The 57,671-nt window shown below is 49.5% G+C and carries 44 protein-coding genes, 1 tRNA gene and 1 other RNA gene (1 of these 46 running past the window's edge); 20 read left to right on the forward strand and 26 right to left on the reverse strand.

Going from position 1 to position 57,671, the window contains the following annotated elements; translation table 11 throughout:
- Positions 1-350 precede the first annotated feature (350 nt).
- Positions 351-2,231, reverse strand: coding sequence for an ATP-binding cassette domain-containing protein (locus tag QEH59_RS04105; RefSeq protein ID WP_308984087.1), 1,881 nt, complete (start codon positions 2,229-2,231; stop codon positions 351-353).
- Between the two features lie 502 nt (positions 2,232-2,733).
- Here QEH59_RS04105 and QEH59_RS04110 point away from each other — a divergent pair.
- The 4 genes from QEH59_RS04110 (at position 2,734) to QEH59_RS04125 (ending at position 6,647) form a co-directional block, all read left to right on the forward strand.
- The gene (locus QEH59_RS04110) at positions 2,734-4,221 is read left to right on the forward strand and encodes a SulP family inorganic anion transporter (RefSeq protein WP_308984088.1); all 1,488 of its coding nucleotides are present in this window, start codon (positions 2,734-2,736) and stop codon (positions 4,219-4,221) included.
- A 50-nt stretch (positions 4,222-4,271) separates the two neighbouring features.
- Entirely contained in the window at positions 4,272-5,129 is an 858-nt protein-coding gene (locus QEH59_RS04115) for a universal stress protein (protein WP_308984089.1), read from the forward strand.
- A 200-nt stretch (positions 5,130-5,329) separates the two neighbouring features.
- Positions 5,330-6,376, forward strand: a complete 1,047-nt coding sequence (locus QEH59_RS04120) for an aldose epimerase family protein (RefSeq protein WP_308951789.1) — start codon at positions 5,330-5,332, stop codon at positions 6,374-6,376.
- Positions 6,377-6,562: 186 nt separating this feature from the next.
- Positions 6,563-6,647: transfer RNA gene (locus QEH59_RS04125), tRNA-Leu, on the forward strand.
- Positions 6,648-6,803: 156 nt separating this feature from the next.
- Here the strand turns inward: QEH59_RS04125 and QEH59_RS04130 are convergent.
- From QEH59_RS04130 to QEH59_RS04160, 7 genes are all read right to left on the reverse strand, one after another.
- A complete protein-coding gene (locus QEH59_RS04130; RefSeq protein ID WP_308951787.1) occupies positions 6,804-8,087 on the reverse strand; it encodes a sulfate adenylyltransferase subunit 1 in 1,284 nt (427 codons plus the stop codon).
- A gap of 90 nt (positions 8,088-8,177) precedes the next feature.
- Positions 8,178-9,092 (reverse strand): sulfate adenylyltransferase subunit CysD, encoded by a 915-nt coding sequence (cysD, locus tag QEH59_RS04135; protein ID WP_308984090.1) that lies wholly within the window; start codon positions 9,090-9,092, stop codon positions 8,178-8,180.
- Between the two features lie 67 nt (positions 9,093-9,159).
- On the reverse strand, positions 9,160-9,771 hold the full coding sequence (cysC, locus tag QEH59_RS04140) for an adenylyl-sulfate kinase (RefSeq protein WP_308984091.1): 612 nt from the start codon (positions 9,769-9,771) through the stop codon (positions 9,160-9,162).
- Between the two features lie 133 nt (positions 9,772-9,904).
- Complete coding sequence (locus QEH59_RS04145; RefSeq protein ID WP_308984092.1) at positions 9,905-13,258, reverse strand: hypothetical protein; 3,354 nt, start codon at positions 13,256-13,258, stop codon at positions 9,905-9,907.
- Positions 13,259-13,529: 271 nt separating this feature from the next.
- Positions 13,530-14,339, reverse strand: coding sequence for an enoyl-ACP reductase FabI (locus tag QEH59_RS04150; protein ID WP_308984093.1), 810 nt, complete (start codon positions 14,337-14,339; stop codon positions 13,530-13,532).
- Position 14,340: 1 nt separating this feature from the next.
- Positions 14,341-14,781, reverse strand: a complete 441-nt coding sequence (locus QEH59_RS04155) for a 3-hydroxyacyl-ACP dehydratase FabZ family protein (RefSeq protein WP_308951781.1) — start codon at positions 14,779-14,781, stop codon at positions 14,341-14,343.
- Between the two features lie 103 nt (positions 14,782-14,884).
- Positions 14,885-16,042: a XylR family transcriptional regulator gene (locus QEH59_RS04160; protein WP_308984094.1), complete on the reverse strand. Its 1,158-nt coding sequence runs from the start codon at positions 16,040-16,042 to the stop codon at positions 14,885-14,887.
- 194 nt (positions 16,043-16,236) lie between these two features.
- Between QEH59_RS04160 and QEH59_RS04165 the strand changes: the two genes are divergently transcribed.
- From QEH59_RS04165 to QEH59_RS04185, 5 genes are all read left to right on the forward strand, one after another.
- Complete coding sequence (locus tag QEH59_RS04165) at positions 16,237-17,448, forward strand: glycoside hydrolase family 130 protein (protein ID WP_308984095.1); 1,212 nt, start codon at positions 16,237-16,239, stop codon at positions 17,446-17,448.
- 152 nt (positions 17,449-17,600) lie between these two features.
- Positions 17,601-18,365, forward strand: a complete 765-nt coding sequence (locus tag QEH59_RS04170) for a hypothetical protein (RefSeq protein WP_308984096.1) — start codon at positions 17,601-17,603, stop codon at positions 18,363-18,365.
- A gap of 74 nt (positions 18,366-18,439) precedes the next feature.
- On the forward strand, positions 18,440-19,642 hold the full coding sequence (locus tag QEH59_RS04175) for a TolB-like translocation protein (protein WP_308984097.1): 1,203 nt from the start codon (positions 18,440-18,442) through the stop codon (positions 19,640-19,642).
- Positions 19,643-19,648: 6 nt separating this feature from the next.
- On the forward strand, positions 19,649-20,479 hold the full coding sequence (locus tag QEH59_RS04180; RefSeq protein ID WP_308984098.1) for a DUF1961 family protein: 831 nt from the start codon (positions 19,649-19,651) through the stop codon (positions 20,477-20,479).
- Positions 20,476-21,927 (forward strand): sulfatase family protein, encoded by a 1,452-nt coding sequence (locus tag QEH59_RS04185; RefSeq protein ID WP_308984099.1) that lies wholly within the window; start codon positions 20,476-20,478, stop codon positions 21,925-21,927. The genes QEH59_RS04180 and QEH59_RS04185 overlap by 4 nt, the downstream gene beginning before the upstream one ends.
- A gap of 60 nt (positions 21,928-21,987) precedes the next feature.
- Here QEH59_RS04185 and QEH59_RS04190 read toward each other — a convergent pair whose 3' ends face one another.
- The 4 genes from QEH59_RS04190 to QEH59_RS04205 form a co-directional block, all read right to left on the reverse strand.
- The gene (locus tag QEH59_RS04190) at positions 21,988-24,336 is read right to left on the reverse strand and encodes a right-handed parallel beta-helix repeat-containing protein (protein ID WP_308984100.1); all 2,349 of its coding nucleotides are present in this window, start codon (positions 24,334-24,336) and stop codon (positions 21,988-21,990) included.
- Positions 24,337-24,563: 227 nt separating this feature from the next.
- On the reverse strand, positions 24,564-25,358 hold the full coding sequence (locus QEH59_RS04195) for a prepilin-type N-terminal cleavage/methylation domain-containing protein (RefSeq protein WP_308984101.1): 795 nt from the start codon (positions 25,356-25,358) through the stop codon (positions 24,564-24,566).
- Between the two features lie 63 nt (positions 25,359-25,421).
- Entirely contained in the window at positions 25,422-27,071 is a 1,650-nt protein-coding gene (locus QEH59_RS04200; RefSeq protein WP_308984102.1) for a right-handed parallel beta-helix repeat-containing protein, read from the reverse strand.
- 339 nt (positions 27,072-27,410) lie between these two features.
- Entirely contained in the window at positions 27,411-28,205 is a 795-nt protein-coding gene (locus QEH59_RS04205; RefSeq protein ID WP_308984103.1) for a hypothetical protein, read from the reverse strand.
- A gap of 209 nt (positions 28,206-28,414) precedes the next feature.
- Between QEH59_RS04205 and QEH59_RS04210 the strand changes: the two genes are divergently transcribed.
- Positions 28,415-30,115, forward strand: coding sequence for a helix-turn-helix transcriptional regulator (locus QEH59_RS04210; protein WP_308984104.1), 1,701 nt, complete (start codon positions 28,415-28,417; stop codon positions 30,113-30,115).
- On the opposite strand, the gene QEH59_RS04215 is transcribed toward QEH59_RS04210, so the two are convergent.
- Positions 30,110-30,850, reverse strand: coding sequence for a helix-turn-helix domain-containing protein (locus tag QEH59_RS04215; RefSeq protein WP_308984105.1), 741 nt, complete (start codon positions 30,848-30,850; stop codon positions 30,110-30,112). The genes QEH59_RS04210 and QEH59_RS04215 overlap by 6 nt on opposite strands.
- A 76-nt stretch (positions 30,851-30,926) precedes the next feature.
- On the opposite strand from QEH59_RS04215, the gene QEH59_RS04220 reads away from it, so the two are divergent.
- The 3 genes from QEH59_RS04220 to QEH59_RS04230 all read left to right on the forward strand — a co-directional run bounded on the left by QEH59_RS04220 (position 30,927) and on the right by QEH59_RS04230 (position 33,682).
- The gene (locus QEH59_RS04220) at positions 30,927-31,961 is read left to right on the forward strand and encodes a sugar phosphate isomerase/epimerase family protein (RefSeq protein ID WP_308984106.1); all 1,035 of its coding nucleotides are present in this window, start codon (positions 30,927-30,929) and stop codon (positions 31,959-31,961) included.
- A gap of 2 nt (positions 31,962-31,963) precedes the next feature.
- Complete coding sequence (locus QEH59_RS04225) at positions 31,964-33,127, forward strand: Gfo/Idh/MocA family protein (protein WP_308984107.1); 1,164 nt, start codon at positions 31,964-31,966, stop codon at positions 33,125-33,127.
- 72 nt (positions 33,128-33,199) lie between these two features.
- Positions 33,200-33,682 carry a YegP family protein gene (locus tag QEH59_RS04230; protein ID WP_308984108.1) on the forward strand — a complete coding sequence of 161 codons (483 nt, stop codon included), beginning with the start codon at positions 33,200-33,202 and terminating at the stop codon, positions 33,680-33,682.
- 7 nt (positions 33,683-33,689) lie between these two features.
- On the opposite strand, the gene QEH59_RS04235 is transcribed toward QEH59_RS04230, so the two are convergent.
- Positions 33,690-34,640, reverse strand: a complete 951-nt coding sequence (locus QEH59_RS04235; protein ID WP_308984109.1) for a phosphatidylserine decarboxylase — start codon at positions 34,638-34,640, stop codon at positions 33,690-33,692.
- 3 nt (positions 34,641-34,643) lie between these two features.
- On the reverse strand, positions 34,644-35,996 hold the full coding sequence (locus QEH59_RS04240) for a voltage-gated chloride channel family protein (RefSeq protein ID WP_308984110.1): 1,353 nt from the start codon (positions 35,994-35,996) through the stop codon (positions 34,644-34,646).
- 114 nt (positions 35,997-36,110) lie between these two features.
- Here QEH59_RS04240 and mgtE point away from each other — a divergent pair, with 114 nt between their 5' ends.
- The 6 genes from mgtE (at position 36,111) to QEH59_RS04270 (ending at position 41,412) form a co-directional block, all read left to right on the forward strand.
- Positions 36,111-37,487, forward strand: coding sequence for a magnesium transporter (gene mgtE / locus QEH59_RS04245; protein WP_308984111.1), 1,377 nt, complete (start codon positions 36,111-36,113; stop codon positions 37,485-37,487).
- Between the two features lie 128 nt (positions 37,488-37,615).
- A complete protein-coding gene (locus tag QEH59_RS04250) occupies positions 37,616-37,774 on the forward strand; it encodes a small basic protein (protein WP_308949285.1) in 159 nt (52 codons plus the stop codon).
- A 194-nt stretch (positions 37,775-37,968) separates the two neighbouring features.
- Positions 37,969-38,928: a hypothetical protein gene (locus QEH59_RS04255; protein WP_308984112.1), complete on the forward strand. Its 960-nt coding sequence runs from the start codon at positions 37,969-37,971 to the stop codon at positions 38,926-38,928.
- Positions 38,929-39,069: 141 nt separating this feature from the next.
- Complete coding sequence (locus QEH59_RS04260; protein ID WP_308984113.1) at positions 39,070-39,558, forward strand: type II secretion system protein; 489 nt, start codon at positions 39,070-39,072, stop codon at positions 39,556-39,558.
- Between the two features lie 192 nt (positions 39,559-39,750).
- Positions 39,751-40,095, forward strand: a transfer-messenger RNA (tmRNA) gene (gene ssrA / locus QEH59_RS04265).
- Between the two features lie 48 nt (positions 40,096-40,143).
- The gene (locus QEH59_RS04270) at positions 40,144-41,412 is read left to right on the forward strand and encodes a tyrosine-type recombinase/integrase (RefSeq protein WP_308984114.1); all 1,269 of its coding nucleotides are present in this window, start codon (positions 40,144-40,146) and stop codon (positions 41,410-41,412) included.
- Between the two features lie 86 nt (positions 41,413-41,498).
- Here QEH59_RS04270 and QEH59_RS04275 read toward each other — a convergent pair whose 3' ends face one another.
- The 8 genes from QEH59_RS04275 to QEH59_RS04310 form a co-directional block, all read right to left on the reverse strand.
- Positions 41,499-42,005 (reverse strand): hypothetical protein, encoded by a 507-nt coding sequence (locus QEH59_RS04275; RefSeq protein ID WP_308984233.1) that lies wholly within the window; start codon positions 42,003-42,005, stop codon positions 41,499-41,501.
- A 213-nt stretch (positions 42,006-42,218) separates the two neighbouring features.
- Positions 42,219-42,971: a Qat anti-phage system TatD family nuclease QatD gene (gene qatD / locus QEH59_RS04280; protein WP_308984115.1), complete on the reverse strand. Its 753-nt coding sequence runs from the start codon at positions 42,969-42,971 to the stop codon at positions 42,219-42,221.
- Complete coding sequence (qatC, locus tag QEH59_RS04285; protein ID WP_308984116.1) at positions 42,968-44,332, reverse strand: Qat anti-phage system QueC-like protein QatC; 1,365 nt, start codon at positions 44,330-44,332, stop codon at positions 42,968-42,970. The genes qatD and qatC overlap by 4 nt, the downstream gene beginning before the upstream one ends.
- Before the next feature lie 4 nt (positions 44,333-44,336).
- Positions 44,337-45,188, reverse strand: a complete 852-nt coding sequence (qatB, locus tag QEH59_RS04290) for a Qat anti-phage system associated protein QatB (RefSeq protein WP_308984117.1) — start codon at positions 45,186-45,188, stop codon at positions 44,337-44,339.
- A 2-nt stretch (positions 45,189-45,190) separates the two neighbouring features.
- On the reverse strand, positions 45,191-47,098 hold the full coding sequence (gene qatA, locus QEH59_RS04295) for a Qat anti-phage system ATPase QatA (protein ID WP_308984118.1): 1,908 nt from the start codon (positions 47,096-47,098) through the stop codon (positions 45,191-45,193).
- Between the two features lie 459 nt (positions 47,099-47,557).
- Positions 47,558-48,214, reverse strand: a complete 657-nt coding sequence (locus QEH59_RS04300; protein WP_308984119.1) for a GDSL-type esterase/lipase family protein — start codon at positions 48,212-48,214, stop codon at positions 47,558-47,560.
- An 8-nt stretch (positions 48,215-48,222) separates the two neighbouring features.
- Positions 48,223-50,508, reverse strand: coding sequence for an FAD-dependent oxidoreductase (locus tag QEH59_RS04305; RefSeq protein WP_308984120.1), 2,286 nt, complete (start codon positions 50,506-50,508; stop codon positions 48,223-48,225).
- On the reverse strand, positions 50,505-52,211 hold the full coding sequence (locus QEH59_RS04310) for a sodium:solute symporter family protein (protein ID WP_308984121.1): 1,707 nt from the start codon (positions 52,209-52,211) through the stop codon (positions 50,505-50,507). The genes QEH59_RS04305 and QEH59_RS04310 overlap by 4 nt, the downstream gene beginning before the upstream one ends.
- Positions 52,212-52,563: 352 nt before the next feature.
- Between QEH59_RS04310 and QEH59_RS04315 the strand changes: the two genes are divergently transcribed.
- Entirely contained in the window at positions 52,564-54,768 is a 2,205-nt protein-coding gene (locus QEH59_RS04315; protein WP_308984122.1) for an alpha-galactosidase, read from the forward strand.
- Between the two features lie 30 nt (positions 54,769-54,798).
- On the opposite strand, the gene QEH59_RS04320 is transcribed toward QEH59_RS04315, so the two are convergent.
- The 3 genes in view from QEH59_RS04320 to QEH59_RS04330 are tightly spaced (at most 31 nt apart) and all read right to left on the reverse strand, a layout consistent with a single transcriptional unit that may run on beyond the window.
- A complete protein-coding gene (locus QEH59_RS04320) occupies positions 54,799-55,641 on the reverse strand; it encodes an alpha/beta hydrolase (RefSeq protein WP_308984123.1) in 843 nt (280 codons plus the stop codon).
- Between the two features lie 31 nt (positions 55,642-55,672).
- Positions 55,673-56,383, reverse strand: a complete 711-nt coding sequence (locus tag QEH59_RS04325; RefSeq protein ID WP_308984124.1) for a GDSL-type esterase/lipase family protein — start codon at positions 56,381-56,383, stop codon at positions 55,673-55,675.
- Positions 56,380-57,671, reverse strand: the 3' portion of a protein-coding gene (locus tag QEH59_RS04330; protein ID WP_308984125.1) for an MFS transporter. It continues 109 nt past the right edge of the window; only the last 1,292 of its 1,401 coding nucleotides appear in the window; its start codon lies beyond the right edge, outside the window; it ends in the stop codon at positions 56,380-56,382. The genes QEH59_RS04325 and QEH59_RS04330 overlap by 4 nt, the downstream gene beginning before the upstream one ends.

A 57,671-nucleotide genomic window follows, 5' to 3' on the forward strand; every position in this document is an offset into this window, starting at 1 on the left:
GCTCATTGCGTCGTTCATCTAACGACAACAAACAATCGACGAATCAGAGTGAGCCAAATCTTTTGACTAGTCTATTCAGACTAGTCACCTGTCATTCTAACCAATCACAACCAAATTAATTTACGTTATCGAGCAACTCCCCCACCAGCAATCGTTTATCTAGATCAGCGACTTATGAGGGTGTGATAAAAACTGCGGGGTGTTTTTATTGTAGCATGATGGCGACAGCCATTGTGGGCATCTAAACGAGCGACCGACACTGACTATCGCCAGCATCCTACGAAGTCAGAGATGTGCGATCTTCCCCGTAGTTTTAATCACACCCGACTTATCATAAACAAACACGCGGATCAAGAAGCGGAATCCCAACGCGTCTTTCCACATCCGTAAAATACAAGTGCAGCGCCTGCGGCTATATGCAGAAATAAAACAGTGGCCGCCCCCCATTCCGAGGGGAGCCAAGAGACGTTCCCCATGCGGTAGGCATCGTAAAGTTGAAAGTCCTTCATTGATGCGAAATAACCGGCCCATGACCAGTAGGCGTTAATAAAGGGACGGAGCAGCCAGACCACCGCATCGGGCAAAGCCAGAACAACGCCCGAAAGTGGCAGTTGGAAGCCGACCAAATAAATCGAAAGCAACGATGCCCGCTCTGCACTTGATAGAACGGCGGACATGCCCAAGCAAACGAATGTCATGGCCACACAGCAAAGCGCCATCATCCCGAGCTGCGGAAGAAAGGCTCCGGGGAACTGACAGATCACTTTAACAAAGAGTGCCATCCAGAGGCCTTGTAGTGCGGCGATGCTGCCAGTGAAGAGGAGTTTCGACAATGTATACATACCAGAGCGCAGCCCTTTGAGGCGTTCTTTCTCGAAGATTTGCCGCTCACCGGCAATCTCGCGCGCCCCATTGTTGGCACCCATCAGGGTGAGCAGGACCACTTGAAACATAACCAGACCGGTGACCAGCGTAGCGGTCTCGGCGGCCTCCATGCGATAGCGCAAATCGCCCTGCAATTGCTGAATAAAGCTCCCGCTCCGCTCTAGGGCCAAGCCTTCGATCTGAGGGAGTCCTTTAATGGCAAAGATGACTACGATACAGGGGAAACCAAAAGTCAGCGCCAACAGTAGCCAGAGGTAGCCAGTATCCCGCATCAGCAGCTTGTAACGACGGCGTAGAAGGGTGAAGAGTTGGGACAAGGCAGAGGGAAGCCCGGGATTGCAGCTCTCCGCCCCTATCTGAGCTCGCCGAACGGTAGCTGTGCTGCCTACAGTCGTGCCAGACGGGAGTCTGGCGTTCCCGGGGTCTAACTTTTCGTCGCGCGTCGCTTCGGCGACCTCGACCTGCTGAGCTTCCTGCGATCCGACTGGAATAGAGTCGCCTCGGTCTGACCGTTCCTCGGTTGGGCGTCCGCAAGCGGACACGCCACGGTTTTCCCATTTCTCCAGCCAGTGGGACAATTCATGTCCAGATAGTGCATGATAGAGCCGGAGGGGATCTTCGATTCCAAACCACGACTGCAGGCCATTGAAATCTCCCTGAAAGACTAGACGGCCTTGATAGAGAACAGTGATGTGGTCGAAGTCCGGTAGTTTTCCTAAATTATGAATCGTGCAAATAAAAGTCTTCTCATGTTCGAGCACCAAAGACCGGAGCAGGGCAATAATTTGATCTTCCGATAGCGGGTCGAGTCCAGAAGTGACTTCGTCGCAGATCAAACACTCCGGACTGCTGACTAATTCCAGCCCCAGCCCGAGTCGCCTCATTTGCCCGCCCGACAGACTCGAGACACGCTTCTCACCATGCTCGTCGAGCCCAATGAGCTTGAGCACACTGGCCAGCGTATCCGCTTTCGCAGATAGATCAGAAACGGTGAGATCAAATGCATAAGCCAGCGACTCTTCGACCGTCAAACTTGCGTGCGCAACACTGAACTGCGGGACAAATCCCAGCCGTTGGTTCGACGAAGATTCAGAGGAGCTCTGCTCACGATGCGCAATCTCCCCCTCGGAATTGACTAGCCCAAGGAAGGCTTTGATCAAGGTTGTTTTACCGCAACCAGAAGGACCGACCAATGCATTTAAACTGCGATTCGGGAAATGCGCATTGATATGATCCAGAATGACAAAATCGCTTCCATCGGCGCGAACGGACAACTCACTACAACTTAACATACCGAAGACTCGATACAAATGATCGGCACATTGACCAGCGAAATCGCCGGTCAAGTAACATTATTTAAAGTAGACAAAAATAGGGTCATCTAGCCCCAATAGTCCAAGCAGACTAGCAGCGATAAATACCACTAATAGTAATAGCCAACTAAACAACCAACCACCAACAAAAATAGTCAAATACCACAACAGGATCAAGGAGCGAGGGCTCTTCAATGCATCCCACAAAACGGACAAGCACCCAACAAGTGGCGAGTCCACTCGAGGACGCCGGTCTTCAAAGACTAGCACGCGTGTTAGCATGAGTCGTTCATCTGGTAGTCAAACCGAGCCGTCCCTCTAGGGCTAGGCTGGCAGATCTGGCCCAGCGCCTAAAGCCGCCGCGAGCGGCGACGCCACAAAAGAGCTCCCCACTCTCCACTCCCCACTGCGCGCATAGCGCGCCGGCGCCCGCGCAAGAAAGACTTGCCCTTTCGTAGATCTATAGCCTTAACAGGCAAAACTTTCGCTTTCCCCAGCCAACAGCCCTCTGTTGGCTTTTCTATTTTTACGACCAATGACACAGAACAAATATTTCCAAGAGTGGTTCTCGAATCCGCGCCGCGACATCATCGCAGGCACGGTGGTGGCGCTTGCGCTGATCCCGGAGTCCCTAGCATTTGCCATCATCGCGGGTGTGGACCCGAAAGTCACACTCTACGCGTCATTCTGCATCGCGATCACCATTGCATTTGTCGGTGGTCGTCCGGGAATGATTTCCGCGGCAACCGGCGCGATTGCGTTGTTAATTGGTTCACTGGTCGCCAACCATGGTGTGCAATATCTACTGGCCGCGACATTGTTGACGGGGGTGCTACAGATATTATGCGGCGTCTTTAAATTGGCGGATCTGATGCGCTTCGTCTCAAAATCGGTGGTCACCGGCTTTGTCAATGCACTCGCGATTCTCTATTTCATCACCCAAGTCAATGAGATGATGGGGCAAACTTGGATCATGTATGCGATGGTCGCGGGGGGCTTAGTCATCATTTACGGCTTTCCGCGCTTAACCACCGCAGTGCCGTCTCCACTGATCTGCATCATCGTGCTCACCACGGTTTCGATTACAATGGGCCTGGATACGAGCCTGAAGACCGTCGGCGATATGGGCGACTTGCCGAGTTCCCTGCCGTCTTTCCTCTTCCCGGATGTGCCTTGGAACTGGGAAACCTTCATGATTGTTCTGCCCTACGCAATTCCGATGACAGTGGTCGGCCTACTGGAGTCTCTGATGACTGCGGGCATTTTGGATGACTTTACCGACACAGAAAGTGACAAGAATCGCGAATGTAAGGGGCAAGGCATTTCCAATCTCGTGGCTGGCTTCTTCGGTGGCATGGGTGGTTGCGCTATGATCGGGCAGTCCGTGATCAACGTAAAATCAGGCGGTCGTGGTCGTCTATCGACGGCAGCCTCTGGGATCGTCTTACTGATTCTCATCTTTGTGCTGGGCGATTTGGTGAATCAAATTCCGATCGCGGCGTTGGTCGCGGTCATGCTGATGGTCTCGTTCGGCACCTTTAACTGGTCCTCCATCAAAGGGCTGCGTAAGAATCACCTCACCTCCAGCATCGTGATGGTTTCGACAGTCGTGGCCGTGGTGGTGACCCACAATTTGGCGATCGGCGTCGGTATCGGTGTCGTTCTCAGCGCGCTGTTCTTTGCTTACAAGGTATCGCGACTCCTCGAGATCTCCTCCGAACTGGAAGTTTCTAAGAAAAAGCGCACCTACTCCGTCGTCGGACAACTCTTTTTCGTTTCAGCGGATACCTTCGCCGATGCCTTCGACTTCCATGAAGTGCTGGAGCATGTCACAATCGACGTCACGCATGCGCACTTCTGGGATTTATCCGCCGTCGGCGCCTTGGACCGAGTTGTCTTGAAATTCCGCCGCGAAGGCACTGAAGTAGAGATCGTCGGATTGAACGAAGCCAGCAAAACACTCGTTCTAAAAATAGCCACACACGACAAGCCCGGCGCAGAAGATGCGGCAGGCGGCCACTAGGATGTCTAATTTCCTAATTCATAATTCCCAACTCCTAATTTCTGATCCCTATGCCTAACATACTAGCTTGCACCGACGGTTCCCAGTATTCACACAGCGTTTATGATCACGCGGCATGGGCTTCACGCCAAATGAACAGCGCATCGATCCACGTGATCCACATGCTGAACCCGCACCACGAGAAACCAGCCACCGCGAACTACAGTGGCTGCATCGGCTTGGGCGCACGCAGCGCACTGCTCAATGAACTAGTCGAACTCGAAGCCGCCAAAGCCAAAATCGCGAAAAAGCGCGGACAAGCGATCTTGGAAGATGCCACCACTCACCTCAAACAAGCCGGCGTCGCCCAAGTTCAAGCCGATCAATGGCACGGCAAACTGAGCGACGAGATCTCGAAGTATGAGCGCGACGCCGACCTCGTCGTGATCGGCAAACGCGGCAACAATGCCGACTTTGAAAAAGGCCACCTCGGCAGTAACCTGGAGCGCGTGGTGCGCAGCTGCCAACACCCGGTTTTAGTGGCCTCGCGAGCGTTTGATAAGATGAACACCTTCGTGCTCGCCTACGACGGCGGCAGTAGTGCACAAAAAGCGGTGGATTATGTCGCCAACGAGCCCCTGCTGAAAGGCATGCACGCCTATCTACTCTATGTCGGCTCTGGCAATGCCAAGATTGAGGCCTCCTTGGCAGCCTCCGAGGCCAAGCTCAAAGCTGCCGGCTATGAGGTGACCATCGAACAACGCGATGGCGAGCCCGAATCCATCATCAGCGATGTGGTGGCCCAAGACCACATCGACCTTTTAGTAATGGGCGCCTACGGACACTCCAGCATTCGCCAGTTCATCGTCGGCAGCACCACCACCTCCATGATCCGCACGGTCAAGATTCCTGTGCTCCTGTTCCGCTAGGCTCAGAGCACTCCTCTGTAGCGATGCCACGCCAGTGGCGTCTCCTGGCGGCCCCGAAGACCTCGCTCCACCTTCGCTCTTCGAGCTTCGGCGGACAAGTGGCGCGAGTTCGCTACAACTGTTGACCTCGCGTTGAAAAGCAGCCGCTCGCTCCACATATTTCATTGCACAATCTAGGCATCGGAATTTGCTACTTGCCTATGAGTATTACCTCCACTCCCTACGGCACACTCCCCTCGGGTGAAGCGGTCGACCTCTTCACCCTCACGAACGCGAACGGCCTGAGCGCGGAAGTCACAAACTACGGAGCGATCCTCGTATCGCTCAATGTGCCCGACCGCGAAGGAGCACTCACCGACGTGGTGCTGGGCAAGGACTCGCTCGAGGACTATCTTGCGGGGCATCCCTGCTTCGGCTCCATCTGTGGTCGTGTGGCCGGCCGCATTGGTGGTGCGAGTTTTGAATTGGACGGTAAGACCTACCCGCTGGAAGCCAATTATGAGGGCATCAGCAATCTGCATAGCGGCCCCGAAGGCTTCCACACCATGTTGTGGAAGGCAGAAATCATCGAAGACTTTGGCGTTCAAAAACTACAGCTGCAACTCACCGATCCGGACGGCCACAACGGCTTTCCAGGCGAGGTGCACTGCACAGTCACTTACGCCCTGCTGGATAATGACGCGCTGGAGATTCACTACGAAGCCAGCAGCGACCACACCACCCCATTCAACCCGACCAACCACAGTTACTTCAATCTGCGTGGCGAAGGCGACATTCTCGGTCACAAGCTGCAAATTTTGGCTGATAGCGTGGCTACAGTCGACGAGAACTGCAGCCTGATCGGCCGCCGCGATCCTGTGGTGGCAGGCTACAACGACTATCGCGAGCCCGTGCAACTCGGCTCACTGAAGACCTTGGAAGTAGGCAATGCGGATATACACTTCTTCCTCAATGAAGGTCGCACCGCTCAGGCAAAACTGGCTGCGCGAGTCATCGAGCCCGATTCTGGCCGCATAATGGAAGTGCTCACCACCGCGCCCGGCGTGCAATTCTACGCAGGCCTATCCCTCTCCGAGGAAGGCCCTGAAATTGGCAAGGGCGGCGCACACCACAAACCCATGCACGCACTGTGCTTAGAAACACAAGATTACGCGGATTCGATCCACTTCCCTGAAATGGGCAACGCGATCTTAAAGCCAGGAGAAACTTTCAAGAGCACCACGCTTTTTCGTTTTAGCGCACAGTAAAAACCGCCCCCCGGTTCAGAGAACCGAGGATACGAGCTTTGACTCCGCCCCCGGTTCAGAGAACTGAGCTTGCTGGAAGGCTTCGCAGGACGGATCTCGGTATGATTTGAAATAAATCGTCATAAATCTGAAAAGGAGTACTTGCATTCAGCGAACAAGCTGTTTTCTTCACAACCTTTCAAATGTGCCCAGATGGCGGAATTGGCAGACGCGCTAGACTCAAAATCTGGTTCCTTCGGGAGTGTGGGTTCGACCCCCACTCTGGGTACCATTTAAACCTCACCTCTGTGAGGTTTTTTTTTTATCGTAGTGACAAGCTTCCAGCTTGTCTTGGCTGCAAAACGACAAGATGGAAGCTTGTCACTACGAAAAAAAAGCGAACCTACCACAGTAGATTCGCTCTTTTTCAAATTGGAAATAGCTCTGCCTAGATAATCATACCAGCCGCAACGGTCTCGTTGGTCTGCTCGTCGATGAGAATGAAACTACCGCTAATGCGATTGGTCTTATAGCTATCAGCGATCAATGGCGCGGAAGTGCGCAGCGAGATACGACCGATGTCGTTGTGGTTAAAGATGAGATCGTCTTCGACCTTGTGCAAGGTGTTGATGTTCACCTTATACTTCACCTCAGTCACGATTGCTTTCACTTCTTTAGTGGTGTGACGCAAGATATACTTACCGCGTCCCGCGAGCTTCTTAGTCGAAGAGAACCAGCAAATCATCGCGTCCACATCCTGACGTGGCTCGGGTGCATTGTTAGGCTTCACTAGCATGTCACCACGCGAGATATCGATCTCGTCGTTGAGCGTAATGGCTACAGACATCGGCGCATAGGCTTCTTCCAATTCGCCATCCATAGTGTGGATCGCTTTAATGGTCGACTCGAAACCGGATGGCATGACTTTGACAGCATCGCCTGGCTTAAAGACACCGCCCGCGATACGCCCCGCGAAACCGCGGAAATCGTGCCACTTGTCAGAGTGCGGGCGAATCACCCACTGCACGGGCATACGCGCTTCGACGTGATTCTCGTCAGCACCGATGTAAACTGTCTCCAAGTGGTAGAGCATCGACGGGCCTTGATACCAAGGCATGTTCTCGGACTTATCGACGACGTTATCTCCTAGCAATGCGCTGACAGGAATGAAAGTGATCTCCACGATGTTATCGAGGCGGGAAGCAAACTTCTTAAAGTCCTCAACGATGCCGTTGTAAGTGTCCTCGCTCCAGTCGACCAAGTCCATCTTGTTGACGCAGACCACGATGTGTTGGATGCGTAGCAAATTAGCGATAAAGGCGTGACGGCAAGTTTGCTCGATGACCCCCTTACGCGCATCCACCAAAAGAATCGCAAGATTCGCAGTGGAGGCACCCGTCACCATATTACGGGTGTATTGGATGTGGCCCGGCGTGTCGGCGATGATGAACTTGCGCTTGGGTGTCGCGAAGTAGCGGTAAGCCACGTCGATGGTGATACCCTGCTCGCGCTCGGAACGGAGACCGTCGGTGAGCAGTGCGAGATTGACGTTTTCGTCGCCGCGCGACTTGGAGCTCTTTTCCATGGCTTCGAGTTGATCCTCGAAGATCGCCTTGGAGTCGTAAAGGAGGCGTCCGATAAGTGTGCTTTTGCCGTCGTCGACGGAACCCGCGGTGGTGAACCGCAAGAGATCCATGTCAAGATAGCCGGCTGATGATTCTGATTCGCTCATGATAGAAATTGGTAATGAATGATAAATGATGACTGATTCTGAATGGGGCGCTAAAGCAACCCCACTACGCTTTGTATTTTTAAGCGTCGCTTAAAAATACCCTTCTTTTTTGCGATCTTCCATCGCGGTCTCAGAGCGTTTGTCATCGGCACGTGTGCCACGCTCAGTTTGGCGAGCGGCAGCGACTTCGTCGATGATATCGTCGAGTGTCGCCGCGGTAGAAAGCGCCGCGCCGGTGCAGGTTGCATCCCCGATAGTGCGGAAGCGCACGGTCATCTTTTTAACATTGGCCTTCTCTTCAGGGAGCAGCTCCATGAAGTCAGTCACTCCCATCACCACACCGTTGCGCACGAAGCACTCGCGCTCGTGTGAGAAGTAGAGATTAGGCAGTTCGATGTTTTCCAGCTTGATGTATTGCCAGATGTCCATCTCCGTCCAGTTCGAGAGCGGGAAGACACGGAAGTGTTCGCCGTGTTGCTTGCGACCGTTGAAAATATTCCAGAGCTCAGGGCGCTGATTCTTAGGGTCCCACTGACCGAAAGCATCGCGGTGCGAGAAGAAGCGCTCCTTGGCACGTGCTTTTTCCTCGTCGCGACGGCCACCACCAAGTGCGGCATCGTATTGACCTTCTTCCAGGCCTTCGAGCAAGGCGACAGTTTGTAGACCGTTGCGGCTGGCGTAAGGACCCGTTTCTTCGACGACTTTGCCCTCGTCGATTGCTTTTTGCACCGACGCGACATGTAGTTCAGCGCCGATTTCTTCGACGAACTTATCACGGAAGTCCATCGTTTCAGGAAAGTTATGCCCCGTGTCCACGTGCAAGAGTGGAAACGGAAGTTTCGCTGGCCAAAAGGCCTTCTTTGCCAAGTAGGCCATCACGATGGAATCTTTACCACCCGAGAAAAGGAGAACAGGTTTCTCAAACTGAGCAGCAGTCTCACGAAGGATGTAGATCGCTTCGGATTCCAGCTGTTTGAGGTGAGTGATTGTGTAGTCTTTAGCCATACTTAAAAGAATTAAAAATTAGGAATTAGGATGTAGCCCGAAAATGGTGCCTCGATCGAGAGAGGAATTAAGAGTTTTTGATGAGAGGAAGGACTTTTTCCAGCAGCTGGTTCAGCGACTCCTCTTCGGTTTGCTTATCGGTGGTAATCGTCCAATCAGGATCACCCGCTACAGGCGCTTCAAAAGAGGAATCCTTACCGGTGAAATTTTTAACGCCGCCCGCGGCAGCTTTGGCATAGAGCCCTTTCACGTCGCGCTCTGCGCAAGTCTCGAAGGAGGCTTCAACATACACGGGGGTGATATCGTCCACGCCCACGATCTCACGGGCAGCAGCGCGCAGTTCCCGCTTAGGCGTGATAAAAGAGGTAAAGACGACGATGCCCGCATCCAGGAAAAGACGTGTCACTTCAGCGATGCGTCGGATGTTTTCCTGACGATCCGCATCGGAAAAGCCGAGGTCACTGTTGAGGCCACTACGAATATTATCGCCATCCAAAATTTTGGTGATGAAGCCCTGCTCTGCCAGTTTGCGCTCCAGTGCGTTGGCCAAAGTGCTCTTGCCCGAGCCAGACAGCCCGTAAAACCAAAATACATGCCCGCGCTGCTTCAGCTGCGCCTCCTTGGCGTCGCGCCCTAGCATGCGGTGGAATTCAGTATGGATGTTTTCAGGTGTGGACATAAATGAAGCCGCCATGTAAGCGGGTGTGATTAAAATGTAAATGCGTTTTCCTTAACTTAGGTTGTTGAGTCAAGAACCTAATATAAGAAAATTTATTTTGAAGTCATGTGAAGATTTACAATCGCGGTCCCCGTCACGCCCCAGCCTCGGTGGTAAACGTTCGACGAACCCACTCAAAATACTGCCGATTCGAATAGCCCAAAGTGTCTGGCGAGATCGCAGTTTCACACCATTCAACAAAAGCAAGGAAAGCCTGACGCTCGCGGACGGAAAGTTGCTGCACCTGCGCCAGAAGGCGCTCCTGAACACGTTGAGTAGGGTGATAGAGCGAGTCTGGCCCATACCTATAGCTGAAGTTAAAACCAAGTAGTAACTCACATTTCGCCCGCGTCAGTGGGTCTGATTCGCTCCAAACGGCTATAATCCGTCGGGCCATATGGTAACGCTCGCCATGCATCAATTCGGGTTTGCGCCCTTTCCCGAGCGCGCTCCCACCCTCCTGCGCCTGCGCATCCATGGTCGCCAAGCGCTGTAGAAACGGCCCCAATGAATGTAGCTCTGCAGCATAAATGCATTCTGCAAATCGCCCCCAAGCACCGGCATCCAGCTCAATATACTGCTGCCCCCAATCAAGTAGCCACCTGCGTGCTGCGGACGACTCATTCACGACCGCGATATGAAGCATCAGAGCCAAGTAGCTACCAAAAGAGAACTCATTCCAACGTGCATTGGCAGCTTCGATATAACGCTCCACGGGCACCGGCAGCTGGTTGCGCAGTAACAGAAACAACGCAGCATCATGGACAAGGTAGCGCTCTGGCCATGGATCGTGCGACGGATTCATTTCCGTTTGCAACAATTCCAATAGCACCTGATCGATCTCGACGCGCTCAATACTAAGCGGCTCATTTTTTGGAATCAATTTGCGCAAAGCCCCCAACCTCGCCTGAGCGTTGAGTGATTGCGCACGAATCGTGTCCAGCAGCGATTGGATCGTAAGCTCATCCATATTAGCTGCCGATTGATTCCCAACAAGTGAGGGCATTAACTTCAACTGCTGCAGCCGCGGTAGACCTTCGAGCAAAGCATTCGCTAGCTCGCGATCCTGATAGGCCAAGTATCGAATGATATTCTCTCGCCAGCTTATTTGCTCACGAAAAACCTGACTCAATGCCTGCCGCCATGCGAGGTCATTGACATGGCGTAAACGCGCCAAGGCCCACAAGGCGCCGGGCTCTCCTGCCTGCTGCGCCCACTCGGACAATGCTGCAACATCATCCGCGACTTCTAATTGCTGCATTGCAAAACTCAAAGGCTCACGCAACCAGCCCCACAAGTGATCGCGCATCGACTGCTCGACTGTAGCCATTTGCGCTTCCAGCTCACTTTTCCTTCTGAAACTGGCTAGATCGGACGCATCAGACAGCACTTCCAGCGCCGCGTTCAAGCGATGCCATTCCAACTCAAAAGTGGCTGGATCAGGCAGTAAAGCGTCCATTGCCTGCAGCAGGGGTAAGAAACCAACGTCCCCCGAATCGCCCGCGGAGCGTACAATCGCTTGCGCTAACTGTGGAGACATACGCCCCGCCTGCAGATGCGAAATCAAATCCGGCAGGCTCGCGAGGACCTGCGACAAAGACACATCGCTCACACGCTCACTCAATAATACGCCTTCATTCGCTTGGTAGAGTTGATGCGCAAATCCTAGGTATTGCTCGGGGCCAAACTCATCCCGCCAAGAACCAGAATAACTGCTCGCCCGCTCTGCCTTGATATCAATAAGAGTCGCGCCTGACGCTGTCAGCAAACGAAGCGATGGCGGAGCCGTCTCCAGATAGGTGGGAAAACAATTGGTCGTAAAACCAGAACCACCGGAATACCTCCCAGATTCACGAACCTTTAAGTCTGAGCGAATCTGCGCCAGCCACCAGAGCCCCTGCTGCAACCACTCCAGCCCTGCGGCATCCACCCGAGCGAGCCCCCACTTCCATTTAAATTCACCTGCGGGATACTTTTCTGGCAAAGGACGTGAATACTTAGCCGAAAAATATCGTCCATCGCCCTCCGCACCCAAGCTCAAAGCCTCCACACCTGGTCCCTGACGTGAACCGAAAACCACCCAATCGGCAGACTCCGCCTGCTTCAAATGGGTCGGATAGTAGAGCGTATATTGATCTTGATGCACAGAGCTCTGATTGTTCTCTACAAAAGTAAACATAGCAGCCCGCGGGTCTAATTCGCCCCATTCCTGCTTAAACTCAAAGCGGTGACTCGAGTCACTAGCGACTGCGATGGAACTCTGCGAAGCGGTCACGCCAAGATCGACCTCGCCTGTCGGTGGTGGCTTCACAACTGACCAGCCACACATAAACTGAAGCAAGTCTGCATCGCTCGCCCCCGCCAGTGAACGATGCCGATAAGGCTCACGCTCACGCCAATCATAAGGCACCGCTAACACATCTGCCTCTGGTATCTTTGGCGCATTGACCGCAGCAAGCGCTTCATATCGCAGACCACCCTCGGCTTTCACCCGGTGCAGCTCATCCCAAAGCTTCACCTTTGGATCTAACAATAAATAGTGATCGTCATAACTCCCCTGCGGGCCGACATACTGCCCCTGCTCAGAGTTCCAGCGGTAAACCACTTTCACCTCCGGCTCTGCATCTTCATCTGCGATGGGTCCCAACACAATTTCGTCCAGCCCGTCATGATCCAGATCACGCACTGCCCAGCCCCAAGTTGGAACGAGTTCCGACTTAGAACTGTGCCAGTTAAACAATACATATAATAACCGCTCGGACTCTACATCCACCGCCTCCACGCGTAAAGCCTGGACCCGAATATCTGGTTCCCCCGCGCGCTTATCATACAGTCCGAAATTTGAACTATACACCCGTTCGTAGCGACCATCTTGATTCAAGTCCTTAAAAACATCGCCCTCCGTCATATTATCTCCATCAAAGGGTCGAATAAGTTCGCCCTGATCCGTTAAGAAAACAATGACACGCTCCTGCATTTTCCCCTCTGGCGGCAATGACAAATCAGGATTCTGCACCGCAGGCAGCCAATTTGAAAAACGCCCTTCAGACTTCACAAGAGCTTGCGGCTTATGCGCATTTTCCACAGGTGCAAAGCCGCTGCTGCGAATGGAACGATGCTTCGAAAAATAGCGACTATAGCTCGCATGGTCCCATCGGTAAGAAACCATATAAAGCGGCTCCCCCGCACGCTGGGGACATTCTGTGACGAGTATATTTTGATGATATAGCTCAAACGCCGCCATCGGCAAAGCCCGCCAATCATGGCGGGCGGGCTCTCTCTCCCGAGCAATTTGCACCTCACGAAAAGCCTGAGAACGCGTCTCTGGCGCAATCAGCCGTTCTATGATATCCGCCCCGAAAGCAGGCACCTCGCGCGCAGCAGACAAAGTTCCCAACGATAACAACAGAGCAATAACCAGGGCGAACAAACAAGAGGGTAGAAACATGCCAGTAACTTATTAAGATAACGCAACTACTCGAGGCATTTCTACAACAGAGTATCCATTTTCAGTTCACATCACGATCAGACAATGTAGCGACGTGACGCCAGTCACGTCCAAGCGAACGCACCCGACCGCCCCTAGACGCCGCGCGCGCGGCATCGCTACGCGGGAAAGCCTGACTCTCTGCGCATTGAGTATCTAGACGCCGCGCGCGCGGCGTCGCTACACCAACTTTCCGTCACCACGATTTCGTAGCGATGTGACGCCAGTCACGTCATTTCTTTTCCGGACGCATCGCTAGACTGACCACTTCTTTATCGAAGTAATTACGGTCCATGCCTGCATTCACCACTAGGCCTTGCCCATTAATGCCACTGGAAGCGGGGCTCAGCAAAAAGACAGCGGTGTTCGCGACTTCTTGCGTGGTCAGGTTCTGCTTGCGAAAGGTCAATTTCTCAGCGTAGAGGTAGCTCTCCAAATAGCCCGGAATCCCAGCCGAAGCGCTGGTCTTGAGCGGGCCCGCGTTGACGGTGTTGAAGCGCACCCGCGTGTCAGCACCAAAGGACTTGGCCAAGTTATACGAAGAGGTTTCCAAGGCCGCTTTAATGGGAGCCATATAACCATAATTCTCAGCGGTCACATCGGTGGACGAAATGCCGATCGACACCACAGAAGCATCGTTGTCGAGGTGCGGCTTAAAGGCGCTAGCGACTTCCACCAAAGAGAACGCGGAGATCGCAGTGGCTTGCAGGAAATCCTTACGCACGGTATCGTGAAAGGGCTTAAAGCCCTCGGAGTAATTGGCAAATGCGATCGAGTGCACGATACCGTCAAGCGTGCCGTAGTCGGCCGCGACTTGTTCGGCTAACGCGGTGATCTGCTCGGGAAATTCCACATCGCAGATGTAGGCCTGCCGATCGCCGAGCAGCTTTTGCAAGCTCTCCAAGCGCGCTTCGGAACGCACACTGTGGATGACCTCAGCGCCCGCCTCTTCCAGCGATTTAGTGATCGCCCACGCGACGCTCTTACGATTGGCCACCCCCATCACGAGGAAGCGTTTATTTTCTAGATTTAAGAAACTCATACTATTTCCCCTCCCCCTCGACCATCGCCAATGCGAACTTAATGGTCATGGCTGGCTTGCCGCCCTTGAGCACTTTGGCCTTCATGAAAAAGAAGCGGCTGACAGTCTCGTCCATCGTCACTTCAATGGTGATTTCGTCACCGGGCTTCACCATTTGCTTGAACCGCGCATCGCTAATGCGCGAGAGCACAGGTGTGACATCATTGAGTGAGCGGCCCTCTTTTTCGATCTGCTTAGCAAGATAAATTGCGCCGGTCTGGAAGCAGGCCTCGCAGAGCAAGACACCGGGCATGATGGGATTGCCGGGATAATGCCCCTCAAACTGCGGCTCCTCCATGCGGATGGTGCGCTTACAGGTCGCGCCGTCTTCGCGAACTTCGACGATCTCGTCGATAAAGAGAAACGGTGGGCGGTGTGGAATTGTGCGTAAAATTTCGTCCATGACTTGCCAGTGAACGTTGAAATCCGCGAAATGCACGCCTTAAAGACTTCAAAAAAACGACCGCCAAGCAGCATCGCCCGAATCAGCTAATATTCCCCTCAAGTCAACGAACGATGCAATTACGTTTCCGATAGTCCCGCGGTGTTTGATTTAAAATACGTCTGAAGACGCGCCCCATGCGATCTTCACTAGGAAACCCGCATTCAAGTGCGATCTCATGCGCTCGTAAATCGGTTTTAACGAGAAGCGTTTGTGCCTTCTCCAGGCGCTTCAAAGTGATCTCTTCTGCAATGCTGCGCCCCAGCTCCTCTTGGAAGGCATCATGTAGCCGACGGTAAGACAAAGGCACTGTCGCCGCGACAGTTTTCGCATTAATTGGGCCTGTATAATTTTGCCAAATGTAATGCAAGACGGAGGCAACATGCACATGCTTCACTGCCAAAATGTCGGTGCTCAAGCGCGGCGTCACACGGACTGGTGCAATCACAATTTCCCGTTCTGTTACCGAATCGCCACGCAGCATACGATCCAGCAAAGCTGCAGCCTGATAGCCCTCTGCCTCTTGATTATTATCAACACTCGAAAGCGGCACAGGTGCAAAATCACAGCGAAGCGGATCGTCATCCACCCCAAGTACCGCGACTTGCTCTGGCACCGGAATATTCAAATTGCGGCATACATGTAAAATCTGAATCGAAATTTCATCATGCTCAGAAAATATAGCTAACGGACGTGGCAAGGTACTTACCTCTTGCCCTAACCAATCAAACAAATTCGAGACTTCAGGCTCCTGTGCCCCCCGCTCATCACCTGGCCATATGATTAGATCACATTCAATGCCTGCCTCTGCTAAAGCCTGGGTAAAAGCTTGTTGGCGTGCATGGGCTGATGCAGCTGTTGAATATCGATAATATGCCGCATGCCGAAAGCCACGACTAATAAAATGCTCCGCAGCCAACCGTCCAATCGCAGCATCATCACACCTCACAGTGGGCACTCCTGCGAGTTGAATATCACCAATATTAACAACTGGCAGACCACAGCTAGCGACAAAATCATGCAGCTCCATATTATGATGCAGCAGAGATATTATACCATCAACCTCAACTGAGCGAGGAATGCTCCCATCACGCGCCATACTGGTATCTAAAATCCAATTCGCACGTCGGGCATAATGCGCAATCCCGCGATGAATCGCGGGGGAATACCATCCTAAAGCCAGGAGGATACAAGGTCGGGGATCTCTCTGAGTACGTATCATAGTCGAGCATCGCTACTTAAATTGATGCTGAATCAGAAATTCGATACAAAATGTCAAAAACTGCAACTTTCGACGAATTTAATTCATATTTTTCGACTTCAAAGGAAGTCGAGTCCACTCTAAATATCAATCTTTCGGAGTAATTCTGTCTGAAATACTCCGCTTTACAATCCCCCTCCTGCAATCGCCGTGCTATGAAATTTAACGATCAACTAACCCAGCTGGTAAAACAGTATGAAGAACTCGTCACCCGCCCCAACACAATCGATACCGATTTCCACAACGGCATCTACACACGCTATAAAAATTGCGTCCTGACCCGCGAGCACGCTCCGATATTCTGGCGTTACGACATCAACCCAGAAACCAACCCACACTTGATTGAACGCCTCGGAGTCAATGCGGCCATGAACGCCGGCGCCATCTACCTAAATGGCAAATTCCATCTAATCGCTCGCATGGAAGGCAATGATCGCAAAAGCTTTTTCGCGATCGCAGAGAGTGAGAACGGCCTCGATAATTTCCGGTTCAGAGAGCAACCACTGCTCATCCCCGAATTACCCAACGATGGCACGAACCTCTACGATATGCGCCTCGTACAACACCAAGACGGTTGGATCTACGGCATATTCTGTGTCGAACGCCGACCGGACGGAGCTCCCGCCAACGATCTATCAATCGCAGAAGCACAATGCGGACTCATCCGCAGTAAGGATCTGGAAAGTTGGGAACGCTTGCCCGACTTCCAAAGCCCCTCACCACAACAACGCAATGTAGTCCTCCATCCCGAGTTTGTTGGCGGCAAATATGCATGGTATACCCGCCCGCAAGATGGTTTCATCGACGCTGGCTCCGGAGGAGGCATTGGTTTTGCACTCTCAGACTCAAGCAATCCCGCAATTTGCGGCGAAGAAAAGATCATCAACCGACGCGTCTATCATACGATCAAAGAAGTTAAAAATGGCGCTGGAGCCGCTCCGATAAAAACTCCCAAAGGTTGGCTACACATCGCCCATGGCGTGCGCAACTGCGCCTCGGGTCTTCGTTATGTACTCTATGCCTTTGTCACTGACCTAAACGATCCGACTAAGGTTATCGCTGAACCCGGAGGTTACTTGATCGCTCCCCTTGGCAAAGAACGCGTCGGGGATGTCTCCAATGTGATTTTCAGCAATGGCCTCGCAGTTCGTGACCAAGAGGTATTCATCTACTACGCATCCTGCGACACTCGTATGCATGTCGCCACCAGCACGATCGACACGCTGCTCGACTATGCATTCAACAATCCTACGGATGCATTGACCACAGGTGCCTGCACCCGTCAGCGAATCGATTTGATACAAAAAAATCTGGAATTTGCACACGCGCACAATCTGGATGTCGGACAAGAAAAGGTCACAAATTAAATATTTATTCTAAAATTATATATTTATACAGCCATCTTAGGCATATACTATATTTGAAAATCCTCTCAAAATACTCCCGAGACTCCACACTGAATGGTGATCTCATATAATAAACCCTAACAAAGAATAAACAACATATGATACATCCCCCTATGCATCTCCCCTTATGCCTATTCACTTTACTGGGAGCCACAAGCCTCAGTGCTCAAGTGAATTTTAACAGTAGTTACTCGCAGGACTTCAATACATTGGCTGTCAATACTAGCTCAACAACCTCTGCAACATTCACCAATAACGAAACTTTAATCGGTTGGTATTCAAATAAAGCTGGCTCCGCACGTGCCAGCAGCGGCAGCTCATCGGAATGGGGAAATGGCATCTATTCCTGGGGCCTAGAAAACACTACAGAGCGAGCACTCGGTACCTACATCAACGAAGGCTTCGCCGCATCCCCAGCTTATCTAGGCGTGCAATTGCTCAACACCAGCGGCGAAACAATCAATTCAATTAGTCTGAGCTATACTATCGAGCAATGGAGGCGCAATACCAATGCCACGACATGGACGGCCGACTATTTAATTGCCTCGAATAGCAATGACATGATCAGTGCTAGCAGTGGCTACACAAATATACCCGCTGCCACTGTCACCGCAGAGTATACAGGAACTCCCGGCGGCGCGTCCTATTTAGGCACAGATGCCAATCAAGCCTTCACAATTACCTTGTCAGACCTAAACTGGGAAAACGGTGAATATCTATGGATTCGCTGGACAAATGCACAAAGTGTAGATTCCTCCGGCCTGGCCATCGATGACCTTACGATCACGGCGATTCCGGAAGTCAATAGCACCAGTTTGCTCATAGGCTGCTTAGCCCTAACGAGCGCCACCCTGTTACATCGTCGCAATCAGGAATAATTGAACCTCTAATACTAAACGATTTGCACGCACGTATCCGCCCCCCAATGCAAATATTTACAAAGCAATTAAACATGGATCCTTTCCGACCTTGGTTAATACAACTTGGATTCGTCAACTTATTGACATGTTTGCTATTGAGTGGCTGTCAGAAACAAAAGACTACGACGGAGGAGTTGAGCACAGGGCAAATATACAAAGTTGGTCAAGGCAACTACTCGACCACCTTTGGCATTTACGATACCAGTCCGGAAAGTCCGGACGGGTCTCGTATTGCCTATATTCGCTTCCTCCAAGAGCCCAAGCATGAGAGAGACGGGCACCCTGGCGAGTTATGGCTGTGCGATTCGGATCTCACCAATCACCGTAAGGTGTGCGACGTGCCTATCGTTAGACCTCACAATGGAGCTCAGGTATTTTGGGTCGACGATCAAACACTAGGCTTCCACACCGCGTGGAGCGACAATCCACGTGAACTGTTTGTAGTCGATGCTAGTTCTGGAGAAAATCGATTCGCCCCGATACCAGGCGTCACTGACGTAGGTCACGATGCTCATGCGGGTAAAATACTCTTTGCCACGGATGTTCGAACCAAGGGCACTCCAATTGGAGTACCAGGAATGTATGAATTGGATGCAGCGACGGGAGAGTACACACTGCTCATTTCTGTATCTGAGCTAAATAAGCTTAAACACGTACTCCCCGCAAGTGCTCTCAATGCAGAAGGGGCTTATCCAGAAAGCGAATGGAAATTCCTGCACTTGATGTATTCACCGAATGCAGAACGCATCGCATTTCGCTTGGATGTGGGCACGGAGCCTAGCCAAAGACTGCGACTGAGTATGAAACCTGATGGCAGCGATGTGATCAATCTAGACCCCCTGCTACTGCATTTTCGCTGGTATGACGATCAGACATTTGCAGGACATGACCGCGACAAATCACGTTGGCTCTTGCCTGTCCGTTATAGCTATCAAAGCGAATTCTTAGGAACCATCGCCAATGTTCCGGGCAACCACTATGCAATGTCCCCCGACCGGAAAGGATTTCTATCAGAAAGTAACTATAACTCAGATCCAGTTATTTTACGCTATTATCACGCTGATGATAATCTGCAAACCAGCCAAATCATTGCTGAATTTTCACCTTTGGATGTAATTTGGAAAAAGCGTTACCATGTGAATCCGGCCTTTTCACAAGATGGCAAACGTGCTTATTTCCACATGCCTACTGAAGACGGCTATAACGGCACCTACGTCGTCCAAATTAAACCATAATACATCATGCGTTTCTCAAAGACGGTTTACATCCTATTCACTTACGCTTTCCTCGCGTACCAACAACCCATGCAAGCCCAAGAAAAATATCGATCCGCTTATACTGAAATCGAAAATGCAAACTGGCATGAGATCATGTCTGACTCCGGTCAAGATGACTGGACAGAGCACTGGTTTGTTGACGGACACAAGGCGACCCTCAAAAACACCCCCGATGGCATGTTCTACGCGGCAGGCCCGATCGAGGGCGACCACGCGTCTCATTCCGTATTATGGAGCCGAGAGAGCTTTCAAGGGGACTTAAAGCTAGAATTTGAGTTCACTCGTCTGGACACTGTTAGCCGTTTTGTATGTATCGTCTACCTCTATGCAACGGGGTTTGGTCCGGAACCTTACGTTGAAGACATCTCCGAGTGGAATGAACACAGGCAAATCCCCTACATGTCCACCTACTTCGATCACATGAACTTATTGCACATCAGCTATGCTGCATTTGACAATAAAATCGAAACGGGGGAAGATTCCGCCTATATTCGTGCACGCCGCTATCCACGCGCCTTATTTAAAGGTAGATTCGATGGAATGGAACTCGATCCGGACTATGCAGCAGTAGGCTTATTTAAACCAGGAATCCCCCATCACGTCACAGTCATCAAACATGGTGAAACCATGTATATGAATGTAAGCAACAGCGAAGAAGAACGCCTCTATCACTGGGACTTAACTCAAGTTCCCAATTTAGATACAGGGCGAATCGGCCTACGCCACATGTGGCAACGCGCAGGGCTATACAAGAACATTAAAGTCAGCCAACTGAAGGGCACGGAGTTGCCATGAGCCAACCCAATATATTGATCATCATTTGCGATCAACTTTCCGCACAAGCACTCCCCGCATGGGGCAACACATACGCCAATACACCAAACATAAACTCCATTATCGACTCCGGAGTACGTTGCGAGAGCGCGTATTCAAATTGCCCCCTCTGTCTGCCATCAAGAGCCTCATTCTGGTCGGGTCGATACCCTCACCAAACAGGCATCCTATCAAACGGCCGCGAGCATACGAATGCAGAATTCCCTGAGAACGCCCCCACACTCGGCTCCTTATTCAAAGAAGCAGGTTACACGACAGTACACTTTGGAAAACAGCATGACGGTGGCAGCTTACGAGGCTTTGACTGTGCTCCCACCGAAGAAATACTATCAACTCCCGCGCACCCGAGCCTAGTGCAGAACTACGACACTTGGCAGGACAACTACACCAGTCAACGTGCGGTCGACTTCCTAAATTCCTATAAACAGGACGCACCGTATTGCATGGTTGCCGACTTCAATAATCCACACAATATCTGTGGGTGGATTGGGAATAATGCCAATGCGACACCACTCGAAGCTGAGTTCGATAATCTGCCTCCACTGCCAGAGAATTTGTATCTCTCTGATGAAGAGCTCCGATCTCGCCCACTTCCCATTCAACACCTTCCGAACGCCCATGTTCGACAGGCACAAATCGCGGGCTGGGATGAGAAGAAAATTCAACACTATCTACACGCCTACCATCACTATTTAAACTTAGCCGACCAAGAAATAGGTAAATTACTACAAACACTCAAAAGCCGAGCGGATGCCGAGGAAACCTTGGTGGCCTTTTTCTCAGACCATGGCGACTCCATGACTGGGCGTTGGATGGCGACCAAACATACTAGTTTTTACGAAGAAACGACGCACGTCCCACTCGCCTTCAGCGGTTTTGGTGTTGCAAGACAGGGGCAAACACTGAACGGCTTGTGTTCACTGATAGATCTGTTGCCAACATTGTGTGACTTTGCAGGGATACAAGTCCCATCTGAAACACAGGGAAAATCGCTCTACCCTGCTCTCTCACAAGGAAATAACAATATTGATTTAAATGATGCAGTGTTTTCACAATGGTATACAGAATGGGGTTATACCATAGAACCAGGTCGAATGGTGCGCACCGAACAATTTAAGTACACGCATTATTTAGAAGATGGTCAGGAAGAGCTCTATGACTTACAAACAGATCCTGGGGAAATGCATAACCTAGCTAATTCGGACGATATGCTGGAAGATTTGCAACGACATCGCGATTTGTTGGAGCAACACCTGCGCACAAGCCATGACCCTTATCGATCTCTAAAACCCAAAGCTGCCCCTATTTTCAGACAAACAGCTACAAGTTATCAACATTTCTCAGGTCCTGTTGCACCAGAATTCTACACAATAAAAAATAACATTTCCGAAAACGAAGAAAAACAGTAATACTCATGTCACAAAACAATCTCCTTCAGAAATAACGAGAGTTGGATCAAATACATAGTATCATTCTGTAGTCCAATTCGAGCCAATCGAGTCCACCAACATGCCCTCTTCGTAGGCTCCGCGATCTCGGCCATTTGGATAAATGCTAATCGAATCGGGCCAGCCTTGCAAGGTGGGATAACTACTGCCTGAATTTAATGCAGGACTACTTGCGGTGAGCCTGAGATCACTTGAGGTGATTTGATCCGCGATAGGAATCTCCATATAAAAATGGATATCGTTTGAAGATAACTCTGCGTTTGCTTCTTCAGTAACGCTAGGCAAATCATAGAAGTTATAAAAGTTTGCCTCCCAATAATTATCGGCTCCTGACTCATCTTCATCTAAGCCACGAAAATTCACATTAGGAGTCGAATATGGTTTTATGTAAAAAACGTTATTAACAAATTCATATGCATCCCATTCATTGTCTGCCGTATCATTCAATTTCTCCCATACATTATTTCGAATTGAATAAAATGAATTTTGGTAAACTTTAACGTTTTTAGTCACATATGGCCCATAATGATTACCACTCTTAATGCCATATCCATGAACTGTATGAGTCGGGGTTGAATTTTCTTTGCGTGTTGTTTGAACCGAATTCCGATAAACATAAAATGGGCCCGGGTAAGACGGAGTCACACTCACAGCTGTAAATACATCATACATTAAGTTATTATAGAATTCGACATCACCTGATCGATTGGATTCTAATTCAACCGCATCGTCCTTAATATGATGCATCGTATTATGATGTATTTGTACCGTATAACCTTGAGTTTTAATCGCGTCCCACTGACCTGCAATATTACAATTCGCAATTTCGGTATGATCACCGTCAATCAAAATACCGTGCCCTCGATAAGGTGAATACTGCTCCCCACCACTATGAGCGCCAATGCCTACAACATAACCGCCATATCGTAGCCAATCACGGTCAAATCCATTGTAAATACCGCAAGTGTAAATACCGATATTTTCGGACGACTCAGGAATCACGGTCGAGATTCCACGAAATGAATTCCGAATGATTACATTGTTAATCTCAATATCTTCAAATCCGGTGCCGCTCAAACAAATACCAGCCCAACCACTGTTGCGAATTTCAAGTCCCTCGATTCGTAAATGACTTTGCCCATTGGTATCCACTACGCCTAACGCCTGACCAATACTCAATCCAACAGTATTTGGATCAACACCATCATTGAGACGCACATAGACATCGACTCCATCTCGAAAACTACCTTCGCCACGCGGAGCAGCCTTTAACGTATCCAAACTTGCATAAGGTGAAAGTAAGCGATCACAACCATGCGTCGCAATATCACCCATGCGTGAAACAAATGTACAGGTATAGTAATCAGCATCAGAACCTTCATAAGGCACAGACGTCCTATAGATTGAATGACTCGCATCATAAAGCACCCATTCTCCAGTAACGTTTGCTGACTGCAACTCAGCTAGCGCTCCATCAAGCACTACATGCGCTCCCGCAGCAGCTCTCAATGTGATTGGTGCGCCCACAGATCCAGACGCAGTGAAAGTAACATTCTCATGATAAACACCTTCACTCAAAATAACCGTATCGCCTGCCACAGCAGCATCAAGAGCCGCTTGAATTGTAGCAAAAGATTGCATATCACCTAGTGCAGAGAGCAAAACAACTGCAACACCCGACACTTCAAAATCATCCAAGCCTAAGCTGGCATCAGCTGGTTGCGCCTCATCAACCCAACGCAACCATAAAAACTCTCCATCATGCCAATCGAGATCAGTAAGAAGCAAATCAAACTTCGACTGATTACTTTCCAAATTACCATTCACACCATAGCCAGTTGTCTTGGTGGACGCACTAGAACCTGCGACTGAAGTATATCCAGCAGCTTCAAGCTGATTTCCAGAAGTGGAAGTTATGAGATATTCGAGATGCCAAGTGGAAACCGTCAAAGCATCTCCACGCCATTCTTCGAGCACATACTTCAGATTAATGGCTGAAAGCATACTCCCGGAAACATTCTTCAATTGAACCCCTAAGTATTCATCAGCAACAAAGCCAGTTGCATCTGATGGGCCCAACGCACGATCAGAACTACTGCTATTTCCCCAGCTAAACAGCGTACCACTCTCGCTGGTAGAACCAGAACTCGCTCGTGCTGCATTAGTACTAGAATACCACCCCATAAGAGTGGTATTATTTATAAATGAGAAGCTAGTTGTACCAGATGACCCCGCATGTAGCGGTAAGGAATCAAAATTCTGCGTGTAAATATCATCAATCGCGATGAGCTCTTCTTGAGCCGAAATAAGTGAACAGTAGACAATCAGACCTAAGATATTTAGGGAGAATAAAAGTGTTTTCTTATACATTATTTTTTCGAGCTAGGGGTAGGTACGTTGCGAATCAACTCTTCTTAATTCACAATTAAATATTAGAAATAAATTCGCTGACTACAAATACATGGAAGCGAGATTCCTTTAGAGAACTATCAACGATATTCATCCACAAAGATAATCTAGGCCGCTAGGACTGAATCCCCTCTATAAACTATAGCTACAGCGAATAAGCAGATCTAGTTCATATAGCTTACACAATATCATGGATTAAACTTATATTTCCAAAACGGAATGTCTGCCTCGCTGTATTCAGCTCGCATGGTGGCCTCATCTATATTCTCTACGTGCCCGTCTAGGTAGACGACGTTTAACGTATTATTATGTGGGTATTGTATCGGCGCAGCATGCGATGAAGATACTTGAGAACTCTGGACGTTACTCCAATAATTACCATCCGAATCAGGGCTCACCGCTCCGTCTAGGAACAGGACCATTTTAGATGCATTTTCGATACTCAGATTGTTGGGTGGGTACCACTGCGGACTGCGAGGGTCACCTTCTGATGTTGAAGTCCCGTGCCCATTGATCGCATAAGTCCTTCCCCATGGACGAGTTGATGGATACTCAGCATGCGCAGCATTACATTTCATGGGTGAAGTTTGATTCTGCCAGATCTCGTAATCTCCTAAAGCCATATCTTCAAAACCAAGATAAGGGGCCAATTGATATTGATAAGCCTCATTAATTTCAGGTTTATCGTAGGACCAATATTTATTATCTAACAGCCGATTCTGATTATTGATGATCCAGAGATTCGCGGCCGTGTGCAATTGACGCAAATTAGAAGTACAGGCTGAAATTTCGGCTGTGGCACGAGCCCGACCAACAACTGGAATCAAAATAGCTGCCAGAATCGCAATAATAGCAATGACAACGAGTAATTCGATCAAAGTAAACGCGGAGTCACACGATCTGCCGAGTGACTTATGATTAAGGAGATCGGCGGGGCGTCTCGTACCAAGACGCAAATAAATAGCTGTGAAATCAAATCTCATAAGGGGTATTGTTTTGATTGTGTTAAGATAGAAAATTTAAATTTTGCATATAGAAGATGTAACTCAAAACACATCTCCCCAGGGATTATATCGCTCATGCAGAGTGCCATACTGCGGCGGAGTAAATCCGTACGGAATCGCTCCGACATCGGAATTTCCTGACTCATTCACGATCGAATCGGGCCATCCTTCACTCATCACACGACGCGTACCCTGCTGTCTCGCATCGCTGTTCGCTCCAAGCTGAAAATTGGGTGGAGTGGCGGAAGGCGCCAATAAATCCGGAGCACCCAGAATACCCGCATTTGCATAGACTGGATCAAAGGACTCCAAGACCTTCAACTCATCCGCTAAAACAAACAGATTTCCTTCCCAAATCAAATCATTTGAAGCTGGTCCCATTTGCTCAATGCCAACGACTCCCGTTTGGCGTCGGCTAAAGATATTATTTACCCATCCCATTTGCTTCCACTTTTCAGCTCTAGACTTACGTGCCACGAACATGGATCGACCATTGGAATCAAAGGTATTATGATAAATGTAAATATTAGAGGCATTCGGCCCCCAATCATTTCCAAACTTCAGAGGATATCCATACCGGTATACATCGTCAAACATCAGCGAATGTAAGTTCGACTGGACCAAATTACGGTAAATGTAAATAGGACCTTTCTGGTTAGAAACGACACTAAATCCAGCAAAGACAAGATATCCCATGTTATTATAAACTCGTACATGACTCGAGTTGTTGGACTCCAGTTCCATCATGTCGTCTTTGATGTGATGAAGCAAATTGCCATGCACTTGTATATTTTCCCCCTGGACTCGGATACCATCCCACTGACCGGCAATTTCACAGTTAGCAATCTCGCTATCATTGGCAAAGATATGAATGCCGCCACCTCGCACTGGAGCATTCTCATCGGAACTCGCGACCACATGATCCTTATACCCTTGCTTCCATTCCCAATCAAAATTCCAAAAATTAAAAATACGACAATTACGAACAGTGATACGATTAGAAAAACCAACCCCATATTCCTCAGTACTAATTCCTCGAAATGCTGTTTCTACAGAAATATCTTCAATACAAATGTCACTAACAGTGGGTCCTTTGAGGTGGACTCCCGCATATCCAGCATGCTTTAAATGCACACCTCGGATGATCCAATGGCTTGAATCATATAATTGAATAATACCTTCGCCCATTCCAATGTTAAGTGCCAATAGATTCGGATCTGACTGATCCTCTAAACGTAGCAAGACCTTACGACCAATCCGGTATAACGCATCCCCTCGTTGACCTAGCTCAAAATACTCTCGATTATGGTGCGCTGCAATCAATCGCTCATCTGCATGCGATGCCCAAGTCAATAGTGCACGACTTGCTTTGCCCTGCCATGGAACCTCGGCAGTCCATGCCAGCGCTTCCTCATCCCAGGTCCAACGATTGGATCCAGGATGCTGTAATTCCTGGTCAGCTCCATCGATGATGACATGTGCACCGGCCGCAGCTTCCAAGATGAAAGGTTGCTCTTCGGAACCATGCTTCCCAGAGATAATCAAATTCTCATGATACACCCCCTCAGAAATTCGAATTGTATCTCCAGCCTGCGCGGCAGTAATCGCAGCCTGAATCGTAGTGAACTCTAAAGCCGCAGCTTCGCCCTCACGATGAATTTCAATACGCTCCGTGGCGAAAATTGTCGTCACCGATAACAGTATTAAATTTATATATAGTATGAATTTTGAGGACATCTTTAGTTTTATTATGATAAAAATATGAGAGAGAGTGCTTCAAAGAAGCAAAGATCTGCCTGTGACAACCAAAGCATCAGAATTGACTCAAGACTGATCACAACGCATTCAATCCGCACTGAACATCCAGGCACGACGATCCACTAAACCACGCATGGAACTCAGTAACTGTAGCCAATGGATGAGTTCCATGAGCAAGTAAGCACACACACAAAATTTTCCAGTAGAGCTATTTTCAGAATTGCAGGTCTAAAACCTGCAGAACTAAAGCCACAGAGGAATGGGAAGCGTCACCTATCTGCGACGGCGCAAATTTTGTGCCGAACGAGGTACCATCAAAAACAACAGCGCGATACCAAAGAGAAAAGAAGAGGAGGCTGGTTCAGGGATGGAAGAAACACTTAGATCGTCCAAGCCAAACCCACTTGAAGTTGCGCCCTGAACATCCGCCCATCGCAACCAAAGATATTCTCCCTCGTCCCAGTCAATTCCGCTAATAGTTAGATCAACAGGATATTCATTCCCAGACCAATCACCATTCACACCCGCGGCAGAACCAGTGCTCGATGTAACCGAACTACCAGAGACTGTAGTAAAACCAGTTGCAGCGCCAATGGCATTGCTAGTATCTGAAGTCACCATATATTCCAAAGTCCACGTCGTCGCACTTGTATTTCTACGCCACTGCTCAAGCACATATTCTATACCTAGTGTATTAATCGTGGCACCACTATTGTTTTGCAACAGCACTCCAAGATAGACCGTACCAGCAAATCCGTCAGAACTGAAATTTCCTAAAGCGCGATCCGATGTCCTCCCCCAGTTAAAAATAATTCCAGAAGCTGAAGCAGCTCCACCACTCGAACGGCCTTCATTCCCATCTGTATCCTCTTCGCTAGAATACCAACCGGCTATTGTCGAATCACTAATAAAATTAAAAGTATCCGTCCCTGAATTACTCTCATAAAGAGGCAAAGAATCGAAGTTTTGAGAATATTCTCCTTCAAAATTCACTTGCGCAGCAAGTGGAAGGACAAGGCCTGCTTGTAATAAACAACAAAGCATAGAGGTATATTTTACTTTTTTCATTATAGGTATGTTTGGAGTGGGGAGATATCGTGTACGATATCTTTATAAAGCATGATGACATAGAATCATCATAACTGCAGCAAAGCTGCGATGCGTATGAATACAAACTATAGTCAGTATTAACTATAATAACCTATTTCCTTGAACTCGTATATATAGAGAATCTATATATATAACGAATTTGTTACCTTTTTTAGCAAATAATCAAAATGCCTCAACATTTAGCTCAATCATCCTCAACAACATCCGCCCAAGACTCAGGCATGTTAATGATTCACCCTCAATTAGAATCATACCAATGGCTCATATTAAACAAACAAGGCCCCAAACAAATATTCCCCGGCAACAAGCGTGGAGTTCGCCTACTTGCAGTAACCGAGCAAGCCATCCAAGTCATTGAAAACGATGTCACTCATGTCCTGGAAACAAACTCTGTTTTTTACTGCCGTCCGAAGCTACAGCTACAAATCCGAGCCGCTCAGGATATAAAAACCCGTGTTCTAGAACTAAATTTCAAAGATGCATTATCGTGCTCATATCTTGATGAGCTCCAACGTCAGTATGGACGCAAGTTGAGAATTCCACCGAATCTCAAAGCCATCCATGCCACGCAACAACTCGCCCAAAGAAATCCAAGCCCCAAAGAAGTTTTTTATTGGATTTCAATGCTTCATGAATTTGCAGAGCAAGGGCGCCTGAATCTGGGTAAGTTGCTAGCAGGAGGCCCGGATACATTGTCGACTATCGCCAAACGAAATCAATTTTCGCTCAAGTCGATTGCCTACGCCCTCAACTGCCCCGCATCCCATCTTTTAAAATGTTGGAAAAACCGTGGCTATCCACCACTCGTGCAACTACTGCGAACTCAACGAATGGCACTGGTCAAACAACTCCTGAGCGAATCAGAGATGGGCTTACAAACGATTGCTCGCCTATGCGGCTACTCAGGCGCATCCGCTTTTTGTGCAGCATTTCGAACGGCAGAAAATACAACTCCAAGTCAGTGGCGTACAACGAACTCGACCAAGCCGACGCCTCCAGCGAAAATATCCCAGAGCACACAGCCCAAGAAATCGCCCGCCCCAAAGGCAAACCAAGATCAAAACCCTATTTGCTTATGGGGCTTACCCTACTTTCAGTTCGATGGTGGGCTGACTAATTCAGAATATAAAAAGCCATTCAATCTGGCAATGAATTCAATCACCAGCGCGATCTGCTGGGTTTACACACTCGAAGGACATGCGCTATTCGAAGTCGATGGCCACAAGTTGGATGTCGGCCCTAACACTGTCGTAATTCATCCTAAACCAATGTTTGGTCGATGGTCCACCCCCGACGGCAAACCATGGTCCCGGATTTGGTTACAAATGCGAGATCCTTGGTCACTGCAAACGATGCATTATTTGACTAAAAAGCATGGTTGGGTTCTAAAGATCCCTCAAGACAGTGCCCCAGTAAAGATGGCAAGAAAATGGGTAAACAGATGGAATGCAGGGAGAGGTGCCCCATCAGTCGAGCGATCTCAAATCGCCCACGATTGGCTATGTACTTGGGAGTCTTTATTAACTTCCAATGCAGTTCAATCGGTCAGCTTTCCTGATCTACGTCAATTTGAATCCCCTGAATTCTATCGTAAAATCGGCAAGATTAACGATTATGCCAAATCAATCGGCTACTCCCGTAGCTATCTAACACGCTGCCTAAGACGTCAATGGCAAGGCGGCACGCCTGCACAAATCGTTAGACGTCACCGACTCGCACAAGCGGCGACTGAACTCACGAACACAAATGAATCGATCAGCAGGATTGCATCAAATGCACTCTACGCGAATACTAGCGCTTTCATTACAGCCTTTAAACGTGAGTACAATTGCACCCCGCTGGCCTATCGCTACCAACATAACTCATAATTTACCTCTATAATTAATTTCCGAATTTACTGGAGACCATGATTGATGCCGCAAGCTGCCGGGCGCACAACCATATGCCTGCCGAAAAGCACGCGAAAACGAAGAAAAGCTCTCATAACCGCATTCATGCGCGACTTCCCCCACCTTTAAGCTAGACGTTGTCAACAAATGCCGCGCACGATGCATCCGCATACGCTGCAGTAATTTCAAGGGCGTGATTTTAAGATGTCGCGCCACAGTCCGCTCTAGGGTCGAAAGTGACATGTTCGCCTTCCGCGCCATAGCTTCGACCGTCACCCCAGCAGTCAAATGCTCACGCGCATAGCTGACGATTAAAGATAAATCTGCATATTCCGCAGGCAGATCCCCGAGCGCCACCATTGGCTGGCTCATACCATAAGTGCCCGCCACCGCTCCACTCACGTCTACATAAGGAAATTTGCTGGTCGCATGCCAGACCACTTCGCCATCAGCACTCATCACCAGCTCTGGCTTATTGATAATCGCTTGCTGCGTCTTGAGCACAACAACATCATCCTCCATATAAACATCGGCGAGCTCGTTAAAGAACCAGTCACTGTCTTTCGTGCCTATAATAGCCGCGCGCGATGCCTGCGCCTGCTCGGCCAAGTTTCGATTCACCCATACAAAGCAGCCCGCACGGTCTTTCACCCAGAAAGACACATGATCTATTAAGTCCCAAAGTCTGCGGTCGGCAAATGCAGTTAAATCCATATCGTGACGAATACTGCACAATTATGGATGACTGAGAGCATTGTCAATTCCAGCATTTCAGCTATAATGCACGGCTATGAGTCGAAAAGTTACCCTCTTTACCGGCCAGTGGGCTGACCTGCCGCTGGATGACCTACTTCCCCTCGTCAAAAAAATGGGCTACGATGGTGTGGAACTCGCCTGCTGGGGCGACCATTTCGAAGTCGCACGTGCATTGAAAGAAGACGGCTACATCGCCTCGATCTGGGACAAGCTACAAGCCAACGGCCTGAGCTGCTACGCCCTCTCCAATCACTTGGTGGGCCAAGCGGTCTGCGATCGTATCGATGAGCGCCACCAGGCGATTCTCTCGCCAGAGATCTGGGGCGACGGCGATCCAGAGGGCGTGCGCCAACGTGCGGCCGAAGAAATGAAAGCCACTGCACGCGCTGCGCGTATGTTCTTTGACGCTCGCCCGGACGAATCCGTGATCGCCCCGGTCGTGAATGGCTTCACGGGCTCCTCCATCTGGCACGCGCTGTATGCCTTCCCGCCCACCTCGCAGGCGTATTTAGAAAAAGGATACCAAGACTTCGCCGAGCGCTGGATTCCGATCCTGGACGTCTTCGAAGAGGTCGACGTCAATTTCGCACTCGAAGTGCACCCCACCGAAATCGCCTTTGACATCGCCTCCTCCGAACGCGCGCTGGCCGCGGTCAATGGGCACCAGCGCTTTGGTTTCAACTACGACCCCAGCCACCTCGGCTATCAGGGCGTGGATTACGTAAAATTCATTCGTCAATTTGCCGACCGCATCTACCACGCGCACATGAAGGACGCCTGGTGGGGCCACGGCGATGGCACAGTTGGCGTCTTCGGTGGCCACACTGATTTCACCGATGCACGTCGCCACTGGGACTTCCGCTCACTCGGTCACGGTGACATTCAATTTGAAGAGATCATCGTTGCGCTCAACGACATCGGCTACGCCGGCCCGCTCTCGGTAGAATGGGAAGACGGCCGCATGGATCGCATCCATGGCGGCACCGAAGCCGCGGCCTTCGTCAAGAAGCTCGACTTCAAGCCCAATGCCATCGCCTTCGACGCCGCCTTTGACAAAAAGAATCAGTAACTATGACACTTAATCGTAAAATCCGCATGGGCATGGTCGGCGGCGGCCAAGGTGCCTTCATTGGCGCCATCCACCGCATCGCCGCTGGCATTGATGGTCAAATCGAACTCGTCTGCGGCGCCTTCAGCTCCGACGCCGAACGCGCACTCGCCTCGGGCAAAGAACTTTTCCTGCCAGAGGCGCGTTGCTACAGCGACTTCGAAACAATGATGAGCGCCGAGGCGCAACTGCCCGAGGGCGAGCGCATGGACTTCGTCGCCATCGTCACGCCCAACCACGTGCACTTCCCCGTGGCCAAGGCGGCCTTGGAGGCTGGCTTCCATGTGCTCTCCGACAAGCCAGCGACACTCAACTTGGCGGAAGCCCAAGAACTGGCCCAAATCGTTGCCCGAACAGGCCTCAAGTATGGGCTTACCCACAATTATACAGGCTACCCCATGGTCCAACAGGCCCGCGAAATGGTCCAGAGCGGTCAACTCGGAAAATTGCGTAAGGTGGTAGTCGAATATCCACAAGGCTGGCTGGCCACTCCGATCGAGCAAGACGGTCAAAAGCAAGCCGCATGGCGCACCGATCCCAAACGCTCGGGCGCCGCAGGCTGCATCGGTGACATCGGCACCCACGCCGAGAATCTGGCCGAGTTCATTACCGGCCTACAAATTAAAGAACTCGCCGCCGACCTCACCGCCTTTGTCGATGGACGCCTATTGGACGACGACGGCAACATCTTACTCCGCTTCGAAGGGGGCGCCAAGGGCATCCTGCACGCCTCACAGATTTCAGCCGGCGAGGAAAACGCGCTCAACATCCGCATCTACGGTGAAACGGGCGGCCTGGAATGGCATCAAATGGAGCCGAACACGCTGCTAGTCAAACACCTGGATGCGCCCACCCAAATCTATCGCACCGGTGGTGGCTATTTGGGCGAAAGCGCCACCGCTCACAGCCGCACCCCAGCGGGCCATCCGGAAGGTTACCTCGAAGCATTCGCCAATATTTATCGCAACTTCGCCGCAGACATCGCCGCAGAACTCTCTGGTGCTGAAGCTCCAGCCTACGCCAAAGAATACCCTAGCATCCAAGACGGTGTTCGCGGCATGGCCTTCGTCGAAGCGGTTGTCGAAAGCTCAAAAAACAACGCCACTTGGACATCATTAAGTATTTAGCCGCGCGGCACCTCATTCTTCTTAGACTGACGGCACTCTTGACAAGCCTGACCTGCTAGCGAATCTGAACACATGCGTTTTCTCATCATCGCCCTCATTTGCACCCTATATGCAGGATGTGCCAGCACACCCAAGCAAGCAGTTTCCTCTGTTCAAATCGAGGAAATCAAGCCTCGTTATATTGAAACAGAACAGTTTAAACGTATCAGCGAATATTTAACGGGTAGAGAGAATCTCGGTGATCGCATCGTTTTTCGTACCAATCCCAAGGAGCGATCGGGTTTCTACTTTGCTTTAATTCTCGACACTAATGTTCGTAAGCTCCCGAAGGGCACTGTAGTCGTCGGAGAATTCTACACGAAGAAATCAATCGATAAGCAAATACACGAATTCACACTGGCCAATAAACCAGTCAGCACTAAAGAAATTTTTGTCGGTCTAACTGGTGAAGATTGGCCCGAAGACAGCGGTGCTCCTTCAGCTTGGAAATTCACATTAAAGGACGCCAACGGAAACATTTTGGGCAATTCCCAAAGCTACCTCTGGTCTCTTTAGTCACATTCTAATCCAACTGAATCGCTCTACGAGAGGCTTCGTGGGCGGATATTTGGGCGCCACTCCGCTCTCCCATTTTCGCATATACTTCCCGACCGAGTGCCGCCTGCTCTAATAAGTCAGGTTCCAGTTGAACTGCGCCCCGTTGGTAAATAGTGGTCACGCAAGACCCCCCAAAGGAAAAGTACCCTTTCTCGCTCCCTTTGGCCACACTCCCCGCAGTAAAAGTTGAATGCATTCCCCCCACACAGGTGGCACCGACCTCCATGACAATCACTTTCCCGAAAGTAGGTGATTGAATAACAGTACGAGCACGACGATTTTCCCATAAAATCGATAAATGGCGACGTAATGCCAACGGACTGACCGAACGTAAAGTGCCAGGCAGAACCTGAACAGGTCCAGCCTCCCCAGCGACGGGAAAATGATAGCGATGGTAGTCAACCGGACAAAGACGAGAAATCACCATTGTTCCACCAGCAAATTCCTGAGCAAGTGACGGATCTCCAACAAAGGCTTCCAGATCAAAACGCTGGCCCTTAATGTAAAAACGATCTGCGACATCAACATTCTCGATCCCCAGATGCCGTCCATCCGCGGGAAAAACCACCGCCTGCGGATCTGGATCCACAGGACGCGCTGCAGATTTCAATCTACGATAAAAAAACTCATTAAAGCTACCATAACTCCCCACAGCATCCGCAAACTCCTCAATGTCTACACCATAGTTCTGAATAAAAGGAGCTACTTTCTCACGACTTCTGGGAAAATCCATCCGCCAACCATACCACTTCGAAAACCATAAGCGCTTAACTGCAACAGCGACTGTCAAACGCCCCAGTGGATTCCCATAGGCCCAGCGTAAGAAACCTTCGCCATAAACCGATTCAGTTTCAACTGCACCAGTGTGACGATTATAATATTCAATAGGCGCGTTATACTCTGCGGCAAAATTCATACTTTATTCTGGCTCCTGCCCCCGTCCATATCGACGACGAGCACTTTTGATTTCCTTTAAAGTCGATTCATTCGACTCGGTAGTGTGAAACTTAGAAACAGCCACCCGCTGGGATTGATAAATACCAGTGTGACCGCTGAAATAATAAGCCATAAAACAGGCAACCGCAAAATAAACGGTATTCTCGGCACCAAATAACTCAATCCCCATCAAGGTGCACGCAATTGGTGTATTGGTCGCCCCCGCAAACACCGCAATAAAACCCAATCCTGCAAATAAATCTACTGGCGCGCCCGAAAGCATTGCCAAGGAATTCCCCAGTGTCGCTCCGATAAAAAATAAAGGCGTCACTTCCCCCCCCTTAAAACCTAAACTGAGCGTAATCGCCGTGAGAACCAACTTCCAAAACCAACTAAATGGATCCGCACCACCCGCCGAAAACGCGGATACAATACTGACCCCCTCTGGGTCCGGCGAACGCACTCCCAAGCCTAAATAATCATAACTCCCGATAATACCACTGATCCCCAAAACCAAGCCGCCCCCCAAAACCGGGATGAGCCATTTTCGTGAAATCAATGCATGTGATGTCGACTTCAGCCAATGTGACAACTCTGCAAAAGCATAACTCGCCAGCCCGAAACAAGCTCCGGCTATCATGATTTTCAGCAATAAAACCAAATCTAACGAAAAATATCCCAGAGCTGCCTTTGCGGAATACGCGATCGTATATTCCGTGTGATGTATTGGGAAGGCATTACAGGTCACATCTGCCAACAAACTCGCAATCAAACAAGGTAGTAAGGCATCATACTTAATACGCCCAACCGCCAACACTTCCAGGGCAAAGATCGCTCCTGTAACTGGCGTGCCGAAAACCGCACCAAAACCAGCCGCCATTCCCGACATCAAGAGAATCCGTTGATCCGCCCGGGTCAGCCCCAAACGCTTGCCAATGTATTCAGCAACGCTTCCACCCATCTGCACCGCAGTACCTTCGCGCCCAGCAGAGCCACCGAATAAATGAGTCAGCACGGTAGTCAGCAAAACCAGCGGTGCCATGCGAAAAGGAATCCCTCCTCCTGGTTCATGAATCTCGTCCATGATCAAATTATTACCCGCTTCTGAATTTTGTCCCCAGTAATGATAGAGCGCATAAATCCCCACCCCTGCCAGCGGCAGCAACCAAATCAACCACATCTGAGCATGTCGTAATTGGGTAGCCTGCTCTAATAGCCAGAGAAACACTGCGACCATAATACCAACTGAAACCGCAACTGGCAGCACCAAAAAGGACCACCAGACAACATGCCGCACCATGCGAAACGGCTCCGATGTAGAACGAAGCTTCACCATCACTAAGCGAGCCCGCCCATAGAGCTTTTTCGTACTGTTCCTACATTTTGCATATATATTGCTTGGCGGTAATCACGCGCCCTGTAAAGCCTACCATTCCAGACGTTTTCTCATATGACCGATACAACCTCAGAAATTGATTTCAATAGCATGCTCGATGCGCTCCATCAGGCGATCGAAAAAAACGATACGAGCACTGCCCTACAAACACTACAACAAGCGGATCACGATGAAACGGCGAAACTAATTGACCGACTCAGCGTCGTCGATCGACAGACACTCTTCGGCTTACTATCACCGGAACAGGGCGCCGAAGTGCTTGAACATGTCTACTACTTCCAGGGTGCGGATATCATTGAAGAGCTCCCCGCACAAGTGGCTGCACCCTTTGTCGCCAAACTTGATAGTGACGATCGAGTCGACTTAATGAATGAACTCGATGAAGAGGACTCGCAAGCGATCCTCGAAGAGCTGGACGACGACATCGCGCATGAAACGCGTCGCTTCATGGCTTACCCCGAAGGCACAGCAGGGGCGATCATGTACAGTGAGTTTGTCTCCTTTCGCGCCGACATGACCGTCGAAGCCATTCTCAATGACATTCAGGCCAATCGAGAGCAATACATCGAGTTTGGCGTACAATATGCCTACGTGCTCGGTCTGGAGAAACAACTGCTCGGTGTACTACCAGTGCGCAATCTACTTTTTGCCAGTCATCAACAACAGGCCACCGAAATCATGATCCCCAATCCCACCACCGTACGCGCCTACGATACGGTCGAAGAGCTGGAAGCTATTTTTGAAGAGCATAACTATCTGGGACTTCCAGTGGTCAATAAAGATGGATGCCTCATCGGCATCATAGATCGAGAATCCACGACTGAAGCTCTACAGGAAGCGGCCACGGAAGACTTGCTTAAATTTCAAGGTCTAATGGGTAAAGAAGAGCTCCGCTCGATGCCACTCAAAGTACGCAGCGGACGTCGCCTCTCCTGGCTTAGCATCAATGTAGTGCTTAATCTCATTTCCGCCAGTGTCATCGCAATGCACCAAGACACCCTCGAAGCCGTCATCGCGCTTGCGGTCTTCCTACCTATTATTTCCGACATGTCCGGCTGCTCTGGCAATCAAGCCGTGGCCGTCTCCATGCGTGAACTCTCTCTCGAACTCATCAGCCCCAAGGAATTTCGTCGCGTCTTTGTCAAAGAATCCAGTGTCGGACTGATTAACGGCGCCTGCCTCGGACTGCTCATTGGTGGTTTGGCATGGCTATGGAAAGGCAACGCCGTGCTCGGGCTGGTCGTAGGTACTGCCCTCGCACTCAACACCACTGTCGCCGTCTGCGTCGGCGGCCTAGTCCCCCTCGCGCTCAAAGCCTGCCGCCAAGACCCCGCACTTGCCTCCGGCCCCATCCTCACCACCGTCACCGACATGTGCGGCTTCATGCTCATACTAGGCCTAGCCTCCCTATGCCTCCCCTACCTAACCTAATCCCACTTCAGCCCTCAAGTCTCAAGTCTCCCACCTGAGCTCTCAAAAAAATATCCCGATTAGGCCTTGATCTTTGCGGGATGCCCCCATTTATTCCTCCGCTTTCACTTTTAACAAGGAGTCCTACTATGTCACAACACAACAGTTTCAAAGCCGCCGGTGGTGGTGGTAAAAAGAATCGCACTGTCCTGAAACGCTTCGAGCGTGTGGACCTACTCCGCAAGCGCGGACAATGGGAAGACGGTAATCGCGTCATTGGCCTGAAGAAGACCAAGCCTGAAGAATAAGCCATCTCATCAGTTTTTTTTAACAAAGCCCTTTTCTGAATATGAAAAGGGCTTTTTTATAAGGCTACATTCAGACTAAAATCAGTAGTGACATTCTGATCGCCTTTCCCACTATTTGCCAAAACACGACCGCTCTCTCCTCTATTAATTCCTACAAAAACACGTAGCTAAACGACTAGGCCTGATAAACATCAATGCTACCTTACCTGCATATATTGATTCGCGTAGAAGATGACGGCTCTCTTCACGCCCTCGGCGCCTTCACAAGTAAAGAGAAACAGCTCGCCTATCAGAAAGAAAGCGGTCTCAAAGACAGCCAAGTTCGGCTCGACTTCTTTAATGGCCCCTTCGATGAAGATATTAACGTAGTCTATGCAGGTCACCGTCGCTGGAACATGGACCTTTTTCAGCTCGGAGGCTATTTCAAAAGCGAAGGTGAGGCGTGGACCTGGGTCACTCAAGAAGGCTATGTCAGCGTCCTGCGTATCGACACCAGCTACCAAGAAGAAAAAGCACTACAACAGGACGCACTCGAGCGCTACGCCAAATTACAGCGTCGTTGGCGACTAGCCACCTATGAGGAACTCGTCGAACGTGAAGGCGCCGATAAAGCACGCGCCAACATCAAACTGCGCTTTTACGAAGACGCCCTCGAGTCCTTCAAACCCAAAACACGTCGTGATCTGCGCGCACTCTACGCCTTCGCAGTTCTAATGCTCTGTTTCCCCTTCGCCATATTTTTCCTCCTGAGCCGAGGTCCCGACTATGGCGAAAACATCGATTCAGTCAGCTGGCTTCCCAATTACGCCAGCGACATTTCCTACTATCGCTCCAAACAAGTTCAAGTATTCGAATTTAAAGTTAGTGGCGAAGATTTCAAACGATGGGCGGAAAGCCGCGGTATGAGCGTGCGCCGCTTAGTCAACCAAGAAATCATCAGCCGTTACAGAGCATATATCCCCACCCCCAATAGCCGTTCCAGCAGTCCAGCCACTCCAGGCGGCGTGCTCACAATCGAACAATTTGAATCCTGGCAAGACGATATCAGTGCAAAAGTTGCACGAGGCTTGATTGCAGAAAGCCCCGAGAAAGAAATTGCCATCTACGACAGCCACACAAAGAAAGCGTATTACGAATACCTCATCGACTTTTAACAATGGCCAGACTTATACCAATCTCCACCCCAGCTGGCCCCACTCGAACCGAGCGCCGCACCAGGCCAAGCTTCCACATTCGTTTGACATCGCAGTCGCCATTGGCAACCTCACCTAAGGACTAAGGAACATCGGACAATTATGCAGGCCAAACACCCTAGAGGATTTTCGATAATAGAGCTTATGGTCGTCACGACGACCATCGGCATCTTGGCGCTGCTCAGTATTCCCAGCATCCGTATCGCGGTTGATCGGACCGAAGCCGCTGCTACCGCCAATGACATACGCGTATTCACAGAAGCGATAGAGTTCTTCACCACTATCAAAGGTACGTATCCTGAAGCGATGACCTATACTCGTATGCCCAACGAGATTGCCAGCTACCTTCCCTCCCCGTGGAAAAGCGGTCAATATAGTTGGTTTTATGTAAACACTGAAAATTTAACCTATGTTTACCTCTATAATCTCAGTTTTACTGCAGAACAAGCAGTCCGCCTCGACAGCATAATCGACGATGGTAACATCGCAACTGGTAACGTACGCATGGCATACAATGGCAGTGGATTAGTTTATCTCTTCCAATATTATCAAGCCGATCGCGAGTCCATCCCCGAAATCAATGATGAATAGTAGGCAATGTCGATGAGAAGATAAAACACCTTCAAACTTGCGTTCCGAAAAAAATATGCGAATGTGCACCTTGGTTCTTTGAAAGAAGCATCCGCAAATGCGGACACAATTCTTTCCGTATAATTAAAAGGTTGGGCGCTACTAGAGCGCCTATTCCTTAATTCAAATTTCCTAAATCTTAATAGATTTCAAGGGGGTGTCACGGATTCGACCTTGTGTCGTAGTGCGAGGCTGCATGTCGGAGATGATGGAGGCTCCGTATCAATCCATTACAAAAATTAATTGGCGAAGAACAATTCGCACTTGCTGCTTAATGCGGCAACGTTTCTACCCTGACACCTGCTAAGGAATAGAAGCGTCGACTAGCAGGCATAGCTGATAACCTGGCTCCCGTTTATCAGTTGTAATTAGGGAGTCTGGAAACTGAAGAGTCTGCTTAGAGACGCTTCAGCAACGACAAAAAATTCTAAGCTAAGCATGTAGATGCCACGTGTGAAAGCACGAGGGACGCGGGTTCGACTCCCGCCACCTCCACCAATTAACATCGACTCTCGATCATAATTTGCCAAATTAAATTGGCAAATTATGGCAAAGCAAACTTTCAAGATCAGTAAATTTACCAACCCTCAAGGCTCTGACGCATGGAGGGTCGCAGGAACGCTCAATGGCGAGCGTATCCGCAAAAACTTCAAAACTCGAGATGAAGCTACTGCTTTTCGGCAAAAGCTCAATATCAGACTGCTAAATGAGCAGAACGAGGGCCAAACAATCTGGACGACTTTAAGCCATGCACAAAACGCCGACGCAATTGCTGCGGTGAATTTACTTAAGCGTTCAAAATCAAGTAAATCACTTCCATTCGCCGTGAATTACTTTCTAGAACACTATAAGGAGTCTACTGAAAGTAAGACGATCGAAGCTGCCGTCCTAGAATATCGAAACGAAAAATCTCGAGAGCTCGAACGAGGTATCATCTCTTCTCGGCAAGAACGTGCCATCAAATATGAAATGGCAAAACTAGAAGGCTTTTTCACTGGACGCGTCATTGGAGAAATTCAACCCGAAGAACTCAAAAAATACTTAGATACTCCCCTTGGACGCTCAAAGGCCGTCGCTACACTTAAAACGTGGAACAACCGACGCGGCTACATCAGCACATTTTTTAAATTCTGCCTAATGAAAAAATATCTGGCAGAAAACCCAATGCTTGAAGTCCCACAATTTAAGATAAAAAAGAGCAGAGGCACTGCCGAAACTTTGACCGCGAAACAGGCTGAAGCATTCATGCATTGGTTGGAAAACTACCGAGGCAAACAAAACAAAAATGGCACTTGGTGGGGCTCACCTGGGTGCATGGTCCCCTATTACGCACTCACCTTATTCGCAGGAATCCGTCCTGACTGGAAAGATGGCGAAATGGGAAAACTGAGCTGTGATGCAATCCGTCTCGATACGGAAGTTATTATAATAGAACCGCATGTCTCCAAAACCAACGAAAGACGAATCATTAAAATCCAGCCGAATCTCCGCGCATGGTTAGAAAAATACCCGCTAAGCAAATACCCAATTATTACTAAAAAAAGATTCCGTGATATGTGGGCAGATGTCCGAACTCAACATCACCTCCCACATGATGTCATGCGCCATACATATATTTCCATGACCGTAGGTGCCTTTCGCTCAGTTGGCGATGCTTCGCTTCAAGCTGGAAATTCAGAAGCAGTCATCCGAAAGCACTATCTTGACTCCAAAAGCACTAAAGAAGCAGATCAATTTTGGGGAATATTACCTGAAAGACATCAAGCTCAGCCTATGAGCAAAGAAAATGGACGATATATACTCTCGTTCAACTAAACTTCTAAACAGGCTCAAACTTTAGCCATGTCTTTTTCATTCTTAATCTGCATAATGTCCTCCTGACAGTGATTGATCGGAAGAGTCTATTGTGCCTCCATAAATAGTATTTGGAAGACCCCAGGCAACGCAATTAAAGTCACTAAAGCCGCAGCGATTCGTAAAAGACGTCGATGCGTCACAGCAGAAGCCGCCCATTGCTCCCCTTTCAACGCAAGCCATGCATAGGCACCTTTTATGCCACAAATAAGCAGTAAAATCACCACAAATAGACCAAGCACGAATTGAAACTGTATGGACTCTCCTATAGCAAAAATAGGTAAACCACCAAAGTAAAAAGCAAGTGCTTCCGTATCTGCTAGTGTGACCACAAAAACAGCCATAAAATAACAGCTCCTTTTAGCTTTGGCCGCCTGCTCGAACTCCAGATGAGTCGAACTAACCTTCCACAAGCTCCACTCAAACCAGAATAAGATAACTGAAGCTGATAAATGTATCCATTTCGCCTGTGGATCAAATATACTCAAAATGAAATTCAAGCCTAAGCAAGCGAGTGTAGTAAGGATGAGGTCACCTAAAAGCACCCCGAGTATGGCAGTTCGAGCAAATCGCCAGAAGGTTTAAATTGTCATTATTGCTGGGATCTCCATCAAGGTGATGAATCTCCAATTCTGAAATGCCATTCGTCATGCACTTAGGGTTAGGGCACCTACTCTCAACTTCGTCGAAAAGCATATGTCTAATTTTGATAGGGATGGAGGTTCTTTTTTTGGCCATAGTATGTTTCTTCGTTTTGGTCGATTCAGTTATTTCCAGAGGGGCTCAGCATTACGAAATATTTGTGTGCGTAGTTCATTTTCTGAAAGCCCTACAATATCAGCCAATCTTTCGATGGTGGAAGCCACTTGATACGGACGCACTGGAACGTCTCCAGCGGTCGCCACAAACGGACCATCAGTCTCTGTCAAGATGCGACCAATGGGGATCTCTCGTATCATTTTCACATGCCTCTCTCGAGACAACATCTCACCATTAATAGAGAAATAACAGCCCAGCTCAACTCCCCGTTTCATCTCAGATAACGAACCGGTGAACCAATGCAATACTGGTACTACGTTAGTCCCATTGAGATTGCACTCCAGAGCATTGAGGACATGCTTTGTGGCTCGGGTCGAGTGTATGGATAAGACTTTATCACCGACTTGAGCACACGATTGAAGGATACGAGTAAATATCTCCCGCTGTTTCTCAAAAGAACGATAATGCCTTGGACTTGCATCCAAGCCAATCTCTCCCACGAATCGAGTTTTGGGAAGCAACCGTTCAAACAACTCAAACTCATGACCACGCTCGGCTACCAATTGCGGATGAAGCCCTAGTGCCGCTCGAACAAAATTAAGATTTTCAGTGAGCTGAAGGTTCCTCTCAAACGCTACGGGAATCGTGGTCACAGCTAGCGTCAAGACTCGCAGCTTTTCACACTCAGCTATGATCTCTTCAAAATCTGGATAGAGGTCGAGATGACAGTGAAAGTCTACAGCTATCGGACGTTCGCTCATAAGGGACGACTATTGGTTGTTTTGAGAAGTTCCGCGATTTCGTTCATTCCGTTTTGATAGACTGCAACATAGTCTTCCAGTTGGTCGCCAACATCAGTCAATGGACCAGATTTAAAAATAGCTAATCTCGCGTATTTTGGATTCGCCTGAAGTTTAGCAATTGTTGACTTTGCGGCTCTCACGTGCGCTCCCTCGGCTTTCTTGCTATTTAACACCTGCCCTTTTAGCTCAACCCCATATTCAGTAGTATCACCATCATCATCTAAGCCAAACAGGGTAGAAGCTCTGCGGATTAAACAGGGCATGCAATAACCACAGTGACGAGGAGCGTGCTTATCCCAACGAGCTTTAGCCGGAGACGAGCAAGACATCGTTTGCGGTAGCAGCTCTTTAAGGTAATGGAGATCTTTACAATCGCGAATCATCTGCCCTTTTGTTTGGGTTGCATATGGATTGAGCAATCTTCCGCTGAGGCCGATGGCACCTAGCAGTTCATTCCAGCGAGCGACATAGTAAGGGTGAGCGGTCCGAGTACTGAGCGCCCCTAGTCGAAGAGAATCCAAAGGGACATTTAAGGAGATCAAGCCGTTCTCAGGAAGATATATCATGGTGTCTCCGCTGCTCCCATCAGCAACGTAAGCGGCAAGCGAGAAAAACAGGAAAGAACGAGAACGTTGAGTCCCCTCATCCCCACCATTATGCAATATATTCCGTGGAAAACCTATATTCCCCCGCAAAGAATCAAAGCTAGATTTACCATATTTTTGCTTCAGTGCATCTAATACAATTCGCTGATATGTACTGGTCGTTCCATCCGAATAATGACTCACAAAAATAGGCTCCCGACCACTGGTGAGCAAGTCAATTGCCCCGATACAACTATCCAAACCTCCTGAAAGAAGTGAGACACAGTCACGAGGAGCCAAGTTGAATTTATCTGAAACAGGGACGATTATCTGTTTGGCCTTCGGGCGAGGTCTAAACTGAAAACACCAACGATCTCCAGTCAAAAAATGTAGCATTCCGCTCAGTGCTCCAGCTTGAGCTTGCCACAAACCCGGATCGCTAACGGGGAAATATAAAAAGATCTCCCGCGTCCATCCATCTTGAGCATTCTTAGCGCGAGAGATACGAGTGTCCACTCCCATTACAGCAGTACCCAGCAGAAGCAAATCAAAGGCAATTTCGGAAGGGCTTAGGGCAAGTTCTTTTACCGCATCTACGGTATTCTGGATACCAAAATTTAGTAATCCTAATATATCATATAAATCGACATTTGATACTACCGAATGAGGATCATCTGGGGTGACCTGAAATCGATCCTTATTGTTCATTTGAAAGACAATGTGATGGCGGAACATAATTTTATTCTGTTGTTAGCTGCCCGAGCAAATTGTATGCAGCTTCGTAAATCTCATGTGTGATTTTAGTGAGCTGCTGGCTGCCTATACTGCCAAAATCAGAAAGTGGACCACCGACAGCATCCCTGACACAGCCGGATATGACTGCTGAAAGAGTTGCTTCGATGCCTTGGACTGCGAGTGTATCATCAGGTACGGCAAGACAGTTAACCCCAACATCATTGATAACCCGATCTTTTATCGAATTCGAAACAAAGCCAATAAAGAGCTCTCGCAGCTGTTCCTCAGAAAACTCATCCGCCATATCCAGACCTTGCTCGCTAAGATCTGCAATTGCATCCGCCAGAGCATCCCTTGCAATCCCTTCATCAATAGAGCCACCAGGATCAAGACAGAGGGCATCGATGAGTAAAGGGAGTATTTCATCAACTGATTTTCCTTGGCAGTCTTTAAGGCCAAATTGCTTCAGTGCTTCAGGCGTTCCCACAGAAGCCACAGCCTGAGCGAAAGAAAGAATCTTGCTGGCCGTGCGCTGAGGCCCTGCCATTCGGTGCGCGGCAGTGCGTGCTCCCCCACTAGCACTGCCGACATACTCACTTAACGCACGATTGAGTGTGTTGCTATTCCCAGTGCGAGAAAAAGAAGTGAGACTCGCGCGAGGTGCCCGAAACCTTTTTGCATCAGGCGGCAAAGAAATTGGAGGTAGCTCAGCTTTCCCCTCTCCATTAGGCTCATCGGAACCACCTTCTGGCACATCGATAGGATCGAGCCCATCGATGCCTGGCAATTCGCCACACCAAGTTGGAATCAGAGGCGAATCATTCTTTGGCCCAGATGAAGCTGCAGAAGTACCCATAACTAAGTTTCGATTTTATTGATTTTAGCCGTCGCAGTCGCACTCTTCCTGAGTGCTTTGTTCTCAGTTTGATTCATCCAAGTCTTGTATAACCGCTTAAACGCAGCTTGGGCAGGTTCCGACGAAAACGCCTTATTCCAGCCAGAGACAACCCATGCTCCGAGATCCGACGGAGTTCTCGATTTCAGAATGTCAATGAGTGGCAATTGCAAGTTCGGATGACTCTCCGCCAACAAAATAAGTCCCTCCATCTCGTTAGGCTTAGATGCTAAACTGGATTCTTTCAGGACATCTTCTCTCAGTGTGTCAAAAATCGCTCGCGCATCCGCATCGACCAACTTCTTAACGGCCTCTCTTTGACCACTCGCACTCAGGGCGCCCCCCTTCAGCTTCTCATAAAGCGCTTCATGTATTCCCAGCCCTCCATTGACGCCAGAGAACATCCGCTTATCCCGAGTGACAAATGCATACGGTCGTAAATCAATGCCTCCTAGCTTTGGATCAAGGTCGAGCCATTGCTGAACGGTAGGTTTTTTCGACCAATTTGCAACCGGCTCGGAATCTCCCAAATTTCCCCGCTTCGTATTCCCCTTTTCCAGCATTTTTATCTGCTCGGGTTTACCATCACGTGATGTAGCAATCATCGCAATCAACTGTTCATATTCATCCAGCGCAAACCTTTCGAGCAGCATTAGCTTGGCAAGAATCGGACGCTTGATCATCTTATTGAATCCACGCGCTTCGGCAATTGATTCTCGTAATATAAGCGTATTAAGGAAACGCTTGATCTGCCTAGGATTACCCTTTGTTCCCGCTGTGAGTAGAGGCGTTAATTGAGCCGCCAGAGTTAATGACGAATTGATTTTAGACGGCACATCCCCAATGGATTCTTCGATTTTTGCCCGGTCTAAGCCGTTTGAAATCCAAGGCATCATCAATAGCTTGCGGGCAAGTTCAAGATATGGCGTAAATTCTTCAGCATTCAATTGCTGCTCGATCAGCAGCAAAGTAATATAAGTCCGCGTTTCGGATGAGCCCAAGGCGGGAATGCGGAAAGGCACCTGAATGAGCTTTTCCAGATAGTTACGAGAGTAAACCTGCGGCGAGATTCTTCCAGGCAAATCGGGAAAGTGCTGCCTCACGGCGTATTCCACCATAGTTTCATCTACCGCAATAACGAAAGCAGAGCGCTCAACAAAAAGAAAAAGCCGTATCGCCTCCAAAGTTTCGATAATTGTGATGGGCAAACAACGGTCCAGATCATCGACTAATATAACCAGCTTCTCAATACCCGCCTCATCAAGCAGCGTCGTAAAATCTCGCCTAAACTCATGGACTTGGCTTGGGACTGTCGAAGCGCTATGATCGGGAGTGCTCACCAGTTCTTTTGCGGTGCACAAAATCGCATCCATATCAGTCGTCGTGATAGCGTCGTGTCCCTTTGCTAAAAGTGATTTCGCAAAATTCGACAAAGCTCCAATTTGCTGTGGTGATGGTAGTCCCGTAGCCACATTATACGCCAAGCCTCCAGCATGTTTTGCGACTTTTAACCAATTAATCTGCTTCAATAGACCTTTAGCCTGCTCTTTGACTTTCACTGATTTTGGGCGAGCATCAAGGATCCCATTAATCAGAGACTCTAACAGCACCAGTTTAGCGTCTTCAAAGCCTTGAAAAGTCCAACTATTAAACTTAAGACAAAGCGTCTTCTTCTTAGATGCTAGGTTCGCCTGAACCATAGCTAATACACTCGATTTACCAGCCCCCCAATCTCCGTGTAATCCTATCGAGATGGGCTCGTTACCAGCATTATCCAAGAGAGCAATCACTGAGACGGCAATCGGCTCATACTGGAGCAAATCTACGTCAGTTTCATTATCATTGAAGAACATCAAGTTGTAAGATATCAAAAATATGATTATAAAAACAACCAGAAAAGCACGTAAAGCGTATAAAGTTTACAATCGAACGACAAACTAGCAGACCAACATCCGTTCAATAAAAGCCAACGTCCCATCGAGCAAAAAATCTAAAGATACGGTTTGAGCCCAAAAACATGGTGCAGTGCGGAAATCCGAGAAATAGATAAAGAGTATTTTTGTAATATAAAATACTTTAAGGCGGCATCTTCTTGCACATCACAGGCGACTTGCTTTATACAACCCCCGTGTATGCCAAACTGTAGCTTCCATACAGGACACGAAATCACACGAAACTCCCAACTCCCAAACGAAGACAAGAGCACCAAAGTCTTCAAACCAATGCTTGGTTTTCGTGCAGAAACTATCGCCGCAGATCTAGGATATCGACAAGGTCTACTTCACTAACAATGGAGAGCTTGTGAAACGCTCGAAACGCACATCAGCAACTCAGTTACTGAGATTTTTGATCCCTTCAAGCCAATGGGCAGCCATTTTCTTGGCACCATTCACGTTAGGATGCACTTTGTCTCCCACGGTGTCAGTCGTCCAATCGAATCTATTATCTTGATCGACCAGCACCATATTATCGGCAAATTCCGAATACTTCACGTAATCGGCCAACTTTTTATTTAACTCAGGAATGTAATCATATTTCGGTAGCTTCCCTGCTGTGATCACTTGAGCGATCAGGATCGTCGCTCTTGGATTGATCTGTATAATCGTACGCACAATAGAATCCGTATCCCGTAGAATACCCGGCACTGGTTTGTCTTTGCTAAAGCTATTATGTCCGGAGTGCAGCAGGACGACATCGGCGGGATACTGCCGATAAACATCTTCAATAATTGAAGCAAGATACGCAGTGTTTTTGCCGCTATACCCCGCATGTGCCGAATCGCTATCTTTCTTTGGGCCGATAAATGTATATGACATTCTCTGGGCCTTTAGCATCTTCGGAAGAAATTTTCGGTAGCAAACAAAGTGCTCGCCGCCTTCGGTGATCGAATCACCTAAGGCAAGCACAGTGATTTCTACGGGAGGGCTCGCATGTAAGCTTCCACAGATACTCATGAGGCAAATAAAGATACTTAGAAATTTCATCATTAAATTATTTAGACTGAATACACTTGTATGGAGAAGATCGAGGCAGTGGCTCCATGAGTATCCAAGAGCTCTAATTTCAATCGATTCGTTTCAACTGGCTCGCGTAGATTCAACTCAACACGCCCTTGATAGTTTTCGCAGTCCTCGGCCAATAATTGGCCCACTCCGGCATACAGACGATAATGCTTCACACAGAAAGGCATGGCATCTTCCGCATGATGCCACTGGACCGTCTCCATGGCATGATCGTAATCGACATCAAAGAAGATGACGACTTTCTGAACTTTCTTGAGGCCATCCCAGATCAATTCAAGTGTTGGCTTTTCGTCGCTAAGATCGGCCATCCAGGCATTAGATTGAATAAATGGACGCGCGTAGTCATTCCGCAATTGGTCCGCGCCAAAACAACTCAAGGGCGGGTTAAAAGTCACCGCAGGAAGTTTGCCCACGGGACGCCTTTCCGGCAACCAGAACTCGAAGCAGTTAAAACCAGCACCGACCGGGGGCCTTTGCACCGCATCCTTAGCCACTTTTTTATTGGCTGTGTGCACGAGAGGCATCACTCCGGTGTGATGCATCTCGGATTGAACAATTTCCACTCCCGGGCATGCCATTAGACAGACAAAGACATACTCGAACTCGGCGATTTTAGCACTAAACTTGGCAGTCACTGCCATCGCTTCGCCTTCCGGGATCAAAAGAGAGAGCGTTTCCAAAATGTCGTCTGGTGTATAATTACCTGCGAGACTCGAACGGCGCAATTGCACCTCCAGCGTCTGATCCGATTTCGAACTAAAGTAAAAAGTCATTTCCGGCAAGACACCCGGCTGAGCGGGTAGCAATAAAGCGCGGGCACAGTCCATCGTTGCCAAATGCTTGGACTGTGAAAAACTTGCTAACTGAGCCTCGCTGGACACCTTCACCTGCGCGGAGTGAAACAAGTCTTCACGATCTTCAGGCAGTTCAAGGTGCGGAATATATTGTCCCGAACGCCGCAAGCGACGTTGCAAAGCCTGCATCTGATCCTTCTCGAGCAAGTCACGCGGATTAAAGCCGCCCTCTTGGCACATCGCCGCCGCCATCCCGACCGCCTGGGCATTGTGAGCACAGGTCATCATCACACGAGTCGAACCAAAAGCGACATGCGAAGACGAGATTAGACGCCCTGCAGTAAAGAGGTTGTCCACATTGCGGCTATACATCGTCCGATACGGAATCTGATACACCCCTTTACTATGAAACTGATGACAACCGGAATCCGCACTATACAGGCCATCTGCCGGGTGTAAATCAATCGCCCAACCTCCAAAGGAGACGGCATCGTCAAAACGCTTTTGCTCCACGATATCGGATTGGCTCATCATCAGGTCGCCTTCAAAGCGACGGCTTTCCCGCTTTCCAGGGATCGTACCGATCCATTCTAGGGTCTGAGTCTCCGCTTCTGGAAATTTTCCCGAATTTTTGATGTAATCCCATACGCCATATGCCACCTTCCAGAGTTCCCATTTGATCTCCTCGGTGTCGTGCACGGTATCCATACGGCCGCCATATTCCAGCCACCATAGCGCGCAGCCATATTGCTTCACTTCGATTTGATCATGACGCGGGATCGCTTTGATGTCCTTCAATGCAAAGTCCGGAGCCACATATTTAACCGGTTCGCCCGTGTCCTTACCGTAAAAATAAATGGTGTGCCCGAGCAACTCACCATAGCTTTCCGCGGGAGCAAACGCTTCATCAAACTCATCCGCCTTTTCAGCACCGACCCGGTAAGCCGCGCCCGCTAAGTAGCCAACAATTCCATCTCCGGATGCGTCGCAAAAGAGTAGCGAAGTCACATCGTAGAGCGTGCTGTTTTGACTACAAAACGCGTGAATCGTTTTGATCCGGTCCGGACCATCTTTGTCCAAGCCCACCATCGCGGTGTTCAGCAACAAGGTAATATTCGGCTCGGCTCTCACTTTCTCCAAGAGCAAGGAATCAAAATAAAGCGGATTGCCTTCGCGGTTGCGCCACAGATTCTCAACAGCAATCTCATCGATCACTCCGCCCTCGCGGGACCAGCGATTATTATTCCCCTGGTGTGAAGTCGCCCCAAGGGCCCAGAGACGGACCTCGGACGAGGCATTACCACCTAAGACAGGTCGGTCCTGAACCAAGACCACTTTGACTCCTTCACGCGCAGCAGTGATCGCCGCACAGGTGCCTGCAAGCCCCCCGCCCACGATGGTGAGGTCGGCTTCAAGTTGGATTTTTTTGAGCGCACGCTCCGATGTTGGTTCAGAAATAATCATTCAAGAGTTCGTCGTTTTTGAGTTTTAATAAAGAGAAAGATCGAACCGGAGATGCACAGGAGCACTGCTCCAAAGACCGCGAGGATTCCATGCCCCGACTCATTAAAGGGGATGAGCCCAAACATGAGCAGCGCGCAGACCAGCAAACAGCCTCCCACGATGATGGCGGGCAAGGCGCTGGCCTCGGTCACTTTACCGGCGGCAATCACATCACTGACCTGCTTCTGCACACGAATCCAACCAATCGAGGTTTCCCCACGCCAGTAATGCATAGTGGTCAAAATACTAACAGGAATAAGCACTCCGATGATGAGATCTACGGTGGTGCCATTCGCTTGAATCCATTCAGCCAACGCGATGGTCGATCCCGAAAGCAACCAACCATTGGTGCCGAGCCCAAGTTTAAGAATCAGCCCTAAAATAAAGCTGATCGCCACCGTCATCCAAATCGCGCGAATCCCGATACGCCGACTAAACAATCCCCAAATCGTCGGTGCCAGCAAAGGCCCCACCATCAAACTGGTAATTGCGACAACCACCTTTTCCGCCCCCCCCAAGTAGGGAATTAAAAGCGACACAGCGATGAGCACAGCCCCTAAGGCGATGGTAAAAAGACGCCCAACATTCACGAGGTGCTTCTCGCTCGAACTCGGTCGAAAGACCCGACGATAAATTTCATCTGTTAGCACACCAGCAAACACATTGAGCTGTGAGCTCACCATACTCGCGGTCGCGGAAAACATTGCAGCGACCATCAGTCCCACCATCCCGGCCGGAAGCACCGCCCGACAGGCCAGGATGTAAGCCTCCTGCGGATCCGCATTTGGATCCATGGTGCGATAGATCATCGGCGGCAGGAGCCACAGTATGGGACTACACAGGTAGAGTCCTCCAAACAAAAAACAGCTCTTCTTCGCATCCTTCTCACTCGATACACAGATAAAGCGTTGAGCAAAAGCCCATTCCGCTCCAATCATAAAGAAATGGATCACCACCCAACCAACGAGAAAGAACATCGTGTATTTATCACTGGTTAAGGCAAAAAATCCTTCGGGAGCTTTCTCTAAAAAGGCACTCACCCCGCCGACTTGGCCGAAAGCAAGCGGCACGATGAAGAGCACGGCTAAATTCAATACAATGAACTGCAAGACATCCGTCATCAGCACCGCCCAAAGTCCACCGGCCATGGTGTAAATCACGACGATCCCACCGAAAATAACGATCGCCCACATGAGTGAGAGATTACCCGTCGTCGGATCTTGCAAAGGGTTTCCATCCGCCAGTGGCATCATCGCCACCAGGACGATTGACAATGAATAGAGCGACACCGCCACTCCAACAATCCGGAAGATCATCATCGCCCACGTATAAAACTGCACCGCAGAAGCGCCGAAACGCAGTTCGATAAACTCGGCCGGTGTCTTCACCCCTATTCGCTTCCAGTGCCCCGCGACGAAAAAACCTACCAGCAACGCAGCCACACCATAACAAAGATTGATGACGACTGCGACTAACCCGTGCTGGTAGGCAATCCCTCCCCAGACAACAAAAGTTCCCGCTGAGAACATCGTCATAAAAGAACTCAGTCCGGAAGTCCACCAAGGGGACTCCCCGCCGGCGGCAAACATATCCGTCGAGCTCTTGTTTTTAGACGACAAAAATAGCCCCACCCCGAAAATTCCGGCGAGATAAATAGCGAGCACAAAGTAATCAATTGAGAGCATAAACAGAGAGGATTGAGTCTTGATTTGCCGAGGCACTAAACCTCGTGGTTGAATCCATTTTCATCGCCATAAATCAGATATACAATGAAGCATTGTGATTAGGGGAGATGCGAATGGGATGGAAGACTTCGAGAAGGCGAAACCAGTAACTCAATCTGAAGGTCACAATTAGAGGTTCCACCAACCCAATCCACAACCGCCAGAGGCTTGTTACTGTCACATGGCGGGATGTTTTTACTTCTCTCCTGTTTCGGATTTGAATCAAATAAACAATCGCAGGAGTCACATCCTAGAGCTTATCTTCACTCGCCCTCTTTCATACTCGACCGCTATGCACATCCATTACGACGTCACGCAATCTCAATTTTCACTGCAAGCTGGCAACGCCACTTACGCGCTCAAAGTATCGAAACAAGGTCTCCTCCAACACGTTTACTGGGGTCCGCAGCTTTCAACGTCGGGTACCGGTCCGAGCTCTGTCCCGATTCAAGAGCGCGGCTATACACCAAACCTTGCTGGTGCACCGAATGGCATCAGTCTGGATACACTTCCCCAAGAATTTCCAACTTATGGAAACTCGGATTTCAGAGAGCCTGCTTTCGAAATTTTCCAGCCTGAAACCGGCTCTCGAATTCTGTCGCTCCGCTACAACTCACATACGATCTCAGAAGGCAAACCCAAGTTGGAAGGCTTGCCATCGACTTATGTGGAGTGCGTTGAAGATGCCGAAACGCTGACAATCTTATTGGAAGATGCACGGCTTCAGTTACAAGTAGAGCTGCACTATACTGTTTTCCCAAAACATCCGATCATCACGCGATCCGCACGGATTCTCAACAAGGGAAACCAAAACCTGGAAATTCGACGAGCACTCTCCGCTTCAGTCGATTTCGACGCGGAGCTTTCCGACTACAAATTCGTTCAATTATCCGGGGCCTGGATTCGTGAGCGGGATGCACATTTCTCAACGCTAAGACCGGGTGTCCAGGCAATTTCCAGTCAACGTGGCACCAGCAGCCACCAGCAAAATCCATTTTTCGCACTTGCCGAAAAGGGCGCCAATGAAACCGATGGCTCCGTCTACGCTTACAATCTGATCTACAGCGGTAACTTTCTCGCTCAAGTGGAGCAGGACCAATTTCAATGCGTCCGCGCTCAAATAGGCATCAATCCCTTCGATTTCACATGGCAGTTAAAACCAGGAAGTTCTTTCCAAGCACCAGAAGTTGTCATGACATACGCAGCCGATGGACTGGGAGGCATGTCGCGGGCGATGCACCGATTTTATCGTCAACACTTACTCCCAATCGCCTGGCGTGATCAACCTCGCCCAATTCTGCTCAACAATTGGGAAGCGACGTATTTTGATTTCGATGCCAATAAAATCGAATCGATCGCAACCAGTGGTGCCGAACTCGGCGTCGAATTATTCGTCCTGGATGATGGCTGGTTTGGCCATCGGGATGATGACCGCACCTCTCTGGGCGATTGGGTCGTCGATCACAATAAATTACCTGATGGACTCGAGAATCTCGCCCAAAAAGTCAAAGCTCAAGGCATTGAATTCGGCCTGTGGTTTGAACCCGAAATGGTGTCGCCCGACAGCGAACTCTATCGGTCACATCCGGATTGGTGCATCCATGTGCCCGATCGCCCCAGAACCGAAAGCCGTAACCAGCTGGTGCTCGATTTTTCGCGCAGCGAAGTTCGTGATGCGATCTATGGGCGTATCGCCAAAATCCTCTATGAGGTCCCGATTACCTATGTCAAATGGGACATGAACCGCCATCTAACTGAGCTGGGTTCGCTTCGTTTGGACGCCACTCAACAACAGGAAACGGCCCACCGATTCGTTTTGGGACTCTACGAAATCATGGATCGGTTCAATCAAGAATTCCCCCACATTCTATTCGAAGGCTGTTCGGGAGGGGGCGGGCGCTTTGATCCGGGCATCCTGGCTTACATGCCTCAAATATGGACCAGTGATAATTCGGATGCGATCTCCCGCCTACGGATTCAATACGGCACCAGCTTAGCCTATCCCTTGAGCACAATCGCCGCTCACGTCTCGGCAGTGCCGAACCACCAGGTCGGCCGCACGACACCGCTGCGCACTCGGGGGCATGTCGCTTGCACCGGAGCCTTCGGCTACGAACTGGATTTAGGCACCTTAACGGAAGCAGAGAAATCCGAGGTTTGCAGCCAGATCGAATTCTACAAAACGGTTCGTCCCCTGCTCATCTCTGGCGATCTCTACCGCTTGAAAAGCCCCTACGAATCTCAAGAAGCCGCATGGATGATCGTCTCCGAAGACAGGCACGAGGCCCTCGTCACACACGTCACTGTGCTGAATGAACCCAATGCACCCGCGCGCCGCCTCAAATTACAAGGCCTGTCCTCAGAAATAAAATACAGCGTCCGGGCTGACGGGGATTCATACACGGTCAGCGGCGATGTCCTCATGCATCAAGGGCTGTTTGTTCCGCAGGCCAGCAGTGACTTTGAAAGCATTCAGTGGCTCGTTCAGGCCTTGTAAATTGAGAGCCCATCAGTAGCGCACATCGCTTCAGAGCTTTGCGAGTAATCCCTGACGCAGGGCAAAGGCATACACTGCCTCCAAAGTTTCTTCATACACGGGGCTCTTTCGATAGTAACCATGATTGCCACTCTGATTCGGAAAGAAGTCACAAGTATTGCCATGCGCCAGCATACTGGCCTGAAACGCACGCGCTCCGGCAAATGGCACCGTCCCATCCGCCTGCCCATGGAAAAGTAAGGTCGGTGGCATCTTTGAGTGCACCCGATGCAGCGGCGAGAGCGTCTGCCAGTCAGAACCGAGTTTTGCGTGACCATAACCAGCCTCCGAAGTATCGATCACCGGATTAAAAAGTATTACTGCATCGGGTCGAAATGAGGCCGACCGAGTGACCTCTCGATAATCCTCAAAAAGCGCCGTTCCGATCGCCAAATGCCCCCCGGCAGACGCGCCGGCAATGGCAATCCGATTCGGGTCGATCCGCAGTCGCTTTGAATCCATCCGTAAATAAGACATGGCATCCTGTACATCCGCCACTGCATCAAAAACCGAAGACCCATGCTGGTGGGTATCCAGTAATCGGTATTCAACACAAGCCACCACAAATCCCATAGCACTGAGTCGCTCCGCCATGGGAAAGAAAATAGCCGGATAGCCACGCGTCCAGCCTCCGCCATGTACCAAGAGGATGGCGGGCCGCTCACTTGAAGCGGCGTTCCGTGGCTCAAAACAGTGCAGCCAAAGCGAGCGCCCATTGACTGTTTTATAAATAGCCCGAAAATCCGGCTCCCGTGTCGTGCCGGTCATATCGGCCTGAAGCATTGAGTTCATCAGAACTCCCAGACAGAGGCAGCAGAATAGAATTCGTTTCATTTTAAAATATCCATGAACAGCAGACCACTACTCATTCGTAAGCCAACTCGCTTGATTTTAGGACAGGTGCCACCGTCTCGGCCCACACCGCATAGCCTCGGTCATTCATGTGCAGATTGTCCCTCTTGAAAATGTCCGGACGTATTGTGCCATCGAGATTCAACATCCCCGAAGAGCTATCGATGTAAGTCAGCAAGGGGTTTGACTCGCAAATCCCTTTCAGCAACTCATTCGCTTCTTGCATACGCCCCCAGAGATTCTTGCGGGCAAGGCTCGGTTTAATGGCCATGACATAGAAGCGCACCTCCGATTGATCGGCATGCACTTCACGAACGATAGCCTGAAAGCAATCGGCCACAACTTGTGGCGATGCTCCGTGAGCGAGGTCGTTATCTCCCTCATAGATCAGCACAGCCCGAGGTCGGCTTTTCAGAATCAGTGTATCGACCGAGTAGAGCACATCATCAAAAGTGCTCCCGCCAAAACCACGGCGAATGATTGTCAACGGAGCCAAGTCGCGCTGGATACTCCCCCACATGCGCATACTCGAACTACCAACTGCAACAATGCCACCGGGCGCCTGCACCTCTTGGTCAAATCGACGCATATCGCCGGCATACTTAGTCGGGCTACGGTCATAAAACTGCGTAAATGCAGTGCGTTCATCCGCGGCCTGAAGACCAGTCCCGGTAAAAAAACTGAGCAATAAAAGTAAACTGAGTTGGATAGCATTGTATTTCATAAAACTGATTTATTCTGCTGAAGATCATCATACATCTTCCTGTAAAAGGCGTTGTCGATCGGATACCAAATATAAGCGATAATGGACGCAACATGCCCCAGAATCGGCACGCCCAACATGACAAGGAGAAAGGCCCAATAGGCCTCGCTGGACCATGGCATGTTTTTCGTATATCCGATATAAGAGAGCGCGCCACCGATGAGTAAGCCGGAGATCGACGAGACCATTTTATCGACAAAACTAAAAGTCGTCCCGACCAAGCCTGGAGCAAACCGGCCATTCTTCCAATGCTCATAGTCCGCCACATCGGCAATCATCGGTATAATATTCATATATGAGATACCCGTGCCAGCATTCACCAGTAGCATCAGTGCCAAAAAGAGCACCGCCTGCTCAGGTGCAAAAGGTTGGACCACAATAATGAGCACTCCAAAAATCAGCCCCATCCAAGTGCCGAAAAGAAAAGACACCTTCTTATCATAGCGCCGCGCCACGATCACTCCCAAGGTGTTTCCCAAAAAGAGCGCAGGTAATCCCAAGAGCGAAACTTTGGCCTGCATGTCGAGACTCTGGACCGTATACAAATAAAAATACACCGCTGCCGCCCCCTGTAGATTACTGGCGAGTTTGTTCGTCGCCGCAGCCGTCACCAACATTTGCAAAGGCCGATTTCCTTTAATTAAACTAAAGATCGCGATGACTTTGATCTTCTCCTTCTTCACTTCCTTTGAATAACACTCAGGACGGTCGTGATCCTTGAGCGCGAGAATGGAACAAACAGTCAACACCGCATTCACGGCCACAGTGATCACTGCGATCACCCGATAGCCATCCGGATTTGAAAAGCCTCCCTCAAAGCTATCCACGTATTTAACCGCAAAAGCGAGAAAGAGAGACCAATAAGCAGTCGAAATAATCGCAGTGAGAAAGCCCAAAGTCGAGCGTTGCCCTGGATCATTCGTCAACTGCACTTGAGCCGACTTAGTGCAGGCAGTCTGGCAAGTATATCCAAAGATATAAAAAATGTAACTGCCGATAATCCATGCATATTGAAGCAACTCGTTCTCAAAATGAACAAAGCCACCAAAGAGAAGAAAAATCCCAATATTAATAATAATCGAGCCCACGAGGAGAAAAGGACGAAACTTCCCCCAACGGGTCACCGTATTGTCAATCAAAGTTCCAATGATCGGGTCAGTGATCCCATCCAAAACCCGGACCAACATCATAATGATCCCCGCGACAAAGCCGGACAAAACCAGATTGTCCGTCATCATCACCACTAAGA

It is taken from the genome of Thalassobacterium sedimentorum, from assembly GCF_031127905.1.
Classification (GTDB): Bacteria; Verrucomicrobiota; Verrucomicrobiia; order Opitutales; family Coraliomargaritaceae; genus Thalassobacterium; species Thalassobacterium sedimentorum.

Bases quoted from the DNA above. Each gene is read 5' to 3' on its own strand.
- QEH59_RS04225 (WP_308984107.1), top strand. From the start codon at position 31,964: ATGACACTTAATCGTAAAATCCGCATGGGCATGGTCGGCGGCGGCCAA.
- QEH59_RS04175 (WP_308984097.1), top strand. From the start codon at position 18,440: ATGGATCCTTTCCGACCTTGGTTAATACAACTTGGATTCGTCAACTTA.
- QEH59_RS04150 (WP_308984093.1), bottom strand. From the start codon at position 14,339: ATGAGTTTCTTAAATCTAGAAAATAAACGCTTCCTCGTGATGGGGGTG.
- QEH59_RS04110 (WP_308984088.1), top strand. From the start codon at position 2,734: ATGACACAGAACAAATATTTCCAAGAGTGGTTCTCGAATCCGCGCCGC.
- QEH59_RS04250 (WP_308949285.1), top strand. From the start codon at position 37,616: ATGTCACAACACAACAGTTTCAAAGCCGCCGGTGGTGGTGGTAAAAAG.
- QEH59_RS04305 (WP_308984120.1), bottom strand. From the start codon at position 50,508: ATGATTATTTCTGAACCAACATCGGAGCGTGCGCTCAAAAAAATCCAA.
- QEH59_RS04130 (WP_308951787.1), bottom strand. From the start codon at position 8,087: ATGAGCGAATCAGAATCATCAGCCGGCTATCTTGACATGGATCTCTTG.
- qatB (WP_308984117.1), bottom strand. From the start codon at position 45,188: ATGGGTACTTCTGCAGCTTCATCTGGGCCAAAGAATGATTCGCCTCTG.
- QEH59_RS04115 (WP_308984089.1), top strand. From the start codon at position 4,272: ATGCCTAACATACTAGCTTGCACCGACGGTTCCCAGTATTCACACAGC.
- QEH59_RS04180 (WP_308984098.1), top strand. From the start codon at position 19,649: ATGCGTTTCTCAAAGACGGTTTACATCCTATTCACTTACGCTTTCCTC.
- QEH59_RS04160 (WP_308984094.1), bottom strand. From the start codon at position 16,042: ATGATACGTACTCAGAGAGATCCCCGACCTTGTATCCTCCTGGCTTTA.
- QEH59_RS04205 (WP_308984103.1), bottom strand. From the start codon at position 28,205: ATGAAAAAAGTAAAATATACCTCTATGCTTTGTTGTTTATTACAAGCA.
- QEH59_RS04255 (WP_308984112.1), top strand. From the start codon at position 37,969: ATGCTACCTTACCTGCATATATTGATTCGCGTAGAAGATGACGGCTCT.
- QEH59_RS04235 (WP_308984109.1), bottom strand. From the start codon at position 34,640: ATGAATTTTGCCGCAGAGTATAACGCGCCTATTGAATATTATAATCGT.
- QEH59_RS04220 (WP_308984106.1), top strand. From the start codon at position 30,927: ATGAGTCGAAAAGTTACCCTCTTTACCGGCCAGTGGGCTGACCTGCCG.
- qatD (WP_308984115.1), bottom strand. From the start codon at position 42,971: ATGAGCGAACGTCCGATAGCTGTAGACTTTCACTGTCATCTCGACCTC.
- QEH59_RS04270 (WP_308984114.1), top strand. From the start codon at position 40,144: ATGGCAAAGCAAACTTTCAAGATCAGTAAATTTACCAACCCTCAAGGC.
- QEH59_RS04300 (WP_308984119.1), bottom strand. From the start codon at position 48,214: ATGATGAAATTTCTAAGTATCTTTATTTGCCTCATGAGTATCTGTGGA.
- QEH59_RS04325 (WP_308984124.1), bottom strand. From the start codon at position 56,383: ATGAAATACAATGCTATCCAACTCAGTTTACTTTTATTGCTCAGTTTT.
- QEH59_RS04320 (WP_308984123.1), bottom strand. From the start codon at position 55,641: ATGAAACGAATTCTATTCTGCTGCCTCTGTCTGGGAGTTCTGATGAAC.
- QEH59_RS04145 (WP_308984092.1), bottom strand. From the start codon at position 13,258: ATGTTTCTACCCTCTTGTTTGTTCGCCCTGGTTATTGCTCTGTTGTTA.
- QEH59_RS04165 (WP_308984095.1), top strand. From the start codon at position 16,237: ATGAAATTTAACGATCAACTAACCCAGCTGGTAAAACAGTATGAAGAA.
- QEH59_RS04185 (WP_308984099.1), top strand. From the start codon at position 20,476: ATGAGCCAACCCAATATATTGATCATCATTTGCGATCAACTTTCCGCA.
- QEH59_RS04120 (WP_308951789.1), top strand. From the start codon at position 5,330: ATGAGTATTACCTCCACTCCCTACGGCACACTCCCCTCGGGTGAAGCG.
- QEH59_RS04230 (WP_308984108.1), top strand. From the start codon at position 33,200: ATGCGTTTTCTCATCATCGCCCTCATTTGCACCCTATATGCAGGATGT.
- cysD (WP_308984090.1), bottom strand. From the start codon at position 9,092: ATGGCTAAAGACTACACAATCACTCACCTCAAACAGCTGGAATCCGAA.
- QEH59_RS04315 (WP_308984122.1), top strand. From the start codon at position 52,564: ATGCACATCCATTACGACGTCACGCAATCTCAATTTTCACTGCAAGCT.
- QEH59_RS04210 (WP_308984104.1), top strand. From the start codon at position 28,415: ATGCCTCAACATTTAGCTCAATCATCCTCAACAACATCCGCCCAAGAC.
- cysC (WP_308984091.1), bottom strand. From the start codon at position 9,771: ATGTCCACACCTGAAAACATCCATACTGAATTCCACCGCATGCTAGGG.
- QEH59_RS04155 (WP_308951781.1), bottom strand. From the start codon at position 14,781: ATGGACGAAATTTTACGCACAATTCCACACCGCCCACCGTTTCTCTTT.
- QEH59_RS04190 (WP_308984100.1), bottom strand. From the start codon at position 24,336: ATGTATAAGAAAACACTTTTATTCTCCCTAAATATCTTAGGTCTGATT.
- QEH59_RS04240 (WP_308984110.1), bottom strand. From the start codon at position 35,996: ATGGTGAAGCTTCGTTCTACATCGGAGCCGTTTCGCATGGTGCGGCAT.
- QEH59_RS04260 (WP_308984113.1), top strand. From the start codon at position 39,070: ATGCAGGCCAAACACCCTAGAGGATTTTCGATAATAGAGCTTATGGTC.
- QEH59_RS04215 (WP_308984105.1), bottom strand. From the start codon at position 30,850: ATGGATTTAACTGCATTTGCCGACCGCAGACTTTGGGACTTAATAGAT.
- QEH59_RS04170 (WP_308984096.1), top strand. From the start codon at position 17,601: ATGCATCTCCCCTTATGCCTATTCACTTTACTGGGAGCCACAAGCCTC.
- QEH59_RS04195 (WP_308984101.1), bottom strand. From the start codon at position 25,358: ATGAGATTTGATTTCACAGCTATTTATTTGCGTCTTGGTACGAGACGC.
- mgtE (WP_308984111.1), top strand. From the start codon at position 36,111: ATGACCGATACAACCTCAGAAATTGATTTCAATAGCATGCTCGATGCG.
- qatC (WP_308984116.1), bottom strand. From the start codon at position 44,332: ATGTTCCGCCATCACATTGTCTTTCAAATGAACAATAAGGATCGATTT.